The sequence below is a fragment of the Pseudoalteromonas luteoviolacea H33-S genome (genome assembly GCF_001625695.1).
Classification (GTDB): Bacteria; Pseudomonadota; Gammaproteobacteria; order Enterobacterales; family Alteromonadaceae; genus Pseudoalteromonas; species Pseudoalteromonas luteoviolacea_B.
This window is the reverse complement of the sequence record NZ_AUXY01000071.1, coordinates 1-57,671: the sequence shown is the minus strand read 5'-3', so window position 1 is coordinate 57,671 and position 57,671 is coordinate 1. Positions and strand designations below refer to the sequence as shown.

Genomic DNA, 57,671 nt, shown 5'->3' with positions numbered 1-57,671 from the left:
CACTGGAATAAACGTCGACAGCGAGAAGTTGACATACTTCTCCATAAAGCTGCCTTTGTAACTTTCACAACCTTGAGACAGCTCATCTGACAGATTTGCTTTTCTCCAACGGTATGTCACAAACAAACAAAGTAGTAAGCCATTGAATGGTAAAATCGTGTCATAGAATACGTCAGAAACAATGTCAAAGAAGCTCTTATCAACGCCACCATACTGAGTAAATTTCGTCAGCCACTCTACCATACCAAATGACATGGTACACATCACAGTTAACACACCCGTCGACACAGCAAGTACTGTCAATGACTTCTTACGGCTGTAACCTTTGGCTTCCATTAGGCTTGCAGTTGGCACTTCCACAATGGATACCAAAGATGTAATCGCCGCGAAGAACACCAATAAAAAGAAGATACCCGCAACAATCGATGCACCTGTATAGCCAATATCCGCTTGCATCGTTAAGAATAACTGAGGCAAGTACACAAAGATCATAGATACAGAGGAGTCTGATAACTCGTCAAGCTTAACGTCAGGGTTAAAGCTGAAAATGGCAGGTAGTACCATTAGGCCTGCGATAAATGCCACTAACGAGTCTGTGACTGCCACCATTTTTGAGCTACCGACAATGTCCTCTTTCTTAGAAATGTAAGACGCATAAGTAATTAAGATACCCATACCAAGTGACAATGAGAAAAATGCTTGTGACAGCGCGCCATTTAAAACACTGGCATCCATTTTAGAAAAGTCAGGAACAATGTAATAACGCACACCAGCCATCGCATTGTCGAGCGTAAGTACATAGGCCACTAATCCGATTAGCAGCACAAATAAGGCTGGCATCATCAGCTTTGCAGCTTTTTCAATCCCTTCTTTTACGCCACCAACTAAAATCAGATTCACCAAGATAGCGACACCGGCCATATAGCCAAAAACACTATACTCGTTAATAAAAATACCAAAGTTATTTGGGTTTGCTAGCTGGTCCAAGTTCCCCATAACAGTTTGTACCAGATAACCAAAAATCCAAACAGTAATAACCATGTAAAAAACCGCAATCATAAACGGCGTTAACACAGCTAGTGCACCTGCAAACGACCACTTTTTATCACCACCTGTAAGTGAATGATAAGCACCGTATGGATCTTTTTGCGCCTTACGACCAAGCGCCATTTCGGCGATCATTACGGGTAAACAGATGAAGATAACAAACAGCGCATAAACGATTAAAAATGCACCGCCGCCATTTTTTGCAGCAGAAACTGGGAACCCAACCAGATTTCCGATCCCCACAGCGGACCCTGCCGCTGCCAAAATGAAACCCAGTCGAGAGCTAAATTGCTCGCGATTCGCACTCATTAAAACAACCTTATTATTATTTTTCACGATAGTCGAAGGACTGTAACAGCCATGGCCTGCGGATTTCAAGTATAAATCAGGATTCTCATCAGATAACGTCATTTCATTTACATTTAGGGACAATCCAGTCTATGATACGAAACACAAAATTAATTACGCATTATTTCTGACTATTATGCTTTACATGATTTACTCAACGGATGTGGAAAACTCGCTCGAAAAACGCATGAATGCAAGACCTGCTCATTTGGCTCGCTTAAATGCATTGAAGGAAGAAGATAGACTGTTTGTTGCAGGGCCACTTCCTGCAATTGATGACGAGAACCCGGGCGAAGCTGGTTTTACAGGTTCTCTTGTTATCGCAGAGTTTGCTTCTTTAGAAGATGCGAAAGCATGGGCTGCAGCAGATCCTTATATCGAAGCAGGCGTTTACGCTGATAGTGTCGTTAAACCATACAAGAAAGTATTACCTTAACTAAAGTTCAGCACGGGTTAAGACAACTCATCTTAACCTTCGTCACATGATGTTAAGCAACCCAAACGTGGAGCTTAGAATGCAGTTGCCCTTATGTTTTGCGATTTTTATGCTGGTTTTTTCCCTGACATTGACTCAGGTACAAGCAGCACAGCAGGACACCATAAGCAAAAAAGAAGCCGTACAATTAGCAACCACCGAGCAGCCAGGGAAGACACTCAAGATTTCCCTTGAAGGTGATTATTTTGTTGTACGTATTCTACAAAGCGACGGCAGAATAGTTGATGTGAAAGTCCACAAAGTAACGGGTGAGGTTAAGAAGGATTAACAATGCGAATTTTAGTAATTGAAGACGACGTTCAACTGGCCGAAAACCTAAGAAACGTATTAGAGAAAGAAAAGTACAGTGTTGATCTGTGCCATGATGGCGAAAATGGTCTATTTCACCTGACTGAGTATCCGCTTGACTTAGCCGTTGTAGATTTAGGGTTACCTAAACTAGATGGTATCGAGTTAATAAGACGTGCGCGTGCTGAAGGGATCAAAATACCTATTTTGATTTTGACTGCCCGAGATCGCTGGCAAGAGAAAGTTGAAGGGTTGGATGCAGGTGCCGACGATTACTTAACTAAGCCATTTCATGTTGAAGAACTTATTGCACGCTGTAATGCATTAATACGACGCAGTGCCGGACAGGCAAACCCTGAGATTAGCATTGGCCCAATCACTCTGCATACGCGCTCTCAGCAAGTTTTCGTCAATGAACGAGAACTGACTTTAACCGCATATGAGTATAAAGTGCTTGAGTATTTGATGGTCAATCCTCACAAAGTCATTTCTAAATCAGAGTTGACCGAGCATATTTACGACCAAGATTTTGACCTAGATTCAAACGTTATCGAAGTATTTGTTCTACGTTTGCGTAAAAAACTTGACCCTGATGGCACATTGAACCCGGTGGAAACCTTACGAGGTAGAGGTTATAGGTTTAAAACTCAGTGGTAAGCAGCGCCCAGATCTCTCTCAAAATAAGGCAAGGATTTATCCTTGTCTTTGTTCTAATCATTGCGCTTCCAGCACTCTTTTTCTCTATCGGTCGCGCCTATCATGCAACCTTAGTTGATGCGACAGAAAAAACGCTTGAAGCACACCTCTACTCTTTAATATCTGAAGTCGAATTTGTATCAGATGGCATTTCTATGCCGAGGACGATCCTCGCTCCAGAGTTAAACCGGCTTAATTCAGATACCTACGCATTGGTATACCAAGAAAATACCCTCGTTTGGTACTCAGAGTCCGCTGTAAGTCTTACCGTCACCCCAGATGTGTCTCAAACACAAGCTGGGGCATCAGAATTCAAAAAAGTGCGGTACAGCGGGGAAGATTTTTGGCAGCTCAGTTTAACGGTTATATTGGGTAACGCCGATCAATCTCAACAAGCCAAGTTCATCTTATTAAAAAAGAACTCTGCCCTACTCGCATTAATGTCTGAATTTAGAAACACCCTTGTCAATTGGATGTTGATTATGGGGGTTGTCATTGCCGCACTCATGGCGTTTGGCTTTGTTTGGAATGCCCGCCCTTTACAGCGACTAGATAAAGAAATCAAAGAAGTTGAATCTGGTGAACGGGACAAGATAAATGGTCTATACCCTGTCGAACTAACAACAATCAAAGCTGACCTTAATTTACTACTTGATTCACAAAGGCGACAAAAAGAGCGTTATCGAGCATCTTTAAGCGATTTGGCACACGCACTAAAAACTCCCTTAGCAGTGCTCAAGTCCAGCCCACTTGCGGCAGACTCAGAAGCGCAAGAGCAATTAGATCGAATTAATGCGATGATCGAACATCAGCTAAAACGCGCAGCCACTGGCGCTTCGGACACTTGGAAAAAGCAAACCAAAGTCAAACCCGTTCTAGATTCGATCCTCAATGCCATGGGTAAAGTCTATTTAGATAAAGGGATAAAGTTCTCGGCAACCTGTGAGCATGACGCCGCTTTTCTCGGTGATAAAACCGATTTGATGGAAATTTTAGGTAATATCATCGATAATGCTTGTAAAGCATGTGTGCACAAAGTTGATATTACTGTTAAAACGGACACCACGAAAGGAATTGCATTCATAATTGGTGATGATGGCCCTGGTATTCCTGAAAACAAACGAGAAGAACTTTTACAGCGCGGATCCAGACTTGATACTTATGAAGCAGGGCACGGTGTTGGCATGGCAATTGTGTCGGATTTAGTTGCCTCTTATCACGGCCAAATCATTATTGACTACAGTGAGCTTGGCGGTGCCAAATTTACAATTGAGTTTAACTATGATCAAAACCATTAATATTTTTCTGTTTTTTACTGTTTTTTCAAGTATCGACGCGTTTGCTCGGACTGAGGCGTTGAGGGATTGTAGTCACCTTGAATCTGACCACCCTCAAAAAGCAAAAAAGTATTTAATGTGCCTCGATAGCAATATTGAGTTGTTAGAAAGAAGTCGTCAAACTTGGGTAAATAAGTTGGTTTTGGACACTGAAGAGCTAGAAAAAAATACCGGTAACACCCAGCTCATGCCAATTATTCAGCGTAGTATCACAAACCAAAGTCGTTATATGGACGACGCCTGCAAATGGCGTTATCTAAAAGAACTACCCAACTCGACACGCGCAGCAAAAGTCTTTAAGCGCTGTAAAATATCCTTTTTACAGCTGCATATCAAAGAACTACAAGCTAATTTTTAGACTCTTCATAACTGCCTAGCATGGTCGCTAACCAGCGACCATCTTCGCTATTCTCAAGGCCTATTTTCACTACCATCGTCAGTGGTACAGATAACAGCATGCCTACGGTACCTAGTAACCATCCCCAAAATATCAAAGACACAAATACCACAAGTGTAGATAGCCCAACGCCTTTGCCCATATATTTTGGCTCAATCATATTTCCCATAATGGTATTGATAGACAAATATCCAGCCGCTACTAAGCCACTCACAACCGGTCCATGTGTTACGAGTGCTAATAAAACAGGTGGTACAGCCGCAATAATAGAGCCAATGTTTGGAATATAATTCAGTAAAAACGCCAATACCCCCCAAAGTACAAAGTAGTCAACATCGAGTAGCCATAGTAAAAATCCAGCCAGTACACCTGTTGCCAGTGAAACACCTGTTTTAATCGCCAAATAGCTATTAATGGAATCTAAAAAACGGTCGATTTGCTGCATTTTCATTTGCGGATCATCAAGGGCCAGATGCACTTTTTTGCTCAACATAGGCGCTTCAAAGAGCATAAATACGACAGTCAGTAAAATTAAGAAAATGTTGGCCATCACACCACCAAACCCAGCAAGCATATTAGTTGCAACATCTATCATCTTACCAGGGTCAAACAATGAGATTAGCTGCTGCTTATCAATCAGTATGTTGTAATTCGCAGCGGTGTCTACTAACCAAATAAATTTGTCTTGAAGTGCCTCACGATAACTCGGTAATTGCAAAGAAAAGTCATTTAAAGACTGTCCAACTAATCCAGCTAGGCTCATCCCTAATAACGCGACTAAGGCTATAATAATCACGATCGCTGCTCCTTTGGGAATGCGATAGCTGGCAAAAAATCTTAAAAGTGGATTGCAAATAATCGCAATGAATGCAGCCAGTATAAATGGCACTACTATGTCATTTGCTAGTTTTATACCTGCCAATACAATGAATAATGAGGCCAATACAACTAAGCTCTTGTTTATTCCCGTCAATGATGACACTGTTGATCCTTATGCGAAGTCGCAACGTTGAAGGTAAAGTTAACACATAACTTTTATATGTATCTGCTACTATTGTAATTGAATTTAAATTCAAAGCACTAGGGCTAATTAAAAAACATACATAAACCAAATCATAATTGAGCGTGGAATGAATATATTGATCACGGGTGGAACCGGGCTAATTGGGCAAGAACTTTGTAAGTTTTTAGTCAATAAATATGACTTGATCGTTTTGACCAGAAACGAGATTAAAGCAAGGCAGCTATTAGGGCAGAACGCACGCTTTGTAGACTGTTTATCTAAAGTTGACTTCAACGATATAGACATCATCATTAACTTGGCAGGAGAGCCTATCGCAGACAAACGATGGAGTGATGATCGTAAACGAGCAATCATAGATAGCAGGGTTGGCATCACTAAACAAATATCTGACTATATCAATGCAGCCCAAACACCACCCCATACTTTTATTTCAGGCAGTGCCATTGGCTTTTACGGCAGACAAGCCCCAGATACCTCAGTAGATGAAACTTTTGACCAGCCACACGATGAATTTAGTCATCAATTGTGTCATGACTGGGAGCAAGCTGCGCTGCAAAGTCAAAGTGATCACACTCGGGTCTGTTTGCTACGAACAGGTGTCGTATTATCACGCCGAGGAGGGGCACTCAAAAAAATGTTACCCGCATTTTCTTGGGGTATGGGTGGACCTATGGGCTCAGGTGAGCAGATCATGTCATGGATCCACATTGATGACATGATACAACTGATCCTTTTCTTGATCCGCCATGATGAATTACAAGGTGCGTTTAACGCAACAGCGCCAAGTCCAGTTTCAAATAAAGAATTCTCAGATTGCCTTGCCAGTGTCCTCAATCGTCCCGCTTTTTTCTGGCTACCTGAAAGCTTCTTAAAATGGGCATTTGGAGAAATGTCAGACCTGCTTATTTATGGCCAAAAAGTCATCCCAAAAAAAGCTCTGGACGCAAACTATAGATTCCGCTATCAAACGTTAGAAGAAGCATTGAAACAAATAATGCACTAACTCATAAAGTACCAACCAAAAGGGCTGGCAGTTTGAACGCCCTTTTTGTGCCTTTTATAAAAGAATCGTTTACAACCACACACATGAACATGCAGATTTCTATAGTGTGATTATACTTAAACATACTATCTACAAAGAGCCGTATGATTGCCTTACTCTCGATTCAATAAATTCATTCAAACAACACTGCAAAGCAAGTATTTACTTTCGCTTCGTGAAGCTTTTATTGCTCTTTTACCTTATTTTGTCAGTAGTGCGCTTGCATTGCTTATTATTAACAGCGCGCTGTTCTTCAATTTAATCAACAAAAATAATGGGTTATACGCTGTGCTATTTAATGGTGCGGCGCTCATTTTGAGTCTATTTCCACTCATCGTTGCCACGTCTATTGGCTTCTTTATCTGCAAAAACTATGGGCAAAGTGGGATCATTGGTGCCATGCTCGCTTTACTGAGCTTCTCACTACATGGTCAGTATATCATTTCAGTAAATACCGGCTTTGAGCTTAATCCCACGGGTGCAACGCCATTTGCCATTATAATACCAAGTATTAGTAGTTTGTTACTGGTACTGTGTATGCGCATTCAGCCAAGCTTTGATGGCTATTTATATCGTATCAGTCACTTTTTAAGCGAAAAGCTACGAGCGATCATCCCTTTCTCTTTGGTCTTTTTCAGTTTTTATCTCTTTATGCCTACCCTCTTTGCCATCGGCGACATCATTGCTTTATGGATCACGCCAGAAACCACCAATACCTCAGTTGCATGGTTAACTTATCAGAGAATGCTCATAACACATGGTTTATGGTTTCTTGGGATCCATGGCGATAATACATTTGATATGTTACTGAGCCCTCAGTTTTTGTCACAGCCGATCATACCCGGGATCTCGGCAAAAACGTTTTATGATACCTTTGTGCTTATTAGCGGCACAGGTTGCTTCGCGGGGCTCATTTTAGCGGCTCTATGCCTTAAACACAGCGGCCATGAACGCAATATAGCCAAGCTTTCTATTCCTTTCACTGTCTTTAATTTTTGTGAGATTATTGTTTTCGCCCTGCCTATATTTTTAAACCCGATTATGCTTGTACCATTTATCTTAGTTCCGAGCATTAACTTTGTAATAGCCTACTTTGTCTTAAGTAATGGCTGGGTTGATATCACAAACATTGAAATTAGCTGGATGACTCCTGCGCTTATAAGCGGCTATAAAGTCTCAGGAGGTGTGTCAGGTGTTATTTTGCAAAGTTGCTTAATTATCACCAGTGCATTCATCTACTACCCTTTCCTGTACTGGCACAACCGCCAAATTAACTTTGAAAGTGCAATTAACAAGCTAACCGATAAACTAAAAATTTCTGAACAATTAAGAAGTACGGGAGAGTCTACATTCATTGCCCACCAACGAGATATTGACTATGCCAGCAAAGAGCTTAATCAAGTGCTTAATGATATTAGTGAAAGCAAGCTGAAGTTGCATTACCAACCGCAGATTTGTCAGCTCTCAGCATCCGTCAGTGGGTTTGAAGCACTCTTAAGACTACAAAAACCTAATGGGAATTTAATCGGTCCATATTTTTTAGATACATTAATAAAACATGACCAAACAGACATCATTGACAAATGGGTCATCGAACAAGCACAGCGCGATCTTGTATATTTTCGAAAAAAAGATTTTTTGCCAATCATTAGCATCAATGTAAACCCGAAGGTCATGACTGACCATGTACTTATTAATTATCTATGCGAAACGTTTCATCAATTTCCTAATCAACTAAAAATAGAGGTTGTCGAGTCCGGTTACTTAAGCGATAAAAATAAGGTTATTAAAAATATCCTCAAGCTGCGTGCCGCAAAAATAGAAACGGTCATTGATGATTTTGGCACCGGCTACTCCAGTTTATCGATGTTAGCGGATCTACCTATCGACATAGTCAAATTAGACAAATCGCTACTAGACAATGCACAAGAAGAATCTGGTGCAGATTTTTATACCTATGTAGTTGAGCTACTCCACAAAATGGATAAACATTTAGTCGCTGAAGGCGTCGAATCACAACATCAATTAGAGTTTGTTCGCGGTCTACAAATTGAAACTGTACAGGGCTGGTATTATCAGAAGGCGTTACCCAAGCAAGAAATCATCTCTTATCAGGCAACTTTCTCCTCCAAACACAATTAGGGTTATCTTTGAGCACTTGCACGCTTAAATAAGTGCAAAATACCCTAAACGCATGATTATGTGTATTTAATTAAGTAATCACAAGAACTGACTATTGACTAAGATGCTTCGCAAACTAATTAGCGGACCTTTTATATTTGGGCTAACAAGCTTTAGCGTCATAATTTTATACATTGGCCCTTAATAAGTGAACATAGACATTCGTTACGTTAAACTGTCACCTATGCAACTTCACAGTTCAGGACAATTTTAGGAAAAATATGATACTTGCTTTGTTCGACTTTGATGGCACCATCACAACAGAAGACTGTTATACCAAGTTTTTATTCTTTTCAACACCCAAGGCCCGGCTGTATTTAGGTTACTTTATTCTGCTTCCAGTTATCCTTTTATATAAACTGGATGTGTTACCTGCAAATAAAACCCGTTCAGTTCTATCTAAGGTCGCATTTTGGCGTCGATCTGAAAGCGATGTTATGTCCAAAGCGCACGATTACGTCGAACATGTTCTGCCGTCATTAATGAGGCAGAATATGCTTGAAAAAATACAATGGCATCAATCTCAGGGACATACAGTATTTGTCATATCAGCGTCACTCCACCCTTATTTGTCTTTGTGGTGCAAACAACATGGTATTAATTTGATATGCAGCGAGCTTGAGTGTGTAGATGGGAAGTATACCGGTAATTATACTCAAGGAGATTGTAGTGGAATAAGAAAGGTTGACCTGCTCAAAAAGCAAATCAATATCTCAAATTATCAACATATCTATGCGTATGGTGATACTGAGGAAGATAGTGCCATGTTAAGTATTGCCCACACTCGTTTTTATCAGGGTCAACAAATTATTTAATATCATTGATAAAAATGAGCACTTAGAAAAGAGAAAAAACTCTATAAATAATTTAGAGTTGCTTATATAGATAATAGCAACCCCATGAATTTTTTATCAATAAAAATAGCCACACTGCATATACCGAATGCGGTCATCTCCGGTATCTTGATAATAGAAACCTGTCGTATAGGTGTCTTTACCATGCATTTTTCCGCAAACAACAGGGCCATTTATATCTGCATTTTGGTAGTCAAACATTGGGTAAGTGGTTTTACCCAATACTCTAGTACACTCAAAACGTTCGACACTTCTATCTCCCTCATCATAAAAATACATGCCTGTGACAACAAAGCCACTAGCACATTCGTACCAACCGTTACCATTACCATTCATAAACACATCATATATTTGCGTTGAGACAAGTGCCATTCCATCTATGTCTTCGGCTTGAAACCCATATAAACTTCGGTCACCTCGGGCATTTAAAGCACTTAAAATGTGCACAGCCAAACGCCTATTCACATGATAAGCAATATGCCATCTATTACCTTTACCTAGCATGGTATAAAACTCAAATGCTTGTGTATCAACAGTGCTAGATATCATAGCTTCTGGATTGCTTTTTGACTCATGTGCATCTAACTCACCAAACCATAGCGCGATTACCAAGAATAAAATAGATTTTAAATACATAACTTTCCCTAATTTCATATTGTTAAGCGTATTAAAGGCTAGCTGCTCGCTAAAGAATGGCTATTACACTTGATTACAGAAAAATAATTATAATAAAAACAAGGGTTTACACTTTATTGTTTGTAAATGACAAAATCACACCGGCCAATTTTAAACCACAAAATTAATCAACAACCATTCTTTTCGAGTTGATTTCAATTGCAAACATAAAAAGAAAAAACAGATTTATTTATATAAAAATAGAGAAAAAATTTCTTTAATTTTTCAACAAATCATCACCAAAATGTTAAACAACCAGCATAACTTAACCTATAAAATTGAGAAGCTAAACATAAATTAATAAAGCGTATTAAATTAAAAATTTATAAAAAAGTAAAAACCCCGAAAATACGGGGTTTTAAATAAATAAAATCGATTAAAATTTATCTCTAAATCCAGCGTTCTCTATTAATTAAGTAAGTAGAATTACCTATCCTCATACGTGTAGGACAATAAATATGGCCATTATATGTTCTCTCAAAAAATAGCGGGCCGCTACCATATGCTTTTTCATATTCACAAACAGTTATTTTCTTATAAGTAGAGCTAAAAATTTCACTTTCCTTTACACTTTCATCGCTCGCAAATGATGATGAAGAGACTGCAGCTAATAATGGCACTGATAACAATAAAGATACGATTTGTTTTTTCATTTTATTTAATTTCCTTTTTCAGTTCATTTATCAAAATCCAAAACAAAAGTTAAACAAAAAAACAAAAAACATCAACTCACATTTAAAAATCAAAATATTTATGAAGAAATTTTAAATAACAAAACAAACACAACAAAGAAAATAAAATAAAAATAGAAATCATACACCTAAAGGAAAATAGAAAATTAAAATACCGAAAAACGCATCAAAACCTCTTAATATAACAATGTAAAATAAATAAAAACCATTAATATAAATTACTATAGTAAGGTTTGATAACATTTAGATTGAAAAAAATGGCCTTTTTTCTTTAATAATCTAACTTCTGACCTTTTGCATGATCAGAGGTCTTGTTTCCTAAATAATTAAACTTCTGGCCTTTTACGTGATCAGATCAAAAAACATAACGTAACCTAAGTCACCATGACAAAGAAAATTAAAAACTGGCCTGCCTAAAATCGCACATTGATACAGCGTGGCAATATTGCTATTTGGCTCAGTAATGACGCAACTCAACAATGGCAAACCACAGACAAACATGGTGGGCGTGGCCGTTCAATTAAATATAATAACTTTACAATTGAAGCTTGCCTGATTCTTCGAGCACTTAAGGGGCTCGTTAACTTACTCCTTAATTTATTGGATGCACCTATTCCTCCTCAGGTTACAGCTGTCTTTGCAAGCAAGAAGGCTGCTTAATGTTCAATATCGAACTAAGCCCACAATACAGGGAGTCACGGATATTATTGTCGATAGTACTGGCCTAAAAGTTTATGGCAGTGGCAAATAGCATATACGAGAACACCGACCCAGCGAGCGCCGCACTTCGTAAGTTACATTTAGCTTTAACTGCAACCTATCATGACATTGTCAGCGCAGAGCTATCAACGACGAATGTCTTTGATGGTGAAGTGTTAGGTAATTTACTACGCATAATATACCAAAACATTGAACGGGTAACCGGTCAAGAAGCTTATGATACACACGCTTGCAATGATGACATTGCAGCTAAAGGGGTTGTAGCGCTTACCCTCCAAGGGACAACACCCCACATTAGGAGAAAGGTCATTCAAGATACTGCGCAATAATATTGTTGTATCAGATGTGTATTGAGCAATGGAAGAAAAAGCCTACTTATCAAGAGCGTTCACTGACTGAAACGAACGCTTATCATTTTAAACAGCTCACGGGGGACAAGTTAAAACCTTGTATCTTCAGTACTCAACACGATGAATAAGTTAGGGATAACTGAATATCAGTAAAAGTGAAAATACAGTGAGTAAAGCTCTATTTGTATAAAAAAGTCAATCAACATTAAAATTAAAACCAATTTAGATATAAGGGATTAAAATAGAAAGACAATAAGAGTTTATTTATCTTTTTAATTTAAAAGCACATTTCAACTTTTAAATAAAAAGATAAAAAGATAAAAAGATAAAAAGATGAATTTATAATATGCATGATTAAAACCATGCATATTCATTATTGAAAATTATAGATACCCAGTCGTACGGCGGGCTGCAAACAACTTAAACACGCGATTGTAAGGGCCCATATAAATCGGCTCCAAGCATTTATAACTATGTCCTTTTACTTTAAAAATATGTACATCTGGATCTTCATATTCTACAGTACTATCAACAGGTCTAATAGCAGAGTGAGGGTATGGATCATCACCTCCACCACCACCACGGTACTCACCAGTCCAATAATATTCACAAATGGTAATAGGACCATAATACCTTGATGATTCAATGTACCCCTCATCACTTGAATTAGCAGAAACAGCAAGCGGCGACAACGCGAAGATTAAAGATAACAGTTTTTTCATCACATTTCCTTATTATTTATTTGAAAAACCAAAAACAAAATAAAACAAAAAAACTCTCAACTCAACAAGATATTTAAAATTAATATGTTAATATTAAAACAAATGAAAATAACTAAACAAAAAACAAGAAAGAAATAAAAATTCATATAAAAAACAACAAGGTAAGAAAGCAAGAAAATATTTAAAAGCTTTAAATCCCAAAAAACTCATTAAATAAAAAATCATATAAAAAATTAAATAAAAAAATTATAAATAAAACCCATTAATACAAAGTACTGAAGTAAAGTTCAAGCGTGTTTAGCTTAACAAACTTTAGAGAACACGACGTTTCGCCTACAAGATTAGCTAATGCATTACTCCTTTAGTCTAATTTAGGCACTACTCACCTTGTCCAGCTTGCATATTGCCCACTTTTAATATTTCTTATAGCTATACCTTATAACAAGGTAGCGTGTTTGCAGTCACTTAGAGCAGGCAAAGAAAGCATCATGGATACAAGGATTTGAAACCGTTATGACAACAGATTACAAAAAGCAATACAGCCACCAACAAGGTCCATCTGATCTTCTTCTCTTAAATCACACAATTGGTGATTATTTAACGCATATAGCAAATAAATTCCCCAATAACGACGCGATAATTGTAAAGCACCAAAATATTCGGCTCACTTATCGACAATATCTAAAGCGTATTGATCAACTTGCCGCTGCATTACTCAATTGCGGTATTCGCCCAGGTGATAGAGTCGGTATTTGGTCACCCAATTGTCTTGAATGGTCATTAGTGCAATTTGCCACCGCTCGTATTGGGGCAATAATGGTGTGTATAAACCCCGCTTATAGGCCGTCAGAGCTTGAATTTGCACTTAATAATGTCGGTTGCAAAATGCTTATAATGGCAGGCCATAGTAAACACTGTGACTATATTGAAATGCTAACAAGCCTAGCGCCTGAGCTATCATCATGTCAGTTTGGACAGTTGCAAGCAGCTAAATTACCCACCCTAAGCCATGTCGTGATCATAGGTGATAAGGAAAGTACGCTTAATTTACCAAGCTTATGCTTATTTGAGTCACTATTAGAGCGAGTAACACCACAAGATCTGGAGCATGTAAAAGCATACTCAACACACCTCGTTGCAAATGAACCCATCAACATTCAATTTACGTCAGGCACAACAGGCAACCCTAAAGGCGCAACCCTTAGTCATCACAATATCTTAAATAATGCTTACCTAGCTGCTCAGGCAATGCAACTAACAGATAAAGACAAGCTATGCATTCCAGTTCCCTTATATCACTGTTTTGGCATGGTATTAGGAAACCTTGCGTGTATCAGTCAGGGCGCCTGTGCCGTTTTTCCCAGTAGCAGCTTTGACCCATATATCACTTTGCAAACAGTCGAAGAAGAGAGGTGCACGGCGCTTCATGGTGTACCGACCATGTTCATCGCCCAGTTAGAGCATGAGCAATTTGACCGCTTCGATTTATCATCTTTAAGGACAGGCATTATGGCAGGCTCTACTTGCCCTGAAAAAGTAATGCGCGAAGTACAAAATAAAATGCACATGGAGCACGTGTTAATCGGATATGGTCAAACAGAATGCAGCCCACTCAATCACATCACATACATCAACGCGCCCCTCATAAAACGTGTGACCACAGTTGGACAAGCTATGGCACATACGGAAGTTAAAATCATAGACGAATTAGGAAACACCTTGCCAATTGGCGCGACTGGAGAGGTATGTGCCCGAGGTTATTGCGTCATGCAAGGTTACTGGCAAGATGAACAAAAGACAAAGGGGGCAATAGACGAAGAAGGCTGGCTTCACTCCGGTGATTTAGGCGTTATGGACGATGATGGCTATGTCACTATTGTCGGGCGGATCAAAGAAATGATCATACGCGGGGGTGAAAATATTTACCCTAGAGAAATCGAAGAAGTCCTTTATCATCACCCCAGTGTTCAAGATGCCGCAGTATTTGGAGTACATGATGAAAAGTATGGTGAAGAAGTTTGTGTTTGGCTGCAATCAAAGCCAGAGCACGAAATAGATAAGGACAATATTAGAGCGTACCTTAAAGATAAGCTCGCTTATTTTAAGGTACCAAAGCATATCCGGGTAGTGGAAGAATACCCTATGACTGTCACAGGTAAGCTGCAAAAGTTTAAAATGCGCCAGTCCATGGAGCAAGAGCTTACAGAATCGTGATAAGTTGAACAGTCGCTCTCTAATGCCCAACTATTTTATAAAGGTTGGGCTCAATTCTTACGCTTTATTTTTGATATATTTTCTTTGAGTAGAACGCAGTGCTACAACAATTGATAAAACTAGGCTTCTTGCTCTGCTCTACTAAACCAATCAATCACCTGGTTTAGGTATGCCTCACCATATTTTGCTGCAAATTCCTTTGTATGGGTATCGCTCGCATCATTTAACGCAGCAATACGCGTTCGTGCATATTCTGAAGTGAGAGTGATATTGCAACGCACAGTGATCGCATGGCGCCACTGCTCATAACTTTGGAAATAAAAACTGCTGTGATCATTCATAATACCTGAGCTCCTTATTATTAGCGCTTTGTGAAGAGCACAGTACAGTACTCTACTTATGTTACTACATAACGATTCCGAAGAGCTAAAGTTTAGACTTGCACAGCAAAAATACCTACCAAGTTCGCCTTTTAATTGAAGCTTCTACTTTTATGGCTCACTCAAATCCGCAGAAAACACACTTTTGAGCTCAAAGCTGCAACAGTTTAAAGCAAAGTATACGGGCTAATAATTAATCCGTGACAAGAAGCTATGGGAGTCAATAAACAAATGCAGATAATTTATAATTGAGGCTAGCTACTCAAAGAGCAGCCATAAAAAAAGCGCGTTTTAAACGCGCTTTTTCGTAGTCAGTCTGTAACGATTAAACTACTTTAACAGGCACTGCTTGCTCAGAACCAAACTTAGTTGTTAGCTCTTCTTCAAGTGGAGTAAATGCTGTTAGGTCGATACCTTCAACCGCAGCTTTGTACTCGTCCATCGTTGGGAAGCGACCTAATACAGTTGAAAGCACTACTAATGGTGTTGAACCAAGTAGTGACTCACCTTTCTTCTCTGATGTATCAGCTACAACACGGCCTTGGAATAGACGTGTAGACGTTGCGATTACAGTGTCACCAGGTTCAGCTTTCTCTTGGTTACCCATACATAGGTTACACCCTGGGCGCTCTAGGTAAAGGATGTTTTCATACTTAGTACGTGCTGCTGTTTTTGGCTTTTCATCGTCAAACTCAAAACCAGCGTACTTAGCTAGCACTTCCCAATCACCTTCTGCTTTTAGCTCGTCAACAATGTTATATGTTGGTGGCGCAACAACTAGAGGTGCTTTAAACTCAATCGAACCATTTTGCTTCTCAAGGTTACGTAGCATCTGTGCAATGATCTGCATATCGCCTTTATGAACCATACAAGAACCAACGAAACCTAGATCTACTGGCTTGTCGTTGTAGTATGAAACAGGGCGAATTACATCGTGCGTATAACGCTTAGATACGTCTTCATTGTTTACATCAGGGTCAGCAATCATTGGCTCAACGATTTCGTCTAGGTCAATAACTACTTCAGCATAGTATTTAGCATTGTCATCTGGTGCAAGCGCTGGTTGCTCGCCAGATTTAACACCTGCGATACGCTCATCAGCAAGGTCGATAAGGCCCTGTAGCGTCTTCGCTTCGTTTTCCATACCCTTGTTGATCATGATCTGGATACGGCTCTTAGCAAGCTCAATTGACTTGATAAGCGTTTCATTGTTTGAAATACAGATTGACGCTTTCGCTTTCATTTCTGCAGACCAGTCAGTGAAAGTGAACGCTTGGTCAGCCATGAGTGTACCAATGTGAACTTCGATGATACGGCCTTGGAACACGTTCTCGCCGCCAAATTGCTTAAGCATTTGTGCTTGAGTTGCGTGAACAACATCACGGAAGTCCATGTGCTCAGCCATACTGCCTTTGAACGTCACTTTTACAGACTCAGGGATTGGCATAGCCGACTCACCCGTAGCTAGTGCAAGTGCAACGGTACCAGAGTCAGCACCGAAGGCTACGCCCTTAGACATACGTGTATGTGAGTCACCACCGATGATGATTGCGCGGTCATCGATTGTAATATCATTCAATACTTTATGGATTACGTCAGTCATTGAATGGTAGATGCCCTTCGGATCACGAGCAGTGATAAGGCCGAACTTGTTCATGAACGCCATAAGCTTTGGAATGTTCGCTTGCGCTTTTTTATCCCATACAGACGCGGTGTGACAACCAGACTGGTATGCACCGTCAACAAGTGGAGAAATCGTTGAAGCAGCCATTGCTTCAAGCTCCTGTGACGTCATAGGACCCGTTGTATCTTGTGAACCTACGATATTCACTTTCACACGAACGTTAGAACCAGCGTGTAATGGTGCATCTGAAGCAACACCTACCGCATTACGGTTAAAGATTTTTTCAACCGCTGTTAAACCTTGACCTTCGTGTGAGATTTCTTTCGAAGGTGCATAAACAGTCGGCGCATCAACACCTAGCGTTTCTGCCGCTAGTGTTTGAAGCTTCTTACCAAATACAACTGCGTAAGAACCACCCGCTTTCATGAATTCAACTTTTTGTGGTGTGAACGCAGATGAAATATCTGCTAGTTCTTCTTCACCATTGAAAAGCTTTTTAGCTTTAGTATCGATAGTAAGCACTGTACCAGTTGCTACTGAATATGCTTCTTCTAATACTGGGTCGCCATTTTCGTCAGTCACTGTGTTGCCATCAGCATCTACTTTCTTAACCCAGTTTTTAAGGTCAAGACCAATACCGCCGGTTACATCAACAGTAGTCAGGAAGATAGGTGCAATGCCATTAGTACCCGCAACCACTGGCGCGATGTTGATAAATGGTACATATGGACTTGCTTGAGTACCTGCCCAAAGTGCTACGTTGTTCACACCAGACATACGTGAAGAACCAACACCCATTGTACCTTTCTCTGCGATAAGCATCACTTTCGCGTTAGGGTGCTTTTCTTTAAGCGCAACGATTTCTTGTTGTGCTTCAGGTGTGATCATACATTGGCCGTGAAGTTCACGGTCTGCACGTGAGTGCGCTTGGTGACCCGGAGAAAGTAAGTCAGTAGAAATATCACCTTCACCCGCGATGAAAGTAACAACTTCGATTTTTTCAGCAACATCAGGAAGCTTAGTGAAGAACTCCGCTTTCGCGTAGCTTTCTAAAATATCTTTAGCAACGGCATTACCTGCTTTGAAAGCCTCTTGTAGGCGAGCAGTATCCGCATCGTATAGGAATACTTGTGTTTTAAGTACATCAGCAGCTTGCTTTGCAACTGCTGCATCATTGCTAAATGCAAGATCAAGAAGCACAGCAATTGAAGGACCACCTTTCATGTGTGAAAGTAGTTCAAAAGCAAACTCAGCTGAGATTTCAGCGACAGTTTCTTCACCTAGAATAATTTCTTTTAGGAATTGTGCTTTTACACCAGCTGCGCTAGTTGTGCCAGGAAGTGTGTTGTAGATGAAGAATTTAAGAGAATCTTCGCGGTGCTCGTTCTCTGTGTCTTTAATTTGGGCGATAATTTCTGACAGCAAATCAGCGCTATCAATTGGTTTTGGGTTAAGTCCAAGTTCCGTTTTACGGGTTTGGATTTCTTCCAAGTACTCAGTATACAAACTCATATGAACCTCGTCAGGCAGTAATACGCATATATAAATCAGGGTTATTTTACCCTAAATTTAAAGCGCTAGTAATCATTTAACTAAAAAGCACTTTTTAGTATTAGTTTGCGCCGCAAAATACACTAAATTCACTAGGTTACGCTAATTTATAAAGTTAATGGGCGGTATAAATACCAGTTATGTGATAATGATTATTATTTCCGAGATAAATATTTGTCACTTTCCTCGCTAAAAGTAGATGACAGAACGCTCAATTTCAAACCAATTAATGCCAATAACTGCACAATTGAAAGCATAAGTTTCATCGCTAACAACCTTACACTTGCTCTAGAAATATAAATAGATGGAATTAAATCAATAAATTCAGAGAAATAAGGTTGAACTTGCTGTTCAAAACAATACCAAAAATTAAAACGACTGCAATTGATTAAAAAGGCGAGAAACTTTTGATTGATAAAAATAAAACAAAATAGAGCTTTGCACGATGCTTGTATAAAAATTGTGATTTAGACTCGATGTCGACAACACGAGATAGAAAAGAAAAAGGCCCTAAACAGGGCCTTTCATATTATGCGTTTAGCACACTTAAAATTCGGCTTGAATTGAACTCAATACCTTCAATCTTAGCTTGTGCAAAATAGCTTACCAAGTAAAAATCAAGCTTGCGAGATTCACCTTGAAGCTTCTCGTCTAACAGCGCGACCTGCTCCGCCATTCGAGCCTGCTGCTCATCTGCTGGAGATTCTACATTAGTTAAAATTTCAAGCCTCAATAATAACTGTGCTGCACTGATATCCATGGTGTTTTTGCCTTGCCAGCAAGCAGGAATTTCCTGGTTATTTTCAACTGCTGTAACAAGTTCGGAAAACTTTTCACGATTCAAGGTTGAGAATAGCTCGTTGAGTTTTACTTCAACCTGTTCAAGCAGTGACTTTTTGATTTTGTTCAAACCACCAAGCACTTCCAGATTGCTGATCTGCTCTTGCAACTGAGTCAACTCTGATTGTGTTTTCGCGTCAATGACCAAACTATCGAAATTGGCTAACTGTTGACGTTGCTCTACTTCTAATGCCGCATTTTCGCGTTTTTGCTGAGCAACTATTTCTTCTCGCTTAGCAAATACAGCATCGTTGTGTTGTCTAAACGACTGCCATAATACATGTTCGTTTTTGCTACCCGCAAAGCCGATACCTTGCCACTGCTTTTGCAATGATTTCAGTACCTCACATGCCTCAGCGACATTATCGCTCTCAACCTGCGCTAATGCTTCATCAACCAATTTTTGTTTTTGCTCAGCATTATTTTGATGATGCGCTTTTAAACGTCCATTCACTTTGCCATAAGCATCACGATACTGATTATTTAAAGCCTGATAAGTTTGTGCATCTAAACTACCTGCGCCTCTCCACAGCTTGTTGATACGATTAAACTGACTTTCAAGCTTACGCCAACTGCCCTCTTCTTCGACAGAGAAGTGTTCAAGTTCTTGCATATGCGTGATCAGCTTTTCACGGTCGACGATCACCTGCTTGCGTGCTTCCTCTTGCTCTGCAAAGTATGCGCGACAAGGTGCAAATAGTAACTCAATCTTTTCATCAAAGACTTTAGCTTGTTGTTTTTCCTCTTCACTTTCAATGCGGCCAAGTTCATTCCAGCGAATACGAAGCATCTTAACATCAGACGCTCTTACTTTAGGATCAATGTCGGTTTCAGCAAGCTTTTCATCTAATTGCGCAAGCAATTCCGTGCGCTTCGGTGCAGATGCATACTTTTGCCAATCTTTAAATTCAGCCAGCTGTGCTTGCAAGCCTTCATACTGTTTGCTTACTTGCTCTTTGTGTGACTCAGTTAATAACTCATAGCTTTCAGACAAACCGTTAAATACACCGAAGGCGATGTTGAAACGACCTTGCTCTATTAACCTCTGCACGTCACGCGCTTTCTTACGAGCTTCTTTTAGTAGCTTTTGTTGCTGCTCAACTAAAGGTTTCATCGCGTCCAAAAATACTTTGGACACTTCAGCAAGCTCGCTTTTCGCATTTTGCTTTAACTCGCTCGGTAAAGACTTTAATAAAGCATTACATGCCTGATATGCAGATTTTTGCGCCGCTAATAATTCGTCTAATTGCGCTAAATCATCACTTGCTTCGATTTGTTTCAGCTGCTCAAGTGTAACTTGAAACTCTTTCGTCGCGGCAATCATCTCAGGCAGTGTGTTAAGTAACGTCTCTAACTTAACCAAACGCTGCAATAAACCTTTGACCTCTGCTTTGTATTCAGATTCATTGAGCATACTTTGAAGTTGTTCAAACTGACTCTGAAGCATAGCCTGTGATTCAACATCTAGCTTACTGACGGCCTCATTTAAAACAGCTTCAAAAGCATCTACTTTTGTCGCGTAGTCAGCCAGAGCTTGTTGCTTTTCTTGTTGCGCTTTTTCAGCGGCCAAATCAGCATCAAACTGTGCTTTAAGCTTTTCAATATGAGCCGTCAGCTTTTCGGTCAGGACTTGATACTTGCTCGACTGTACATTGAGCGTTTCTTCATCAAGCCACTTTAATTCAAGACTCTGCCACTGCTGGCTCAATTCGTTAAATTGAGTATTGACGACTTGGTAGTCAAGCTTCTCTCTCAGAGCATTGAATTTTGCAAGTATCAATTTAACCTGCTCAGCAACTTGTTTTGGCATCACTTTTGCCAAACGAGCCTGCTCCAGATGCGCGTCTAATTGACTTTTCGCATCACCTTGCGCGCTTTTCAGCACAGCTTTGGTTAAGTCGTATTGATACACGAGTTCCAGTAGGGAAACTTGCAGTGCTTCTTCACCTTCTTTGAAGGCTTTTTCAATTAGGCGCGCGTTTGCAATACGTTTTAGTAACTTGACTTTCTGAGTCTGCGCAATGTCTGAAAAAGCCAACTTTTCTAAGGTCTTTTGTGGTGCATACCTATCGATATACTCTTCACGAATATCATTACTTAACATCTGGGAACCAGATAATACAGCTTGGCTAATATGCTGCTCAGCAATATCTTTAAGCTCTTGATCCTGCTTATAGACTTTCCACCAGAGACCTAAATCATCAATCTTGTTAAGGACTTTTTTTCTTATTTGAATTGAGTCGTCCTCTAGGGCTAAAGTTGTTAGCGCTTCGACATCCTTGGTTGTATCTAATTTATCCACCGCCGCTAAGCGCACTTGCGCCTTAGGGTGCTTCCATTTAGGTGTAAATAAGTGTTTAAAGATCATTTTCAGTGAACCTAGCTATTTCGTTTTCTGCTTTAAATTCTTGTTGCAATTCGCGTTTCGATTTTTGAACCATCTCACCGTCTTCATTTATCGTAAACTGCTCGTTAGATTTAGCGATTTTTGCCTGATACAACATGACGAGTTGAACGGTTTGCTCTTTTTGTGCTTCAGTTAATTCAGTGCCATCAGGCCAACGACCTGTAGAGGCACCATACTGCAAGCGTTCGAATACTTCTGGGGTAATGCTACTTACCAAATTATCTACATTCATCGTCACTTTTTCTTTTTCAAAATAACCAACATCACGCGATTAATCAGGTACCAGACCATGCCGATACCAATAGCGGATTTTGCAGCATACATTTCAATGCTGCCTTCAACTGGGTGGTGCCAGTATAGGTATAAGAAACCACCCAAAAATAAAATCAAGGCCAGAAACGAGTAATTCATAATACTCTGCTGTTTCTTTATACGGTTTTTGACCGCAATTCGACGTAATTCATCATCACTTATTTTTCCAATTTCAGCATCGCAATGTGGACAAACAGTGTGCTTTGATGAAATTGATTTACTACAACTCGGGCATTGGGCTATTGCCATACTTACGTTACTCCGAATAAAAAATAAGGCGCCATATGGCGCCCTATTCTACAAGTTTTGAGCTACTTTGTCTTACTGGATATCGCGAGATTTTTCTATTTTATCGTCATCTAGCGCTTGACCTTTTCCATTTTCGAACTTTTCCCAATAGTCATCGACGGTTTCTTTCATTTCTTTTCTCAAAACCATGATGCCGAACAGGTTGGGTAAAGTCATCACAACAATACCTACAGCTGCCAGCTTCCAAACTAACTCCGTATCTGCAAAGGATGCCCAAAAGAAACCAGCAACGTAAAAGACACGATATGGCATAACAGAACGCGGGCCCAATAGATAAGTCATCGCTCGGTCACCATAGTATGACCATGCGATCGCAGTAGAAAAAGCAAATAACAATAAACCTATAGAAACGATATACTGACCACTATCACCGAAATAGCCTCGTGTAAACGCCTTAGTTGTCAACTCAGCTGAGTGCACCAGTGATTTACCTTGAACAGATATACTCGGATCGGCTGGAATACCACCTTCAATCTCAACGGTGCCCGTATACTGATGTTTATCCGTGATACCAAAGCGAATATCTTCACCGATAGAGCGTGAGTGGATCACTGTAAAATCTTTATTGACTGCGATACCTTGTACAACTTGAATAGAACCACTGTATTCTTCCACTTGATGGTCTGAATAACCATTCAAGTACTTGTATAGCTCAGTTCGATCTGCTTCGTTCGCCTCGTCATAATTCCCTTTGATAAAGGTCATTGAAGAACGCTCAAATTCAGTTTCAAACTTTTCAGTCCAAACACCCGAAGATAAAATAACTAAGCCAGTTAAAGTACAAATGATAATGGTATCGATGAAAGGCTCTAAAATAGACACCATACCTTCAGAGACAGGCTCATCTGCTTTTGCTGATGCGTGCGCTATTGGCGCAGAACCTTGACCTGCCTCGTTAGAGAATAAGCCACGGTTTACACCACGGTTAAATGCGTATGCAAATGATGCGCCTAAGAAGCCACCTGCCGCCGCTGAACCAGAAAATGCATTAGTAAAAACAGACGCGAATGATGGACCAACATTTTCAATGTTGTAGAAAATAACAGCAAAAGCACCTAGGATATAAACGACTGCCATAATAGGCACAACTTTAGAGGTGATCGCTGCAATGCGCTTAATACCGCCTAAAATAACCAACGCCAGTAAAATAGATAGCACAGCACCTGTTGCCATTCTTTCAAAACCAAAAGTGGCTTCCATACCAACGGCGATATTATTGATTTGAGGTAAACTACCAGTACCGAACGAGCTGATAACGGTGGCTATCGCAAATAAGATCGCCAACCACTTCATATTCAAACGTCTATCCATGTAATACATTGGACCACCAGCCATGGTGCCATCTTCTGTTTTTACACGGTATTTATGTGACAATGTGACTTCCACAAATTTGGTTGTCATACCAAAAAATGCAGTCATCCACATCCAAAATAGTGCTGCAGGTCCACCGATTGAAATGGCAAGCGCAACACCGCCGATATTGCCTGTCCCGACCGTGCCGGACAATGCTGTTGATAGTGCTTGGAAGTGGGTCGTATCACCTTCATGAGATTGTTTATCATACTTACCAGAGACTACTCGGCATGCATGTTTAAAATAGCGAATTTGTGGGAACTTTAAATATATTGTGAAAAAGAATCCCACCCCCAGCAATACATAAGGAAACCACCACGAGCCCCCCAGCATGGCATCTAAGCTATCAAGAAAACTTCCTAATACGTCCACGACTTATCCTCTTTTAATTGTTGTTATATAAAAAAAGCAACCTCATAGGCTGCCTTAGTTTTTGATTACCTCAGATTATCAACAACTTTCACTATTGCTGATAACGTATCTTGTCCAAACTGATAAGAGCGTCTATCTGACCAACCATAGTATGGATCTGGTAAATCTGCATTATCTTTAAAGGGCATCTCAATTGTGTAAGACAGTGCTTTAAACTCTTCACCCACTGCACAAGAAGCGACTGTTAAGTTTGCTTGACCCGGCTCATCTTTTGGATAGCCATACACATCTTGGAAATCTGGTGTTATAGCAAGTAATGCATCTTTAAACTGTGTTTCCAAGCTTTCTAGACGTGCATCATAGCTTGGGATCCCTTCACTACCAGCCACAAAGTTATATGGCAAGGCCTCATCACCATGAATATCTAGATACAAATCTAAGCCTACCGCGCGCATTTTCTCAAGTACATAATAGACTTCTGGAGAATTTTCGATGCTAGGTGTCTTCCACTCACGGTTTAAGTTAACACCGTTTGCATTCGTTCTTAAATGACCACGCACACTGCCATCTGGATTCATGTTTGGCACGATATAAAATACTGCTTTTGACAACAGCGCTGCTGCATGTGGATCTTCATCGTCTAATAGCTTGTGCAGTAAGCCCTCAACAAACCATTCAGCCATGGTTTCACCAGGGTGCTGTCTTGCCGTGATCCATATCTTTTTCTTGGTTTCACTTGGCTCACCCACTACCAATAAACTGATATCTCTGCCATCAATGGTTTCGCCAAGTGTTTCAATTTGACATGCATCATGACTTTGAGCCCAGTACAATAAGTCCAAATGACGCTCGTAACTGTATGGTGCAAAGTATGCAAAGAAAGTATGACTATACTCAGGCTCAAAATCGATAACTAACTGACCGTCTTGATAAGTTGTTGGTACTCTAAACCAAGTTTGTCTATCGTATGATGCAACCGCTTGGTAATCATCCCACCCTTCAGGGTATGCAGATGCTTTTAAATTATTAATATGTAATTTATGTTCTACAAAAGGAGTCGACTCTAGACGAAAGTGAAACCACTGAAAAAAGTCTGAGTTGTTGTCTTTGTTGATTTCAAGTTGAATATCGTGAGGCTGCTGTGCCGAAATTACCTTGATATTACCACTGTCAAAATTACTAGAAATTCTCATATATACCCTAAATTTTATGGCAAGATTCTTGCCGTAATATTGCGTTTTTTTCGCTAACTAATGAATTGTTATTCATGTTAGCCAGATGTAGCTAAAAACATTGATGAGCCTACCACACATCACGCAGATCAAAAACTAAAAAAGCCAGCAATTGCTGGCTTTTTTCATCGTCAAAGCGAAATTATGGCAAGCTTGGGAAAGCAACTTCTGCCATGTCACGCATTACACGTACTACCTGACAGCTGTAGCCAAACTCATTATCATACCAAACGTATAGTACTACACGGTCACCATCTACGATTGTTGCTTGAGAATCAACAACACCTGCATAGCGGCTACCTACTAAATCGGTTGATACGATTTCAGTAGAGGCTGTGTAGTCAATCTGATCACGAAGATCAGAATACAATGATGTTTCACGTAAGAACTCATTCAACTCTTCTGAAGTCGTTTCTGCCTTCAAGTTTAAGTTCAAAATTGCCATTGAAACATTTGGTGTTGGAACACGAATTGCGTTACCAGTTAACTTACCAGCTAGCTCAGGTAAAGCTTTAGCAACCGCTTTAGCAGCACCAGTTGACGTGATAACCATGTTTAATGCAGCACTACGACCACGACGCTCTGCTTTGTGGTAGTTATCAATTAAGTTTTGGTCATTTGTGTAAGAGTGAACAGTTTCAACGTGACCATTCTTAATACCAAACTTATCATTTAACGCCTTAAGCACTGGCGTGATAGCATTTGTTGTACAGCTTGCTGCTGATACAATTTTATCTTCGTTAAGGATATCAAGGTTGTTTACACCGTAAACGATGTTCTTGATGTCGCCCTTAGCAGGTGCAGTAAGTAGTACTTTTGACGCACCTTTAGACGCTAGGTGCTTGCCTAGACCGTCTTCATCTTTCCATACACCTGTGTTATCCACAACAAGTGCGTTTTCAATGCCGTACTTAGTATAGTCAACTTCTTCTGGTGAGTTCGCATAGATCACCTGAATGTAGTTACCATTTGCTTTAATCGCACCCTTTTCATGGTCGACAGTAATTGAACCGTCAAATGGACCATGGATAGAATCGCGGCGTAATAAGCTTGCGCGCTTTTCAAGGTCACCATCACGGCCACCACGCACAACAATTGCACGTAAACGTAAATCAGCGTGAGAGCCGCCGCGCTCAATAAGCAGGCGCGCTAATAAACGTCCAATACGACCAAAACCATACAATACAACATCGCGCGGCTCTGGGCCTGTGCCTTTATTTAATAAGTCAGCAAGCTCGCCATTTAAATACTCTTCGATAGAGCGGCCTTCACCTGCATTTTTGTAAATATATGCATACGCTAACTTACCTAAATCGATACGACCAGGTGCAAGCTCCATTTTGCTGATAGCTTCTAAGAAAGGGAAGCTTTCACGAAGACGCAATTTAGTCTCTTCAAAACGTGCTACTGTTTTATGTGCTTTGATTACGTCAATTGTGCTTGTGTTAACAAGTGGACGGCCATAAACAGCAATTTCAACACCCAAGTTACGGTATAAGCGACCAATAATAGGTTGCATATTTTCAGCGTAGTCTTGGCGTTCTTGCCAGCTATTTTGATATTCTTGCTCGTGAGATAAGGTCATTTTTTCTGCCTAATAAACAATTTTTTTGAACGGATAGCCCTGTTGGGCACCGCCATTCTAATTTAATCTGCAATTATTCTCCACTCTTAGCCATACATTTCCTTTTGTTTTCGCAACGGGAACATTGAAAAGACAGAAAAATGTCTTATTTTTTCCCTTTATTGAAGAAAATATGCGTATACCTTATTTTTAATATCAGACTAAACTAGGTAATTAGTAGTAAAAGGGCAACCCTTCTATCAAAGTTAACAGCGTTAGGTGCATTGGGGCTGTTTCAAAAGGAGCAAAAGTGGTATGTTGTGCGCGATTAAATATTACGTAGGATAAACAATGGCTAATAAGTGGATGCTAGCCATCGTTAGCGCTTCTTTATTAACATTATTGAGTGGATGTGAAGAACCGTTGACATTGGCAAAGGTGTGTGAGGAAACCCCTGGTTTTTGCAATGATTTGAACAAAGATAGTCATTGTAAAGAGGAAAGAGCATCTGTGATCATCGGTCGTTATGTTGAGTACAAAGACCCAACTGACGAAAACAAATACCAACTTTTAAAGCAGTTCGAAAGTTATAATTCATGTGTTTCCCTTGCAGCACAAATTGAACATATCAAACTAAAAGAAAAGACGACGTCTCGTGTTGAAGGCCACCTCACCAGCCTAAAAGAAATGAATCGAATATATCAAGATACCAAACAAACCTCTCATCCAGGTTTGCTTTATTATCACTGGTCTCGAAACAATAGTCAGTATGCAATGAATAAATTGCTGCGCCAAGAAGATGAGCCGTATGTACGCCAAAGCCAAGAGATACAAATGTTTTTGGCAACTTACTATGCCAAATTCGATGATGACAAAACCATCGACTTCCTCTATCGCGTACTGGAGCTAAATCAAGCTGGTGAAACACCCGATTTAGAGGTGTACAAAGCCCTTGTGAGTATTTTTTATAAACAAAAGAAATATAAGCACGCATATACATTTGCACGTATAGCACAACTGTCAGGGTTTGAAGAGATTGATATTATTGACATCGAACATGAGCTAACATCACGGGGAAGAAGTATTGGTGTACTCAATCAGCTTGCATTAAAAACCCGCGAAGAAATAGAAACAGGTCAATTTCTATCTCCTCGAGGTTAACAAAAAACTTTTACTAAGCTTTTTTGTTTAGTTCAGCAGTCACTTGAGCTAAGCCAACTTGCGAAATGCGCGAAACAATCTCTTTTTGTTTTGCGCTAAGTAAAGAGATGCCTTCAGCTACTAAGTCATAAACTTTCCATTTACCATCTTTCCCTTTACGAAACTTGAAATGTAAGTCGATATCTGGCCCTGCACTTTCTTTAATTACGGCTTTAACCGTCGCATATTTACTGTCTTGTGGCACTGGGGCCTTCTCGAACACGACTTCTTGCCCCTTATACTGCATCAGTGCACTTGCATATGTCACTTCAAGATAATGTGTCACTGCATTAATAAATTCTATGGCTTCTTGACGTTTAAGCCCTTTAATGTGTTTACCAAGTAGCTTTCTTGATACAAAGCGCGTGTCTATATGTGGCATTAATTGTGTTTTGACGATACTGCGCATTTCCTGTGATGTTGCCTTGCCTCCTGCATTGACCTTTTTTATGTCCGCAAAGAGTCCCTCTCCAACTTGATTTATCAATTGGTAAGGCGTCTCGTTGGCCATAGCCATCGTTGAGCAAACAAGTAACAATAAAAAGCTGATGACTTTCTTCAATTTATATTCCTCTAAAAATGTTGTCGCTCCACACGGCTCAAATGTGAAAGCATGTTTAATTATTCAACCACCGCCTACAGACTTGAATAAACGAAGCCATATATTACGGTTTAATGATCGCAAAAGTTGTCAAAAATTGTATGGGATTTTACAGAATGATACATTCTCCCAAATAGAATGGACCGGACAACTCTTAAATCGTATTCAGATTCGCATACGTAGCTTTCCGCAACCTTACCGTTTATGTCTTTTTGATTGATTCAACTCATTGGAGGTCTGAATGGACGCGCCTCTGACAATTATCTTTGCTTTTTGCCCCTCGCAAAGTAAAAGGCGCGTGACTATATAGATTGAAGCCTTAATACTTCCTTAACGCAGTGTGTACTAGGCCATTACTTGATATCCATCGTTTGATTTCGCCCAATGATAGCGGCTCGCTGATGTTGTAGCCTTGTATATATTTGCACCCTTGCTTGGCTAAGTAATGTGTTGTCTCATCATTCTCTACGCCTTCAGCAACGACGGAGCAACCTAGCCGCTTGGCAAGAAATAATGTGGTCTCAATGATGGCTCTGTCTTTATCTTGAGATAAGCACTGTGTGACAAAGGATTTATCAATTTTGATTTGCGAAATAGGCAGCTCTTTAAGAATAGAAAATGAAGAAAAACCAGTACCAAAATCGTCAATGCTCACTGCAAACCCCATTTCAATGAGCTGCTCTATCAAGGCTTTTGTCTGCTCTACGTCTGTCATTACCATGCTTTCTGTAAGCTCAAAAATAATGCGACTGGGGTCAACATTTTTACTGCTTATCTGGCTATTCAAAACATTAATTAAGTTTTTCCCCAATAAATCTTGGCAAGAAAGATTGATATGCACTGTGAGTTGTTGATTGAGCTTCAATAACATACCCAAATCACTGAATACAGTATTGATCACATAAGCACTCAAATACTTGATCATATTATTCTTTTCAGCGATCGGTATGAATCGCTCGGGCATGATGAAATTACCGTCCTCTGATGGCCACCTAACTAAGGCTTCTACGCCATGTACTTTAGACGTTTGGGTATCCACAATGGGTTGATAAAACACCATTAAATCACCACGAGCTAATGCCCCCTTAAAGTCATTTAGCATATGAAATTCAGAGACAACCCCTTGATGTAAGGCTTTATCAAATAACACTAAACTTTGCTTACTTCTTTTGGCCGCGTACATGGCAATATCTGCACGCTTGAGCAACTCTGGAGCTGAAATATCTTCGCGGGGTATGCTTAATATTGCGCCTGAACTGTAAATGACATCTACTGCCGTTTGTTCAACCACTAATCCATTGTGCAATGCACTTAAAATCGCATTATTTTGAGCAAATAGCGCCGCCTCATTTCTCGCCTCACTCACAACAGCAAACTCATCTCCCCCAATTCTAAAAAGCTCACTACCGGGTAAAAGACTATTTGAAATCGCCTCTGAGAAGCCAACGAGTAATTGATCGCCAAAAAAATGCCCCATCGCATCATTGATCTGCTTTAAGTTGTATAGGTCGAATATCACCACTGCGAAATCGATTTTTTGCTGCTTTCTTTGCTCAATACACGCAAAACATTGAGGGCGATTTTGAAGCTTAGTAAGATGGTCATGCTGCGCATTGTATTTTTCTAAATCTAAAGAGGCCTGTAGGCGTACTAAACTGCTCTTGCCTAAGTGAACAACCACGATGACAAACAAACCGCCTAATGCGAGTATCATAGATAGCGCCAAAACTACCTGTGAACGATCGACATTCAAATAAACATATGCCGCAAAACTTGCATAGCCAAAAGTGAATATGCAAATCAAAGACAGAAGTAACCACCACCCTTTAGATTGTGCAATACCACATATTTCTACTGCGGGTTTGATTGATAACAACAAAAAAATCAGTCCCATCAGTATTAAGCAAAGACTCAAGGTTTCCAAAAAAGCTGCCTATCAACAAAACCTGTCGTTATTATAGTTCAGTATTCATACTCTGCGTGGCAAACTGCGCTGATTTAACACAGAATTCACTCACTATGTTTAAGGCACATATACAGCCTGTCTTTGAGAGTTAAGCATCGAACTCTCAACTCTTTTAATGCTACTTCATCTTGAGCTATCTGGCTTTTTTCACACATCTCAATTTGTTGCTCAAGTGCATAATAATCAGCTAAGAGTCTCGCAAAATCAGCATCTGTTACCTTTCGTTCAATAATTTTAGCTTTAAACTCGGGTAACTCTTTTATCAAGCTGCAACTTTTCACACACATGTTTAGCCCTCGCTTAGTGCTATCTATCAAAAGACGTCATGCTATTCCCTTGACTAACTTGGGTCCCCGCATTATTTATTATCCGCTTGCAGGCCAATTCATTTCATATTGCGTCATGCCGTATCTAAAATACTATGCGCATGCATAAATGGGGCTTTGATCTAACGCAACATAGTAACCGCTTAACATATTGAAAATTAAAGTTAACCTATATTTTTTAAGCGACCAAAAATAAGTAATCTTATGACCTTTGTTTTGGCGACTTAATTCAACTAGCCGCTTGCGCGCAATTGTTGTAAAATACGCGCGTTTCTAAGCAAATCTATACTGTTATTTTGAGGAAAACCTGTGAGCGAACAAAAACAGTCTCTGAGCTACAAAGACGCAGGCGTTGATATTGATGCGGGTAACGCATTAGTAGAGCGCATTAAAGGCGTAGTGAAAAAAACACGTCGTCCAGAAGTAATGGGCGGCATCGGTGGTTTTGGTGCACTATGCGAACTTCCAACTGGTTATAAAGAGCCTGTCTTGGTTGCTGGTACTGACGGTGTGGGCACAAAGCTTCGTTTAGCCATTGACCTTAAAAAACACGACACGGTAGGTATCGACCTTGTTGCAATGTGTGTAAACGACTTAATCGTACAAGGCGCAGAGCCGCTTTTCTTCCTAGACTATTACGCAACTGGCAAGCTAGATGTTGATACAGCTGCTGATGTAGTAAGCGGTATTGGTAAAGGTTGTGAGCTGTCTGGCTGTGCCCTAATCGGCGGCGAGACGGCAGAAATGCCAGGCATGTACGAAGGCGATGATTATGACATGGCTGGTTTTTGTACAGGTGTTGTAGAAAAGTCAAAGATCATCGATGGTACTAAAGTAAAAGCAGGCGACCAACTTATCGCACTTGCTTCAAGCGGACCTCATTCAAACGGCTACTCTTTAATTCGTAAAGTGTTAGAAGTGTCTGGCGCTGATACAAACGAAGAATATGCGGGTAAACCCCTAGGCGAACATTTACTTGAGCCTACTCGCATTTACGTTAAGCCAATTCTTGAATTGCTAAAAGACGTAGACGTGCACGCGCTATCACATATTACTGGCGGCGGCTTCTGGGAAAATATCCCTCGCGTACTACCTGAATCTGCAAAAGCGGTTGTAAAAGGTGATAGCTGGGAATGGCCTGCTATTTTCAATTGGCTTCAAGAAAACGGTAACATCAGCACACATGAAATGTACCGCACATTCAACTGTGGTGTAGGTATGATCCTAGTAGTTCCTGCTGATAAGCTAGCACAAAGCTTAGAAATTCTAACGGCGCAAGGCGAAAACGCTTGGCACATTGGTGAAATCCAGGATGCTGTTGAAGGTGAAGAGCAGGTTGAAATCTTAGGCGGTGCCCAGTAATGGCACCCTCTCGGATCGTTGTTTTGATCTCTGGCAGTGGCTCTAATTTACAAGCAATTATTGACCATTGCCAATCGGGTGATATCAATGGCGAAATCGTCAATGTCATCAGCAATAAAGCGGACGCTTTTGGTCTTGTTCGAGCTGAGCAAGCAGGGATCAATACACATGTTTTAAGTCACAAAGACTTTGATAGTCGAGAGGCTTATGACGAGCAACTAGCAAAATTAATTGACTCTTGTAATCCAGATTTAGTTGTATTGGCTGGATTTATGCGTATTCTAACTCCTGACTTAGTGCAAAAATTTAAAGGGAAAATGTTGAACATTCACCCATCTTTGTTGCCTAAGTATCAAGGGCTGAACACCCACCAAAGAGCAATTGACGCAAATGATGCGTACCATGGCGCTAGTGTTCACTTCGTAACAGAAGAACTAGACGGTGGTCCTGTGATTGTCCAAGCAAAAGTTGCTATTTTGCCAGAGGACACAGCAGAGACACTAGCGAAGCGGGTACATGAACAAGAACATGTCATTTATCCTTTGGTGGTCAAGTGGTTCAGTGAACACAGACTAACAATGGAAGCAGACTATGCAGTTTTTGATAAACAACCCCTTCCAACGCAAGGCGTCGATTACAGCTAAAATTAAAATCCACAGCGCTTTGCTCTTTGGCTTAAGCGCTGTTTTCTCTTCTTCCCTTCATGCTTCTACGCTCACCGAATACACAGCCGAGTACAATGTACTTAGAAAAGGGAAAATTCATGGCACTGCAACCAGAGAGTTTCTACAAGTTGCAGAGAATACTTACGCACTGAGCTATGAGACTGATGTGAAGTGGATGATCTTCACAGAAAAACGTACTGAACAAAGCCTGTTCAAATTTGAAGGTGGGCAAACAAAACCACTGCACTATAGCTTAAGCCGAGAAGGCACAAGACCAGATAAAAGCTTTAAGATTAAGTTCGATAGAGAAAACAAACAGTTATTTTCCAAAGCACAAGAATATCCGTTAAAAGTTGATTGGGATGAATCCCGACAAGATGTACTTTCTTACCAAAACCAGCTTCGAAATGAGCTCAAGCAAGGAAAAACACAATTTAGTTATCCGATCATCGACAAAAACGGAAATGTCCGCATGTACAATTTTAAAGTCGTTGGGGAAGAAACTATCACCTTACCAATTGGTAATGTCAAAACAGTCAAAGTCAAACGCCTGTACGATAATAATAAACGCCATGCACTTGCTTGGTTTGCACCAGAATATGATTACATGCTGGTGCAAATGCTGAAAGGAAAAGATGGTGTTGAGCAGTTTCAAATTCAAATGACTGCCCAAACAGTCAAAAAATAAATAAAAACAGGTGCATAAGCACCTGTTTTACAACTTTTCCCCAAGCTTAAATAGCACCGATTCACCCGGCTCCATCTTGGTCCATTGCTCATCATTGGTCAATGGACGAGTCGCTATCACAGAAACGATGTCATTAGGCGTCGTTTCTTTTTGAAAGTCCACTACCATGTCAGCATCAATCAAGGTCGCTTTGCCAAACGGTGCTCTGCGCGTTATCCAATGCAAATTATTACTGCAATATGCCAGTACAAACACACCATCAGTCAACAGCATGTTAAACACGCCTTTTTCTCTAAGCTGATCCGCTAATTTCGCCGCATAGCGAAATACCGTTGCCATATTGGATGGCTTTTTTGGGTACTTTTCTCGGATCTTATCTAAGATCCAACAAAACGCCAGTTCACTGTCTGTATTGCCGACCGGTTTATAATATTCAGGCTTCAGGTCTTTATAATTCGACAACTGGCCATTATGCGCATAAGAGATCTCTCTGCCCCACAACTCTCGAGTGAAAGGGTGCGTATTTTCCAAGCACGTCCGACCTCGATTTCCCTGCCTGATATGACTTATCACCGACACACTCTTAATCGGATACGCTTTAACGAGCTTGGCAATTTCAGACTGGCAACTCGGCTCAGGATCTTTAAACGTTCTACATCCTTTGCCTTCATAGAAGGTGATCCCCCACCCATCTTTATGAGGGCCTGTATTCCCTCCGCGCTCCAATAGCCCGGAAAAACTAAAACAAATATCTGTCGGCACGTTCGCTGACATGCCCAATAGCTCACACATTTTCTGGCCTTATCTAACACTATTTATGAGCTAACTTCTAACAACATGTTTGGCTGTAACACCTATTCTAGCCGCTAAATCAACTAATTGGTTGCTCTTAAATAAAAAATCAAACTGAGGTGATTATGGCTAATTTTTTACTTTGAGACAATCCGAAGCAACGCTTAATTAGCAATACCTTGGTCAGAGAAGAGCTGACCCCATACGCAGGATTAAAAAGCACGTTAGTGGAGAAATTCCACCAGCTATCAACAGTGAAAACAACACCTATTTCATAAAGAAAAAGTTCAGGCATGTAGCTTAGCTATATGCCTAAAAGAAAAGGTTCAAGCGATAAAGTATATTACCCACCGCACTTGTTGAATTCTTCAGACGCTTTTTCATATACCGTACAAAAGTCTTCACTGCCATTACTCGCTTTAATTTGCTGCCCGTCAAATAATGCGGCTATCACTTTAGACTCAGTAATAGTTAAGCGCTTATTGCGGCACGATTTTAAAGCCATTTCTCCACACTCTGCTGCTGTGGCGGCTTCTTTAAATTTAGAGCAGCGCTGCTTGCCCTTACATTTTTTATAACTGATTTTTTCTTTACCTGGACATGCGGTTCTGAGGTACTTAATTTCACATGTTCCGGCCTTTACCTCTACTGGCATGGCACTTAAAACCAGTGATACCGCCCCAATTGCTAAAAGTAATTTCATTTTCATCTCCTAAGTTTTAAATTGGCTCATCATCAGCCTAAGTGTTTCGGCCATTTCTGCCAGTTGCTGACTTGCCTGTTTGTTTTCTTGTGCGTGATTTGAACTGAGATTGGTGATGTCATGCATATGCTGCACATTTTCAAATTGACTTACCGCAGCTAGACTCTGTTGCTCAGAAGCCGCGGCTATCTGCTGGCTCATATCTTTGATAGTTTCAACACTGTTTACTATCGAACCTAGCGTGCCTTGTACAGCTTCGATACCGCTCACACATGTATGCGTTTCACGCTGTGAGTTAGACATGGTATCCACAGCTCCCTTGGCGCCATCTTGCAAACCCGCAATGGCTTTCTCAATTTCTTCGGTAGCATCTTGTGAGCGGCTCGCCAATGTTCTTACTTCATCTGCTACAACAGCAAAACCACGCCCCTGCTCTCCGGCCCTAGCTGCTTCTATGGCCGCATTTAATGCTAATAAGTTAGTTTGCTCTGCAATGCTCCTGATCACAGCAAGGACCGTATTGATATTTTCAAGCTCATTACTGAGTTGATTAATAGCATTAGCTGAAGTCTCAATGGATGACTCTAGCCCTTTAATATTTTGCACATTCGTTACGAGCAGGCTTTCCCCTGATGCTGCCTCAGAGCTCGCTTGCTGCACTTGCTCCAAAGTGCGATGTATGCTGTCGGTAACGGAGCTCACTGTCTCCTTCATCTCAGAGATAGAGCTGCTCATTGCGCTCATTTGCTCGCTCTGCTGCGTTGCACTACTACAACTTTGCTCCGCTATGATGTTGGTCTGCTCGGCAGTCGATGCCAGCAACTGGGTGTTGCTGGTGACATCTCTGAGGGTTGACGCAAGCGTGGTGATCAACTTTTGTATATTTGTAGCAAGTTGGCCAAACTCGTCTTGTTTAAAGCCAGTCAGTTGCACCGTTAAATCGCCTTGTGCAGCTTGGTTAATTGAATCAATAATTGAATGTAAAGGCTTGCGCACACTGTTAATAACAAAATATGCAATCATCACAGACAATACTATCGTGACCACCGTCAGTGCCGTGGTGACTTGTTGGCTTTCTGCAATCGCATCTTCAGCCGCTTGTTGCGCCTCTTCCGTTGACCCAACAATACGCATATTGAGCTCCTTGAGCTGTGTTTGCAGTTTGTTCGCCGTAATAGAGGCTTCTTCGATTAGCGTTTTTAGACGTTTTTTCTCATTTAATGTCTCTATCCTTGATTTGAGCGCGTTATCTGAGCCCACAACCGCTTCTTTAAACTGTGTAAAGTTGCTCTCCATATCAGCCAGCGACTGGCTATTGGCCACATCAGGTGATTGCTTCAATGCTACTAACTGACCTTCCATTTCCGCTATCGACTCTTTGGCGACACTGGTCACATTCATGATTTCAAACGTGATACTCGAGGCCAACCCCGCATTTACTTCATCAACAAGCGACTCAACATTTTCTATAAGCGCATTTACCGTATCTGATATGCTTTGGTCATCAGATATACCATCCAGATCGTAAGCTAGGCTAAGTGTTTCATCACCCATATCTGCAAACTCGCTGGCCAATTCTGATGTTTTCTCTTTTAACTTAATTCCACTGATTGCATTACCAAATGCTTGATCTGCCTGTTGAAAAAAGAGTGCGTTTAGCTTTCTTGAATTATCAAATGGTGTGCTTAATGTAAGTTCTGATTTGGTCAGCTCAGATAGCTGACTCAGCGCACTTTCATTTATTTTTCTTTGCGTATCGTACTCAGTACGAATTGCGTTTACTGCACCAAGCGACGTTGCTTGATCGAGTTGTGTAAGAGACAATCTGGATAACAAAACAGACTGCAACATATTATTGCCAGAGATCAGCGTAGGTACGCTTTGTTTAGAAACCTTCTGAACAGATCCACCGATAGTTATGTTCCCTGTCAGCGCTACTATGTAAATAATGCAAGCTAAAACTACAACTGCCGTAAACCCACTCATTACACGAGCCGAAACGGTTAATTGCATATTGTAATGATCATTTTATGTCTACGTAATTAAACTTATAGTCAACAATCTGCATATTGGCGAGTTTGACACTAAAATTGAACGAATATGAACAATGCCATAGTTTTCACTGCATCGAATTGTCGAAATCACACATTTATATGGTTCAGCACTTGCAGTTGTAGCCTTCAGCGGGTAACGTGGCGCCGATTTAAACTTTTTAAGGTATGAGATTTTGATTTCTACAGCGAATATCACACAACAATTTGGCTCTAAGCCGCTTTTTGAAAATATCTCCGTCAAATTTGGCGAAGGTAATCGCTACGGCCTGATCGGTGCAAATGGCTGTGGTAAATCAACCTTCATGAAAATTCTTAGCGGTGAGTTAGAACCAACTGGCGGTAATGTAAGTTACGATCCACAAGAACGAGTAGCCAAGCTTAATCAGGACCAATTTGCCTATGAAGAATACACGGTGATCGACACTGTTATCATGGGTTATAAAGAGCTGTGGGAAGTAAAAAAAGAGCGCGACAGAATTTACTCTCTCCCTGAAATGAGTGAAGAAGAAGGCATGATTGTAGCCGATCTTGAAGTTAAATTCGCTGAAATGGACGGCTATATGGCAGAGTCGAAAGCCGGCGAACTTCTCCTAGCCGTGGGTATCCCGACTGAGCAGCACTTTGGTTTGATGAGCGAAGTAGCCCCTGGTTGGAAGCTTCGAGTGCTACTTGCACAAGTCCTATTTGCTGACCCGCATATCATGTTACTAGACGAACCAACCAACAACTTGGATATCGACACGATCCGCTGGCTTGAGCATACCTTAAATGAGCGTAACTGCACGATGATCATCATCTCGCACGACAGACACTTTTTAAATAGTGTGTGTACACATATGGCTGACTTAGACTATGGTGAGCTGCGTCTTTACCCTGGCAACTATGACGAGTATATGACTGCGGCCTCGCAAGCAAGAGACCGCTTACTGGCAGATAACGCGAAGAAGAAAGCACAAATTGCTGAATTACAAACTTTCGTGGCACGTTTCTCTGCGAATGCCTCAAAAGCAAAACAAGCAACATCTCGTGCTAAGCAAATTGATAAGATCCAGCTAGAGCAAGTAAAGGCATCGAGCCGTCAAAACCCATTTATTCGTTTTGAACAATCTAAAGAACTATTTAGAAACGCACTTGAGATTGAAAACCTATCTCAAGGCTTTGAAGAAGATTTATTCAGTGGCTTTAGTGGCATTTTTGAAGTCGGTGAAAGAATCGCCATCATTGGTGAAAACGGCGTTGGTAAAACAACTTTGCTAAATACATTAGCAGGTCAATTACAGCCTCGCGATGGTGCATTTAAGTGGTCTGAAAACAGTAATATTGGTTACTACGCCCAAGATCATGCTGAAGATTTCGAAAAAGACATGGATCTGATGGAGTGGATGGGCCAATGGCGACAAGAAGGTGATGATGAGCAAGTATTACGTAGCTTCTTAGGTCGTATGCTGTTCTCTCAAGATAGCATCAAGAAATCGGTTAAAGTCCTGTCAGGTGGTGAGCAAGGCCGAATGTTACTTGGTAAGCTTATGATGCATAAACCAAATATTTTATTAATGGATGAGCCGACTAACCACATGGATATGGAGTCGATTGAATCATTGAATACCGCACTTGAGCAGTACAAAGGTACTTTATTCTTCGTTTCTCATGACCGTGTATTCGTTGACTCTTTGGCAACACGTATCCTTGAAATCAAAGACAACAAGGTCACAGACTTTAAAGGCACTTATACTGAGTTCTTAAAGTTCAGAGGTATCGAGGATTAATCTCTTTTGCGCGGCGATTTAGCCGCGCATCTACTTGCTAGGGCAGGCTAGCTATATTATCCAAAATCACTCCCTCTATTTCATAAAAAGCATCTTGGCATGACACACTTAAACCGCAATTTAGAAAATACACAATACTGGTCTTGAGCTCAGGAATATATAAGTTGTTAGAGATATAGCCATGATTGGCGCCACTATGATGAAACACTGTGTAACCATGTATCTGCTGTTTAAACAAGCCTAATGCATACTCCAATTCCCCAGATTCCTTAACCAGACTCCGCTGGCCAATCAATTCATCGCGCTCATTTTGTGACAACCACGCATCATCATGGAAGATATGAGACATTAATTTTGATAAATCAGCGACTGTGGAGGCCACTGGTGTTGATGCGGCGGTTACCTGACGCAGAATAGGCCAAGCATTCACGTATTCACCATCTTGTAGTTCATAGCCTGGCGTTACGCCCGCTAAATCGGGTTCAACCCCCACTGAAAAGGTTTGGGTGAGCTCTAACCTATCGATAATTTTATCGCGCATTGCATATGCGTTCGGTTGTCCCAATACCTTATCTAAAATCATACCAGCAAGCACATAGTTACTATTTGAGTATTCAACCCCTTCCCCCGGCTTAAAATAGGCAGGCTTTCCCAGTGCAAACTCAAGTAAATCCTCATTTGAAATGCTATTTTCATAGTTTGACAGCACAAACTCGACATATGCATCTGCACTATCACGATCCGAGTAATTATAAATTCCACTACTATGATTCAGTAGCTGCCTTAAAGTAATTTGCTCTGAGAATAAGATCTGTTGGGTGAGCGCCTCTGGCAACCAAGTGTCGATGGTGGCATCTAAATCAAGTAATCCTTGCTGATGTAACTTCACAGCCAGCAATGCGGTAAATACTTTACCCGTACTCGCCAAGTGATAAATGGCCCCCGCTTCAAGTGGTGCTTGAGTTGCCAAGTCAGCGATGCCGCTACTGCCCGTAAAAGCAATCTCAGGAGTGGATACATGTAAAATAATGCCGTGAACATCATCTGATACCAAGCCATCTATAAGTGTTTGGTAGTTTATTGCTTTTACGCTAGATCTAACATGTTCTGGCGTGCTTAGAGTGTTTTTTGCAGCAGCCAGGTCAGTATTTGAATTGTGGCTGCCACCACATGCAGTGAGTATGAATGTGGCAATCAAGGGCAAAATATGCGTTGTTATGAGTTTTGTCATCATTTGAGTCTCCATGCTGTTTTCTTTTTTAGTGTATGGACCTCATGACTTTAATTACGTATCACCTCATTTTTAAATGTACCAATATGTACCCACAAAAAAAGGGCCCAAGGCCCTTTTCTCAATAATGCGTTTTACATCGCTTTTCTTTTTTCTACCCACTTGGCGATATCTTGCTCTACCAAGGCCAACGGACGTGCGCCTTTGAGTAAAATTTCATCGTGAAAAGCAGTCATATCAAATTTACTACCAAGCGCCTGTTGTGCATCTTTTCTCAACGCCTCAAACTTTAACATCCCAAGTTTGTACCCTAATGCTTGACCCGGCCATGCAATGTAGCGATCGATAGCAGGGACCACATCACTCATTGCTGTTCCAGTTGCCTCTGCAAAGTATTCAATTGCTTGCTGACGTGACCACTTTTTATAGTGTAGACCGGTATCGACTACAAGTCTTGCTGCACGATATGCTTCCGCTTGCAATCTTCCTAAATCGCCAAACGGGTCTCCTTCATACATGCCCATTTCATAGGCCAGTAATTCAGAATACAGCGCCCACCCTTCAATATAGCCATTAAATGACGCATTTTGTCTCATCAAACCAATGTCTGTTTGCAGCATGTTTAAAGCAATTTGGAAATGATGACCCGGCACCGCCTCATGATACGTTAACGTCTTTAAGCCAAAACTAGGTACAGCCTTCATATCTTTAAGGTTAATGGCAAAGACCCCCGGACGACTACCATCTAAAGAAGGACCATAGTAATATCCGCCCGGCGCGCCAGCCTCAACTTCAACAGGGATGCGTTTTACTTCCACTTTTTGTGGCGGTAGAGTCGAGAAATACTGAGGGGCTTTTTCATTAATGGTCTCAATTTCGCCTTCCAAGAAATCAAGCAAGGCTTGCCTACCCTCATCACTGTCTTCAAACAAAAACCTTGGCTCTTCATTAAGTTGCTTCATTCGCTCGCTAACAGAACCTTTGCTATAACCGTTGGTCTTGAGGATCGCGTCCATTCTTTGTGTAATACGATCCACTTCTGCAAGGCCAATATCATGGATCTGCTGAGCAGTCATATCTGAATCGGCCAAATAAGTGATTGCATGCTGATAAAATGCCTCACCATTAGGCTGTGACCAAATACCAACTTGTTCTGAAGCTTGTTTTTCAAGCGATTTCATCGTCGTCGTGACGCGTTCAAAAGCAGGGTAAACTTGCTGCTCAAGCACTTGTGTGGCAGATAAAAGCAAGTCTTGCGTTTGCGTATCTGAGACAGTTGGTGCATTGGCAAGTTTTTGGGAAAATGACGTGACTAATACATGTTCAGCAGCTTTCGGCTGAGTATATTTGGTTAAGTAAGATAGTGTATTCGGAAACAATGCTTTAGGTAGGATCACACCGCGCTTTGCATCGCTCAACACTTTTTCATTGACTTGGTTTACCATAGTAGCAAAGGCAGACAAGCGCGCTACATACGCTTCAGCATCAGATGCATTATTCACTTCATGCTGGTTTTGTAATACGCCTGGTATGTCCATCAAAGGACCTGAAATCTGGTTCACAATGTAAGGCAAATGCCCACCCCAAGTGTCAATGTACCCTGCTGCAAAAACACTGTCTCCAGCGTAATAACGGGCTATGACCTCATTAACCTGCACATGTAAGCGATCTTTGTTATTCAGTGATGCTGATTGAAGTTGCTTGAGCTGCTGTGCCGCATGGGTCATGTCAATCTGCATGGCTTGCATGCCTGCTACAGAATAATCCGGGAGTCGGTTTTCATACATACCATACTGATCACTATCTAACTTTAAGGAGGTCGCCATCGCTGGCTGATGATTTATAAATGCTTTAGTATATTGATCGACAACTGCATCAACATCGGCCCTGTTTACAACTTCTTGGGTGATCACTGCATTATTGTTTTGATAAGAGGTTGTTTCTTTTGCACATCCCGAAATTGCTAAAAGCACACCTGCTGCTAGCATACTGACCTTTTTCATTTTTATTCCCCAAGGTGTGTTGTCATTTTATTTTTAAAATACTCAGCAACGGATCATCACAGTATTTTAAATCCTCATGTAATCTACATAAGTTCAATTTGTATGTCACTTATAGTTGTAATTGTTTAGTCAAAAAAGCCCGTGTTCCGTAAATAGTAATACGCTTTCATAGTCAGATCGAATACGAAATACACACAACTAATTTAACCCTAAGTTTACCCTAAACGCACCCAAATATAACCCTGTGTTCACACCTCATTTTTCAGTACATTTCAGTGTTTTTGAATATTTAAAAATAATGAATAATCACGTTGTAATGAAAAGCTTATCCAGCACAAAAATCAAACTCACATCATATTTTAAATCAATGTTTTTTATACTTTTATCCAATTGAATTACTTAATTGAGGCAGGTCAAACCCATATCAACTGGCCTACTTGCAGCCCCTATTTTTGACTCTTTTTTATGTACAATGAAGGCATCCCAATATGCAAAACTTTAAGTAAGGAACTACCATGAAGTTTAAAATGTCAGCGCTGTCATTCAGTGTTTTAATGAGCTTTTGTGCTGTTGCACAAACTAGCACACATGAGCTTGAAAACGTTTCATTACAGTCTCAGTCAAATCAATATGATTATTCAGACAATCAGCCGTGGAGTCAGATGCCTCCTGCTAATTTAAGACCTGTACAAGTGCCGTTATTTATTTCGATTGGTTTTGATGACAATGGCTCTAAAGAAGGCATGGATTGGATAAGTAATTATACCCGCCACCTTCAAAATGATATCGGCGCAAACAATCCAGCTACATTTGACGGCGCACCGGTCAGATTTACGTTTTTCCATACTCCGTCATACATTGTGAAAGAAGCTGGAGATGAAGTGGGCATTAAACATGCGTGGCGTGATGCTTATGTAGATGGCCATGAAGTAGGTAACCATACTTTTAGTCACCGAGACGGCGGCCCTGACACAGGTAATTTCAGTGAGCAAGAGTGGACCAACGAACTCAGTATTACACAAACTTGGCTGAGTAAACCTTACGATCCAAGTGAAGTGACCAATGGTGCAAACAATGCTGCAGGCCCTGGCGTACCAGCCAGTGAAATTATCGGTTTTAGAACACCTTACTTGAACCATAATAACGCCTTGTTCTCTGCCTTAGTAAAAGGGAATTTTGTGTACGATACCAGTATTGAAGAAGGCTGGGATAGCCAATTCAATGGCACCAATAACGCATGGCCATACACATTAAACAATGGCACACCAACCAAGCGTGTTGGCAAGCCTGATGTAGGTAATTACCCAGGGCTTTGGCAGCTGCCATCTAATGTATTTGAAAAGCCTGAAGGCGGCAAAATGGTCGGCTTCGACACCAATATGTGGGTGAGCACAAATATGAGCAAAAATGCCGTACTTGAGATGCTTAAACATAATTTACATCTAAGGCTTGAAGGAAACCGCTCACCATTGCTATACGGCGCACATGCCCATATCTATGCACCAGCTTACGATCAAGGTGACCGTGCAACAACCTATTTAGAGCGTCAGCAAGCGATCGAAGAATTTATCCAATATGCACTAAGCATTAAAGTAAATGGTCAGCCCGTTGTCCGTATTGTGCCATTTAAAGACATCATAGAGTGGATGCGTAACCCAACGCCATTAACTGACGGTAAAGTTGTCACAGTCAGAAGCATTGGTGCGAGCCCGACTTATATCCAAGGCAATATCTATCAAAGAGGCGATCAGGTATACCACGAGGGCAAATATTACGAGGCGAAATGGTATGCCGATTCTATGCCTGGCTCACAGAGTCCAGATTACGACCCATGGAAACTAATTACTAGGGATCAAGCAACTAAAGTAAGCCACTTAGGCTCTGTAACACCGGTAGGCGACATTTATGGAGACACTTTAATTGCGCCAGATAAAGCACAAACCTTCTTCTTTAATGCAGCGCCAGGTGCACAGGTTAAAAGTGTGACACTCAACGGCGTCAATTTAGGCGCAGTTGACCAGTATACATTTAGCAACTTAACAGCAAACCAAACATTAACGGTTGAGTTTAGCAAGCAGTAAATATCTGAATACAAAGGCTGTAGGATCACAGCCTTTTTACCCCAAAAAAAACACAACATTTACATATCGAAAAACTTAAAGTAACCTTTGTTCTTTATAAATTAGGGACAAGTTATTATGAAAACACTTCTTTTTATTTTTGCGCTACTTGCTACTTTTTCTGCCAAAGCAGACTCCTGGATTTAAAACACCAAAATAACTGACGTTAGGTGGTATGATATCAACTTGGGGCATGGATATATCACCACTGAAAACAGATCAAACCCTGAATGCCCAAATGCTCAGGATAGTACACACAGATACTTTTCTATAGATAGTAACAACACACAAACACTTATTTCGATTGGTCTATCGGCAATGATGGCCGATAAAACTGTGAACATACTGTTAGATGGCTGTCATGACAGCTCTCATTCAAAGATTAAAGGCATCATAATAAACAAATAAAAATATACTGTGAGTACCAAATTGGTGCTCACTTATGAATTAGCGATTCAATATGTACTTTCGAACTGCTCGGTTATGTTCCTTCAAAGATTTAGAAAAGTGATGTGCGCCATTACCCTTAGATACAAAGTAAAAATAGTCCGTTTTCGCGGGTTGCACAGCAGCTAACAGTGCATCATGTGATGGCATAGCGATAGGGGTAGGAGGAAACCGCTCAATTCGATAAGTATTATAAGGTGTATACTCTTTAAGATGTGAACGGGTAATATCTCCTTTAAAACGCTCTCCTAATCCGTAAATAACTGTTGGATCAGTTTGCAATCGCATTCCTTTATTTAAACGATTGTGGAACACAGAAGAAATAATATCTCGCTCAGCCTCTTCACCAGACTCTTTTTCAATTATCGACGCTAATATGAGCGCTTCATACTCATTTTTCAAAGGCAAATTGTCACTGCGCTTGGCCCATGTGTCTGCAAGCACTCTTTTCATTTTTTTATGTGAGCGTTCAATTAATGCTGACGCCCGAGTGCCGCCTTCATAATGATATGTATCAGGGTACAACCACCCTTCTGGGTGATGGTTATCATACTGTTTAAAGTTTGAAGCATCCCCATCTGTCATATCAAATACTAAAAACGCGCTGTTTTTGAGATTTTTCAGCACTGTATTGTAGGTATCACCTTCAATGATCGTAAACGTAAAATCTGCTTTATCGCCGCTGTGTAGCCTTTCAATCGCAGATAATACCGATAACCCCTGCAAGTTATACACACCCGCCTTCAAGGTAAACTTGTTTGGATATAACTTGCTATAAAGCTTATAGGGTAAACAGCTCTTGAGCACTTGCTGAGACTGCCATTTTGTACATAAGCTTGTAAATGTTTCGCCTTGTGAGATCTCTACATAATCATCAGACATATTAAGCATTTCACTGCGGATCGGCTCAAAAAAACGGTAGCCACTATAAACGGCGATGACAAAAATTAATGTAGCGGCCCACAACAACATTCGGATCATAAAGAAATTTCTATTTTCGTTTTTAATTCAAGTGCAGTTTGCAGGTTGAAGGTTTTTTTGTCTATCGATTTTACTGGTACTAATCCCATCAAACTATTGCACATAAAAACCGCATCTGCATCCATTAAGTCTTTCAACGAAAGCGTTTTAATGGCAATGTCATGATGATCTGACAACAGACTAAGATAGACCCCTCTAATGCCGCACAATGCTAAGTTAGGTGTAATGAGCTGCCCGTTTTTGACCATAATAATATTGCTTGCAGAGCATTCAATCACATTATCTTGTAAATCCAGTACTACCACATCATCACCAGATAGCCCCAAGGCATCTTCTTTGATCAAGACTTGCTCTATACGATTGAGCGTCTTTAAACCAGCCAGTAAAGGTTGATGACCTAATCTTACATTACTGACTGACAATGAAACACCTTGCGCCTGCCACTGAGCATAATGGCTGGGAAACTCACTTTTAGAGACAATCACCGTCAGGTTAACGTGTTCAGGCAAGGCATAACCTCTGCCACCTTCGCCACGTGTGATCAGAAGCTTAAGTACCCCTAGACGACAACCTTTAATCGCATTTTGACAGGTATCTAACAAGGCATGCTCATCAAGTTCAGGAAAACGCAGTACCTGCTGACATTGCTTTAACCGCTGGAGGTGATAAGGCCATAATTGAAGTGCCTCATTTTCGACTTTAATGGTGGTAAAAAACCCATCACCATAGTTTAAACCCCGATCTCGATGACTGATTTCCATATATTTCTCCAACAAAAAAGCCTGGCATTGCCAGGCTTTTTCAAATTTTAAATAGACTTAAATCTTTTTAAATAATAGTGAGCCGTTAGTGCCACCAAAACCAAATGAATTACAAAGTGTATATTCTAACTTTGCATCACGTGCTGTATGAGGTACATAATCCAAATCACAGCCTTCATCTGGGTTATCTAGGTTAATCGTCGGTGATACCTTTTGATCAACCAGTGACAAGATACTGATGATTGACTCTACAGACCCAGCAGCACCAAGTAAGTGACCCATCATTGATTTAGATGAGCTTACCATTACGTCTTTCGCTGCATTACCAAAAATAGACTTAACTGCAGATGTTTCTGCAATGTCACCAGCTGGTGTTGACGTACCGTGTGCATTGATATAGCCAATCTGGTCTGCATTCACACCAGCGTCATTCAGTGCATTCTCCATCGCAAGAGCTGCACCTGAACCATCTTCTGGCGGCGACGTCATGTGGTAAGCGTCACCACTCATACCAAAGCCAACTAGCTCTGCATAGATTTTCGCACCGCGAGCCTTAGCGTGCTCATACTCTTCAAGCACGATCACACCAGCACCGTCAGCCAATACAAAACCATCTCTGTCTTTATCCCAAGGACGAGATGCAGCTTGAGGGTCATCATTACGAGTAGACAATGCACGCGCCGCGCTAAAGCCACCCATACCGATTGGTGTAGATGCCTTTTCAGCACCACCGGCTACCATCGCATCTGCGTCGCCATAGGCAATCATACGCGCTGCATGACCAATGTTGTGAAGACCTGTTGTACACGCAGTTACGATTGAAATATTCGGACCTCTTAAACCATGCATGATAGACAAATGTCCTGAGATCATGTTGATGATGGTAGATGGTACGTAGAAAGGTGATAACTTGCGTGGACCACTGGCGATCAACTTATGGTGATTCTCTTCAATCAGAGTTAATCCACCAATCCCTGAACCGACTGCAACACCAACACGGGCTGCATTTTGCTCAGTGATTTCTAAACCTGAATCCTTTAATGCTTGGACACCAGCTGCAATGCCATATTGAATAAACAAGTCCATTTTTTTTGTGTCTTTTTTGGACATGTATTCTGTCGCATCAAAATCATTGACTAAGCCAGCAAACTTAGTTCCAAAACTTGATGTATCAAAATGCGTGATGTTTGAAATGCCACTACGACCTTCTAATAGGCCTTGCCAGGTTGACTGAACATCATTACCTAGCGGCGTCAACATACCTAAGCCAGTTACTACGACTCGACGTTTAGCCACGGTTTCCTCCAAAAAGGGATTTGAAATTTTGCGGGGGTAGAATGAATGAGGGCAGCGAGTGCTGCCCTTCAGATCCGTTAATTACTCAGCGTGAGCAGTAACGTAGTCGATCGCTGCCTGAACAGTAGTGATTTTCTCAGCTTCTTCATCAGGGATCTCAGTGTCGAACTCTTCTTCTAGAGCCATTACTAGCTCAACAGTGTCAAGAGAGTCTGCACCTAGGTCATCTACGAAAGAAGCTTCAGATTTTACTTCTTCCTCTTTAACACCTAGTTGCTCAACGATGATTTTTTTTACGCGTTCTTGGATGTCGCTCATTCTTCTTTCCTTTATTAAAACGCTTTTGCGTTAATTTCAGATTGCGGCGTAGTTTACGGCGCATCATGTATTGATTCAAGGATTGACTAAGACTTTTTTGTCTGGTCAAACCTGTTACTCATTTTTTTTACTCTTTATCGCCTATTTTCAGGGCAAATTCAAGCTTGTTTGCGGCAAGATCACAAAAATTTAAATTATTTTGTAATCTTTACACCATATACATCGCACCATTTACATGCAGTGTTTCACCAGAAATATAAGCTGCAGCATCTGAAGCTAGGTATGCAACTGCTGCTGCAATCTCTTCAGGCTGACCCAGACGACCTGCAGGTACATTTGCAAGTGTTGCCGCCTTTTGATCTTCAGTTAACTCATCTGTCATATCAGTTTTGATAAAACCAGGTGCAATCACATTTACAGTGATACCACGTGATGCAACCTCACGTGCCAGTGACTTAGAAAAACCAATCACACCCGCTTTAGCTGCAGCATAGTTAGCTTGACCAGCGTTACCCATAGTGCCAACAACTGAGCCGATATTAATAATACGACCTGATTTTTTCTTCATCATCGGACGCAATACAGCTTTAGATAAACGATAAATTGCACTTAAGTTAGTGTCAATAATATCAGTCCACTCATCTTCCTTCATGCGCATAAGTAAGTTATCACGCGTAATACCCGCGTTGTTAACTAGCACATCGATATCACCGAAATCAGCCTTAATTTGCTTTAAAACCGCATCAATAGATTCAACGTCAGTGACATTTAATTTATAGCCTTTACCGTTTTCACCTAGGTACTCACTGATCTTTTCAGCACCAGAGTCACTTGTTGCTGTTCCAAGTACTGTCGCACCCTGTGCTACAAGCGTTTGCGCTACTGATTTACCAATACCGCGGCTCGCACCGGTTACCAATACAATTTTATCTTTCAAATCAAAAATATTTGACATTGTTCTTCTCTAATTATTCTGCACTTTCAACTGATGCTAAATCGTTAGCAGCAGCACATTTAACTGATTTATCGATTCTCTTTGCCAGACCTGTCAACACTTTACCAGGACCAAACTCATAGGCTTGAATAATTTCCTGCGCTGCCAGTTGTTGCACAGTTTCGGTCCAACGTACTGGGCTAAATAGCTGTCTAATCAAAGCATCTTTTATCTCTGCAGCATTTTGTGCCACTGCAACATCGACGTTGTTGATTACCTGATATTTAGGCTCAGCAAAAGCCAAGCTTTCTAAATCTGCCGCCAAACGCTCAGCAGCAGGCTTCATTAACTCACAATGAGACGGCACGCTAACAGAAAGAGGCAACGCGCGTTTTGCTCCAGCCTCTTTACATGCTTCACTTGCACGCTCGACCGCTTCTTTATGTCCAGCAATAACAACTTGCCCTGGTGAGTTATAGTTTACAGGTGAAACGACTTGGCACTGCGCAGACTCTTCGCACACTTTAGCAATAACATCGTCACCTAAACCGATAATAGCTGCCATCGAGCCCGTACCTGCAGGCACAGCTTCTTGCATATATAAGCCACGCTTTTCAACTAGCTTGACTGCTTCTGCAAGTTCAATAACACCAGCACACACCAACGCAGAATATTCACCTAAACTATGACCTGCTAATACTAGCTCAACATCAAGGTTTTTGGTTTGCCAATGACGGAAAATCGCAACGCTTGCTGTTAATAGCGCTGGCTGAGTTTTATGCGTTTTATTTAACTCTTCCTCAGGACCATTCAATACCAAATCTTGAAGATCATATCCAAGTGCTTCTGATGCCTCTGCAAAAGTGTTTTTTACAACCTCAGAAGATTCTAGCAACTCTGATAGCATGCCAACGCTCTGAGAGCCTTGACCAGGGAAAAGTAAAGCAATTTTTTGTGACATATGATGCTCTTTTACTCGTCTTAAATTCGTCCATCTACAATGAGTGGAATAGAATAAACCGGTTACACTTACTGAAGACGTTTGACGAAAAATGATTATATAAAAACAACTTTATTTAAATGGACGCGAAATGTGCTAAAAAAGTGGCGTTCTTGCTAGCTTATAGACGTTTCTTCCACATCCGACATTTTTTCAAAAGCTGTTTGTATCTTTTCGGGAATGCGTCGATTAACCTCTCTAACAGCTTCATCGATCGCTGCTAAAAATGCCTTATTCGAAGCATTTCCGTGACTTTTTACGACAATACCACGCAATCCTACCAGACTTGCACCGTTATACTGGTCGGGGTTCACCTTTTTATACAGTTTTTTTATCACCGGGCGTAATAAAAATGCAAGCGCCTTATAGAAAAAGTGCTTTTTTAAGGCTTTCGTGAATTTTAGCATGATTAACTTAGCAATTCCCTCGCAAGTTTTTAAAGCAATGTTACCAACAAACCCTTCACAGACAATCACATCTGACTTACCAGAGAAAATATCACTTCCTTCACAATACCCTTGATAATTAATGTAGCTACACTCACTCATTAATTTGGCAGCTTGCTTAATACCTTCATGACCTTTGATATCTTCCGCACCGATATTTAGCAAACTCACTTTTGGGTTTTCTTTATTTAGCGATTCACCAGCAACAATGGAGCCCATAATGGCAAATTGAAATAGTGTTTCAGGGTCGCAAAGTACATTAGCCCCTAAATCGAGTAAGTATACCGGTTGTTTTTTTTCGGTCGGCATGGATGTGATTAATGCTGGTCGCTTGATACCAGGCAGCATTTTTAAGACATAATGCGCCATAGATAATAACGCGCCAGTATTGCCAGAGCTAACGCACGCTTGTGCTTGGCCCGATTTGACAAGATCAAGTGAAATGCGCATTGAGGAGTTGCGCTTGTTTCTCAGCGCATGTGCGGGTTCGCAATTATTAGTAACGACTTCGTCGCAATGCTTAATTATCAGCCGAGGATGATTTAATTTTTGTTCTTGGCTGAGAGCTTGACGTAAAACAGCTTCATTACCGCACAGTAATAAAGTGAGATTTGGGTATTTTTCAACTGCTAGAATTGCAGCAGGAATAGATGAACGGGGGCCGTAATCGCCCCCCATCATATCTAACGCAATGGTTAGATTGGTCAGCATAAAGCAATCTCTTAGTTAGAAATTACTTTAACGCCTTTGTAGTAACCATCTGCAGTTACGTGGTGACGACGATGAGTCTCACCTGAAACTTGGTCTACAGTTAAAGCTGGTCCGCTGATTGCATCGTGTGAACGACGCATGCCACGACGTGAACGAGTCACTTTGCTTTTTTGTACCGCCATTAGCCTTCTCCTAAGAATCTTTCTTAAGTTGTTTTAAAATTTCAAATGGATTTGGTTTACTATCTTCTGCTTCGATTTCGCCAAAGCTCACAGGCTTGTTTGAAAACGAACATGAAGCTTCATCATGCATAGGAACTATAGGAATCGCCAAAATCAATTCATCTTCAATTAATTGCCGAAGATTAATTTCGCCTTCTTCATCTAATTCCACCACATCGTAGCTTTCAGGAAGATCATCCGACTCTGCACCTAATCCGACTGGCGAATACGCAAAGTCTTGAGCCAAATCCAACCCTAATTCATCATTACAACGTTGACACACCACAGTTACTTGTGCCCGAGCTGAGCCTCGGATCACAACCAAGCCTTGCTGGTCAATATCGCAATGAATAGTTACCGCTATTTCACCTACCTGATCCTGTACAACTTGCTGCAGTCGAGAAAGTTCTTCAAGCGACACAATGCCGTCATAAGTAGCTCGACGTTGCGCTGCCCTACCTGGATCAAGAGTGATGGGAATTTTCACCTTTTGCATAGGGGCTGCATCATATAGATTGTTAGTGGTTTAGTCAAAGTAAAAATAAACTTTCCTATTGTTTTTCGCTGACTAAGGCTTATCCTTGAGTCAATTACTCAATTCAGACACAAATAGCCTGATGAAAACACCTATTATATTAGCCTCAAGCTCACCTTTTAGGCAGCAAATTTTAAAAAAAATTGCTTTACCATTCGCTTCTTTCTCACCAGACATAGACGAGTCCTCTCTAGAGGGGGAATCACCGCAATCGTTAGTGCATCGTCTAAGTGAAAATAAAGCACAAGAAGCAGCCAAACACTTTTCTGACGGCTTAGCTATAGGCTCTGATCAAGTCGCTGTATTCAACAATAAAGTACTAGGGAAACCACACACTAAAGAAAATGCGATAAAACAACTTTCTCTATTTAGTGGACAATGTGTTACTTTTTATACAGGACTAAGCGTTTTCTGTATTGAAGAGCAAAGATCAATCACTAAAGTAGTCCCATTTAAGGTCTATTTTAGGGAGTTAACTGAAACACAAATCTCAAATTATTTAGATCTTGAACAGCCATACAATTGCGCTGGCAGTTTTAAAAGTGAAGGTCTAGGAATTTGCTTGTTTAATAAACTGGAAGGAGAAGACCCAAACACATTAATAGGCCTTCCATTAATTGAACTGACAAAAATATTGGCTGAATTTGGTGTAGACGTATTAAGCCAAGCAAGTCAGTAATTGTTCAAATTCATCGATAATATGAACTGGGCTATACTGTGCCAGTTCATTTCGATTTGCCACACCAAACGTCACCCCAATTGCGGCGACGCCAGCCTTTCTTGCCATGTCCATGTCTATCGTTGTATCACCGATCATTACAGCCTGCTCTGGTGCAATATCTAGTTCACTCAAAATTTGCTGGACCATATCTGGACTTGGTTTAGACTCAGCGTCGTCAGCCGTGCGCGTTACAGCGAAATAACCTCCTAGCCCTGATTCTAATAGTAGTCTGTCTAAGCCTGGTCGACTCTTACCCGTTGCAACCGCTAACTTGATATTGTGATTAGAAAGAAACTGCAGTACATCTTCAACCCCTTTAAACAACTCGGTAGGTGTTTGGTCTACATCACGATAAATTGTTTTGTATGCTTGTGCTAATTCGGCGCTGCGATGAGTCTGCGCAGGAAACAATGTTTCTAGTGCCGTCTGTAAAGACAGGCCAATAATGCTTTGAGTTTTTTCTTGGGTTTCTCTGGGAAACCCATATGTATCAGCTACTTTATTAATTGTATTTACAATTTTTGGCACTGTGTCCATCACAGTACCGTCCCAATCAAAAATGACCAGTTTATAATCCATTATCTTCTCTTAATGTTTTGATACATGAGGTAAGCGCATCGTCAAGCGGCGCTTCAACGTGCAACGTTGTCTCAGTTTTAGGATGCAAGAAACGAAGTTCTCTTGCATGCAGGAATAAACGACCTAACCCCTTGCTGCGCATTTGCGCATCAAACGCTTGATCACCATATTTGTCATCACACGCAATTGGATGCCCTTTACACTGAGTGTGAACACGGATCTGATGCGTGCGTCCAGTTACAGGAGACGCTTGTACCAATGTCGCACCATTAAATCTTTCAAGCACACGAAAACGAGTATGTGATGCTTTACCTTCTTCTTGATCCACACGAACCACGCGCTCGCCCGATTTAAGCGTGTTTTTTCTCAAAGGTTCAGTGACGTTTTTATGTTTTGAGGACCATTCTCCAGCAACCAGTGCCCAATAGTTCTTCTCCATGGTTTTTTCTCTTAACTGTTCGTGCAACCCTTTTAACACTGCTCGACGTTTAGAAATTAATAAGCAACCCGAAGTATCTCTATCTAGACGATGCACCAGTTCTAGTGACTTCTCTTGAGGCCTCAACGCACGAATGGCTTCTATTAGCCCATAGCTTAAACCACTCCCACCATGCACTGCCATACCTGAAGGCTTATTGATAACTATCAAGTATTTATCTTCATATATTATGCAGTCTTCAAGCCCAGCTACACGGTCTAAGTTTTTTGGTACAAACTCGGTTTTTTCCGCTGTCTTAATAGGAGGGATCCGCACTACATCATCAATTTGTAGTTTATATACTGGCTTTACACGCTTTTTGTTTACGCGCACCTCGCCTTTTCTCAAAATTTTATAGACAGCACTTTTTGGTACACCTTTTAAGTGCGTAACTAAAAAGTTATCAATACGCTGACCTAACTGATCTTCGGTGATAGTTACAAAGGTAACTTGTAAACCATTCTTTTCTGACATTGCCTAATCACTGATTTGAGTAATAATTTAGTTGCTATCACACAGTTATTAGTGGGATAATCGACTCGCAAATTTTGCGAGCACTGCTTTTTATCGCAAATAAACTGTCGTGATGCACATCTTGGGTGGAGGATCATACAGATCAGAGCTAAGATTTCCAAAGCTTTTATCTCCGACCTAAGACAATTATTACGTGTAATTGGCATAAGGTGAAGCGTGTAACAGTTCATCTTTTAATCGCCAGACGCGACGTACAAGTAATGTAAAAGCAAAACTAACGTGTCTTGTGTAAATTTGTGGGTATGTTTAACCCGAGCGAGTTCTGTAGGCAAAATGAACGCTATTTTTTAACCCGCCTTTGAGATAATTCAGGCTGTAAGTGTTAAAACAGACTAAGTTCCCTTCTCCCCAGTCGTGAGACTGCATTAGTAACAGGAACATTTAAACTGCCTGCAATGGTACACAAGAATAGTATGAGAAAAATTTTACCCTTCGATGTAATGTAACTATCGGACGGTAAATATAGTAAATAGAGTATATAAGAATATGAAACGCATGCTAATCAATGCGACGCAGCAAGAAGAAATGCGCGTTGCACTGGTTGATGGCCAGCGTCTATACGATTTAGATATAGAGAGCCCTGGTCACGAACAAAAGAAAGCCAATATTTATAAAGGCAAAATAACCCGAATTGAACCCTCTCTTGAAGCTGCTTTTGTCGACTATGGCGCAGAGCGTCACGGCTTCCTTCCCCTCAAAGAAATAGCTAAAACATACTTCCCCGATGGCTACACATTTAATGGACGTCCTAATATCAAAGACGTTATTAAAGAAGGTCAAGAAGTTATCGTTCAAGTTGACAAAGAAGAGCGTGGACAAAAAGGTGCAGCACTGACAACTTTCATTAGCGTTGCAGGTAGCTACCTTGTTTTAATGCCTAACAATCCTCGCGCAGGTGGCATTTCACGTCGTATTGAAGGTGACGAACGCATCGAGCTTAAAGAAGCATTAAGCCGCCTTAAACTGCCTAAGGGCATGGGGCTTATCGTTCGCACAGCGGGCGTTGGCAAGTCATTTGAAGAGCTAGAATATGATTTGAAAGCACTGCTTGTGCATTGGCAAGCTATTCAAGAAGCAGCAGATAGCCGAAAAGCACCTTTTTTGATCCATCAAGAAAGTAACGTTATTTTTAGAGCTATTCGTGATTATCTGCGCCGCGATATCGGTGAAATTCTTATCGATAAGCAAAAAGTGTTTGATGAAGCCAGAGCACACATCGAGCGCTTTAGACCTGACTTCATTAACCGCGTGAAACTATACAAAAACGATGTACCTCTATTCACGCATTACCAAATTGAAAGTCAAATTGAGTCTGCATTCCAACGTGAAGTACGTTTGCCTTCTGGTGGTTCGATTGTCATAGACCCAACTGAAGCTTTAACGTCTATCGATATCAACTCGTCTAAGGCGACAAAAGGCGGTGATATAGAAGAAACAGCGCTGAATACAAATTTAGAAGCGGCTGATGAAATTGCAAGACAGTTGAGACTACGAGATCTCGGTGGTCTGATTGTCATTGATTTCATTGATATGACTCCACCTCGTCATCAGCGTGAAGTTGAAAACCGTTTAAAAGAAGCGGTTAGAGCGGACAGAGCACGCGTTCAAATTGGTAAAATTTCAAGATTTGGTCTTCTTGAGATGTCTCGTCAACGCTTGCGTCCATCACTTGGTGAAGCGAGTCAACATTCATGTCCACGCTGTAATGGACAAGGCACTATTCGCTCGAACGAATCTATCGCACTGTCGATTTTGCGTTTGATCGAAGAAGAGGCAATTAAAGAAAACACAGCTCAGGTAAACGCACAAGTACCTGTCAAAGTTGGCTCTTTCTTATTGAATGAAAAGCGCCGTGCGGTACAACGCATCGAGAAAAGACATAATTGTCACGTTGTCATTATTCCGAATCAACACTTAGAAACACCTCACTATGAAGTTGTGCGCTTGCGAAAAGACGACGTACCTGAGCTAGCAAGCTATGAGCAAGTTGCTGAGCCAGAGGCTGATATTGTTGAAGTGCAAATAACTCAGGCTACACCAAAAGAAGAGCCAGTTCTCAAAGGTGTTGTTATGCCAACAGCGCCTGCTCCCGCTTCACAACCAAGTGCGCCAAAAGCAACTGCACCGAAAAAAGAGCAACCGGTAGCTGAACAAAAAGCGGGTTTACTAACACGAGTGAGTAACTGGCTTAAAGGACTGTTTTCTTCTGAAGAAGAGCAACCTAAAGAAGATGAGAAAAAGCAGCAACCTAAGCGCAGTGGTAAGCCGGACAATCGTCGCCGTAATCAACGTCGAAAAGGTCGCGGTCGTGGTGATGCACAAAAAGATGCAAACGCGACGAACGATAATTTTGGCAAAGCTGAAGATAAAGAACGTTCTGACAATCAAGAGCGCTCTGAGAATCGTAATAAACGCCGCCGTCAGAACAATCGTAAGCGTTCAGATTCCGATAAAGCGAAAAATGCGACTAACGAGAATCAGCAACAAGAAGCTCAACAAGAGCAAAAAGAAAAGCCTGTTAAACAACGTCGTCAACGTCGTAATTTGCGCAAAAAAGTGCGTGTCGAAAATAATGTCGATGCAGCTCAAGAGCAAGTACAGACAGTAGAGACGCCTGCTCCAGCAGAGCCTGTGAAACGTGACATAGCTGAAAGCCCGGTCAACGAACCAGCTGTAGTTGAGGACGTTAAAGCAACTGCAGAGACGAATGTCAACGCAGAGCCTGCCACAGCGCCAAACTCTGAAGTGGTAACGCCTGTGACTGAAGACACAGAGGTAACTACTTTCAATGCTGAACAAACAGAGCAAAATGAAGAAGTCGATGCGGACAAGCGAGAAGCTAAGACGCGCTCTAGACGTTCACCTCGCCACCTAAGAGCGGCAGGTCAAAGACGCAAGCGTGGTGAATCAGCGAATCGTCAATCTGAACCGGCATTTGTTCCTGTTGCGGATCAAGCCGCAGCCGAGTTTGAAGCACAGATGCGCTCAAATCAGCCTCAATCAACTGAGCAAGCACCTGTTGCTGAGCAAGCACCTGTTGCTGAGCCTGCACCTGTTGCTGAACCTGCACCTGTTGCTGAGCCTGCACCTGTTGCTGAGCAAGCACCTGTTGCTGAACCTGCACCTGTTGCTGAGCAAGCACCTGTTGCTGAGCAAGCACCTGTTGCTGAGCAAGCACCTGTTGCTGAGCAAGCACCTGTTGCTG

51 protein-coding genes (1 of these 51 running past the window's edge) are annotated in these 57,671 nt (G+C 41.0%); 19 read left to right on the top strand and 32 right to left on the bottom strand.

The window, feature by feature from the left end; all coding sequences use genetic code 11:
- Positions 1-1,356, bottom strand: the 5' portion of a protein-coding gene (locus tag N477_RS11870; RefSeq protein WP_063362236.1) for a sodium-dependent transporter. It extends 69 nt beyond the left edge of the window; 1,356 of the gene's 1,425 nt are visible here — the first part of the coding sequence; the start codon lies at positions 1,354-1,356; its stop codon lies off the left edge, out of view.
- A gap of 175 nt (positions 1,357-1,531) precedes the next feature.
- On the opposite strand from N477_RS11870, the gene N477_RS11865 reads away from it, so the two are divergent.
- The 5 genes from N477_RS11865 to N477_RS11845 all read left to right on the top strand — a co-directional run bounded on the left by N477_RS11865 (position 1,532) and on the right by N477_RS11845 (position 4,570).
- On the top strand, positions 1,532-1,831 hold the full coding sequence (locus N477_RS11865; protein ID WP_063362184.1) for a YciI family protein: 300 nt from the start codon (positions 1,532-1,534) through the stop codon (positions 1,829-1,831).
- A gap of 79 nt (positions 1,832-1,910) precedes the next feature.
- Positions 1,911-2,159: a PepSY domain-containing protein gene (locus N477_RS11860; RefSeq protein WP_063362185.1), complete on the top strand. Its 249-nt coding sequence runs from the start codon at positions 1,911-1,913 to the stop codon at positions 2,157-2,159.
- A gap of 2 nt (positions 2,160-2,161) precedes the next feature.
- Entirely contained in the window at positions 2,162-2,836 is a 675-nt protein-coding gene (locus N477_RS11855; RefSeq protein WP_063362186.1) for a response regulator transcription factor, read from the top strand.
- Entirely contained in the window at positions 2,830-4,173 is a 1,344-nt protein-coding gene (locus N477_RS11850) for an ATP-binding protein (protein WP_063362187.1), read from the top strand. Before N477_RS11855 ends, N477_RS11850 begins: the two co-directional genes overlap by 7 nt.
- Positions 4,157-4,570 (top strand): hypothetical protein, encoded by a 414-nt coding sequence (locus tag N477_RS11845; protein WP_063362188.1) that lies wholly within the window; start codon positions 4,157-4,159, stop codon positions 4,568-4,570. The genes N477_RS11850 and N477_RS11845 overlap by 17 nt, the downstream gene beginning before the upstream one ends.
- On the opposite strand, the gene N477_RS11840 is transcribed toward N477_RS11845, so the two are convergent.
- Positions 4,560-5,591, bottom strand: a complete 1,032-nt coding sequence (locus tag N477_RS11840) for an AI-2E family transporter (RefSeq protein WP_063362189.1) — start codon at positions 5,589-5,591, stop codon at positions 4,560-4,562. The two genes, N477_RS11845 and N477_RS11840, sit on opposite strands and share 11 nt — an antisense overlap.
- Before the next feature lie 148 nt (positions 5,592-5,739).
- Between N477_RS11840 and N477_RS11835 the strand changes: the two genes are divergently transcribed.
- The 3 genes from N477_RS11835 (at position 5,740) to N477_RS11825 (ending at position 9,671) form a co-directional block, all read left to right on the top strand.
- Complete coding sequence (locus N477_RS11835; RefSeq protein ID WP_063362190.1) at positions 5,740-6,636, top strand: TIGR01777 family oxidoreductase; 897 nt, start codon at positions 5,740-5,742, stop codon at positions 6,634-6,636.
- A 147-nt stretch (positions 6,637-6,783) separates the two neighbouring features.
- A complete protein-coding gene (locus tag N477_RS11830) occupies positions 6,784-8,817 on the top strand; it encodes an EAL domain-containing protein (RefSeq protein WP_063362191.1) in 2,034 nt (677 codons plus the stop codon).
- Between the two features lie 260 nt (positions 8,818-9,077).
- Positions 9,078-9,671, top strand: coding sequence for an HAD-IB family hydrolase (locus tag N477_RS11825; protein ID WP_063362192.1), 594 nt, complete (start codon positions 9,078-9,080; stop codon positions 9,669-9,671).
- A gap of 96 nt (positions 9,672-9,767) precedes the next feature.
- Here N477_RS11825 and N477_RS11820 read toward each other — a convergent pair whose 3' ends face one another.
- The gene (locus tag N477_RS11820) at positions 9,768-10,346 is read right to left on the bottom strand and encodes a hypothetical protein (protein WP_063362193.1); all 579 of its coding nucleotides are present in this window, start codon (positions 10,344-10,346) and stop codon (positions 9,768-9,770) included.
- 428 nt (positions 10,347-10,774) lie between these two features.
- Entirely contained in the window at positions 10,775-11,038 is a 264-nt protein-coding gene (locus N477_RS11815) for a hypothetical protein (RefSeq protein ID WP_063362194.1), read from the bottom strand.
- A gap of 465 nt (positions 11,039-11,503) precedes the next feature.
- On the opposite strand from N477_RS11815, the gene N477_RS26675 reads away from it, so the two are divergent.
- The gene (locus tag N477_RS26675) at positions 11,504-11,737 is read left to right on the top strand and encodes a transposase (protein ID WP_063362195.1); all 234 of its coding nucleotides are present in this window, start codon (positions 11,504-11,506) and stop codon (positions 11,735-11,737) included.
- 80 nt (positions 11,738-11,817) lie between these two features.
- Positions 11,818-12,126 carry a hypothetical protein gene (locus tag N477_RS11805; protein WP_155731874.1) on the top strand — a complete coding sequence of 103 codons (309 nt, stop codon included), beginning with the start codon at positions 11,818-11,820 and terminating at the stop codon, positions 12,124-12,126.
- Positions 12,127-12,530: 404 nt separating this feature from the next.
- Here N477_RS11805 and N477_RS11800 read toward each other — a convergent pair whose 3' ends face one another.
- Complete coding sequence (locus tag N477_RS11800; RefSeq protein WP_063362197.1) at positions 12,531-12,869, bottom strand: hypothetical protein; 339 nt, start codon at positions 12,867-12,869, stop codon at positions 12,531-12,533.
- A 513-nt stretch (positions 12,870-13,382) separates the two neighbouring features.
- On the opposite strand from N477_RS11800, the gene N477_RS11795 reads away from it, so the two are divergent.
- On the top strand, positions 13,383-15,083 hold the full coding sequence (locus N477_RS11795) for an AMP-binding protein (protein WP_063362198.1): 1,701 nt from the start codon (positions 13,383-13,385) through the stop codon (positions 15,081-15,083).
- 119 nt (positions 15,084-15,202) lie between these two features.
- On the opposite strand, the gene N477_RS11790 is transcribed toward N477_RS11795, so the two are convergent.
- From N477_RS11790 to N477_RS11755, 8 genes are all read right to left on the bottom strand, one after another.
- Positions 15,203-15,424 (bottom strand): hypothetical protein, encoded by a 222-nt coding sequence (locus N477_RS11790; protein WP_063362199.1) that lies wholly within the window; start codon positions 15,422-15,424, stop codon positions 15,203-15,205.
- A 364-nt stretch (positions 15,425-15,788) separates the two neighbouring features.
- Positions 15,789-18,599 (bottom strand): bifunctional aconitate hydratase 2/2-methylisocitrate dehydratase, encoded by a 2,811-nt coding sequence (locus N477_RS11785; RefSeq protein ID WP_081216480.1) that lies wholly within the window; start codon positions 18,597-18,599, stop codon positions 15,789-15,791.
- Positions 18,600-19,167: 568 nt separating this feature from the next.
- A complete protein-coding gene (locus tag N477_RS11780) occupies positions 19,168-21,846 on the bottom strand; it encodes a DUF349 domain-containing protein (protein WP_063362200.1) in 2,679 nt (892 codons plus the stop codon).
- Complete coding sequence (locus tag N477_RS11775; RefSeq protein WP_063362201.1) at positions 21,836-22,117, bottom strand: YeaC family protein; 282 nt, start codon at positions 22,115-22,117, stop codon at positions 21,836-21,838. The genes N477_RS11780 and N477_RS11775 overlap by 11 nt, the downstream gene beginning before the upstream one ends.
- A gap of 2 nt (positions 22,118-22,119) precedes the next feature.
- A complete protein-coding gene (locus N477_RS11770) occupies positions 22,120-22,446 on the bottom strand; it encodes a hypothetical protein (protein WP_063362202.1) in 327 nt (108 codons plus the stop codon).
- A 72-nt stretch (positions 22,447-22,518) separates the two neighbouring features.
- Positions 22,519-24,231: an alanine/glycine:cation symporter family protein gene (locus N477_RS11765; protein WP_063362203.1), complete on the bottom strand. Its 1,713-nt coding sequence runs from the start codon at positions 24,229-24,231 to the stop codon at positions 22,519-22,521.
- A 65-nt stretch (positions 24,232-24,296) separates the two neighbouring features.
- On the bottom strand, positions 24,297-25,424 hold the full coding sequence (locus N477_RS11760; RefSeq protein ID WP_063362204.1) for a M14 family metallopeptidase: 1,128 nt from the start codon (positions 25,422-25,424) through the stop codon (positions 24,297-24,299).
- 181 nt (positions 25,425-25,605) lie between these two features.
- On the bottom strand, positions 25,606-27,048 hold the full coding sequence (locus N477_RS11755) for a glyceraldehyde-3-phosphate dehydrogenase (protein ID WP_063362205.1): 1,443 nt from the start codon (positions 27,046-27,048) through the stop codon (positions 25,606-25,608).
- Between the two features lie 330 nt (positions 27,049-27,378).
- On the opposite strand from N477_RS11755, the gene N477_RS11750 reads away from it, so the two are divergent.
- Positions 27,379-28,188 (top strand): DUF2989 domain-containing protein, encoded by an 810-nt coding sequence (locus tag N477_RS11750; RefSeq protein WP_063362206.1) that lies wholly within the window; start codon positions 27,379-27,381, stop codon positions 28,186-28,188.
- Positions 28,189-28,201: 13 nt separating this feature from the next.
- On the opposite strand, the gene N477_RS11745 is transcribed toward N477_RS11750, so the two are convergent.
- The 3 genes from N477_RS11745 to N477_RS11735 all read right to left on the bottom strand — a co-directional run bounded on the left by N477_RS11745 (position 28,202) and on the right by N477_RS11735 (position 31,081).
- Positions 28,202-28,744 carry an ABC transporter substrate-binding protein gene (locus tag N477_RS11745; protein ID WP_196760613.1) on the bottom strand — a complete coding sequence of 181 codons (543 nt, stop codon included), beginning with the start codon at positions 28,742-28,744 and terminating at the stop codon, positions 28,202-28,204.
- A 403-nt stretch (positions 28,745-29,147) separates the two neighbouring features.
- Complete coding sequence (locus tag N477_RS11740) at positions 29,148-30,707, bottom strand: putative bifunctional diguanylate cyclase/phosphodiesterase (protein ID WP_231098109.1); 1,560 nt, start codon at positions 30,705-30,707, stop codon at positions 29,148-29,150.
- A gap of 131 nt (positions 30,708-30,838) precedes the next feature.
- Positions 30,839-31,081 carry a YdcH family protein gene (locus tag N477_RS11735; RefSeq protein ID WP_063362208.1) on the bottom strand — a complete coding sequence of 81 codons (243 nt, stop codon included), beginning with the start codon at positions 31,079-31,081 and terminating at the stop codon, positions 30,839-30,841.
- A gap of 348 nt (positions 31,082-31,429) precedes the next feature.
- Between N477_RS11735 and purM the strand changes: the two genes are divergently transcribed.
- The 3 genes from purM to N477_RS11720 are packed head-to-tail and all read left to right on the top strand — an operon-like array spanning position 31,430 to position 33,835.
- Positions 31,430-32,482: a phosphoribosylformylglycinamidine cyclo-ligase gene (purM, locus tag N477_RS11730; RefSeq protein WP_063362209.1), complete on the top strand. Its 1,053-nt coding sequence runs from the start codon at positions 31,430-31,432 to the stop codon at positions 32,480-32,482.
- Positions 32,482-33,126 (top strand): phosphoribosylglycinamide formyltransferase, encoded by a 645-nt coding sequence (purN, locus tag N477_RS11725; RefSeq protein WP_063362210.1) that lies wholly within the window; start codon positions 32,482-32,484, stop codon positions 33,124-33,126. Before purM ends, purN begins: the two co-directional genes overlap by 1 nt.
- The gene (locus N477_RS11720; protein ID WP_196760611.1) at positions 33,074-33,835 is read left to right on the top strand and encodes a DUF3108 domain-containing protein; all 762 of its coding nucleotides are present in this window, start codon (positions 33,074-33,076) and stop codon (positions 33,833-33,835) included. Before purN ends, N477_RS11720 begins: the two co-directional genes overlap by 53 nt.
- Before the next feature lie 27 nt (positions 33,836-33,862).
- Here N477_RS11720 and N477_RS11715 read toward each other — a convergent pair whose 3' ends face one another.
- From N477_RS11715 to N477_RS11705, 3 genes are all read right to left on the bottom strand, one after another.
- Positions 33,863-34,627, bottom strand: a complete 765-nt coding sequence (locus tag N477_RS11715) for a class II glutamine amidotransferase (protein WP_063362211.1) — start codon at positions 34,625-34,627, stop codon at positions 33,863-33,865.
- 343 nt (positions 34,628-34,970) lie between these two features.
- Positions 34,971-35,330 (bottom strand): hypothetical protein, encoded by a 360-nt coding sequence (locus N477_RS11710; protein ID WP_063362212.1) that lies wholly within the window; start codon positions 35,328-35,330, stop codon positions 34,971-34,973.
- Between the two features lie 9 nt (positions 35,331-35,339).
- Positions 35,340-37,343 (bottom strand): methyl-accepting chemotaxis protein, encoded by a 2,004-nt coding sequence (locus N477_RS11705; protein WP_063362213.1) that lies wholly within the window; start codon positions 37,341-37,343, stop codon positions 35,340-35,342.
- Positions 37,344-37,557: 214 nt separating this feature from the next.
- Between N477_RS11705 and N477_RS11700 the strand changes: the two genes are divergently transcribed.
- Positions 37,558-39,150 (top strand): ABC-F family ATPase, encoded by a 1,593-nt coding sequence (locus N477_RS11700; protein WP_063362214.1) that lies wholly within the window; start codon positions 37,558-37,560, stop codon positions 39,148-39,150.
- A gap of 37 nt (positions 39,151-39,187) precedes the next feature.
- On the opposite strand, the gene N477_RS11695 is transcribed toward N477_RS11700, so the two are convergent.
- Positions 39,188-40,384: a serine hydrolase domain-containing protein gene (locus tag N477_RS11695; protein WP_063362215.1), complete on the bottom strand. Its 1,197-nt coding sequence runs from the start codon at positions 40,382-40,384 to the stop codon at positions 39,188-39,190.
- 131 nt (positions 40,385-40,515) lie between these two features.
- A complete protein-coding gene (locus N477_RS11690; protein ID WP_063362216.1) occupies positions 40,516-42,384 on the bottom strand; it encodes a DUF885 domain-containing protein in 1,869 nt (622 codons plus the stop codon).
- 515 nt (positions 42,385-42,899) lie between these two features.
- On the opposite strand from N477_RS11690, the gene N477_RS11685 reads away from it, so the two are divergent.
- Positions 42,900-44,465: a polysaccharide deacetylase family protein gene (locus N477_RS11685; protein ID WP_063362217.1), complete on the top strand. Its 1,566-nt coding sequence runs from the start codon at positions 42,900-42,902 to the stop codon at positions 44,463-44,465.
- A 486-nt stretch (positions 44,466-44,951) separates the two neighbouring features.
- Here the strand turns inward: N477_RS11685 and mltG are convergent, their stop codons facing one another.
- From mltG to yceD, 9 genes are all read right to left on the bottom strand, one after another.
- Entirely contained in the window at positions 44,952-45,932 is a 981-nt protein-coding gene (mltG, locus tag N477_RS11680; RefSeq protein WP_063362218.1) for an endolytic transglycosylase MltG, read from the bottom strand.
- The gene (pabC, locus tag N477_RS11675) at positions 45,929-46,693 is read right to left on the bottom strand and encodes an aminodeoxychorismate lyase (RefSeq protein WP_063362219.1); all 765 of its coding nucleotides are present in this window, start codon (positions 46,691-46,693) and stop codon (positions 45,929-45,931) included. Before pabC ends, mltG begins: the two co-directional genes overlap by 4 nt.
- A gap of 57 nt (positions 46,694-46,750) precedes the next feature.
- On the bottom strand, positions 46,751-47,989 hold the full coding sequence (gene fabF, locus N477_RS11670) for a beta-ketoacyl-ACP synthase II (RefSeq protein WP_063362220.1): 1,239 nt from the start codon (positions 47,987-47,989) through the stop codon (positions 46,751-46,753).
- Positions 47,990-48,070: 81 nt separating this feature from the next.
- Positions 48,071-48,307 carry an acyl carrier protein gene (gene acpP / locus N477_RS11665; protein ID WP_010374019.1) on the bottom strand — a complete coding sequence of 79 codons (237 nt, stop codon included), beginning with the start codon at positions 48,305-48,307 and terminating at the stop codon, positions 48,071-48,073.
- Positions 48,308-48,515: 208 nt separating this feature from the next.
- Positions 48,516-49,262, bottom strand: a complete 747-nt coding sequence (fabG, locus tag N477_RS11660) for a 3-oxoacyl-ACP reductase FabG (protein ID WP_063362221.1) — start codon at positions 49,260-49,262, stop codon at positions 48,516-48,518.
- A gap of 13 nt (positions 49,263-49,275) precedes the next feature.
- A complete protein-coding gene (gene fabD / locus N477_RS11655) occupies positions 49,276-50,202 on the bottom strand; it encodes an ACP S-malonyltransferase (RefSeq protein WP_063362222.1) in 927 nt (308 codons plus the stop codon).
- A gap of 155 nt (positions 50,203-50,357) precedes the next feature.
- Positions 50,358-51,398, bottom strand: a complete 1,041-nt coding sequence (gene plsX, locus N477_RS11650) for a phosphate acyltransferase PlsX (protein WP_063362223.1) — start codon at positions 51,396-51,398, stop codon at positions 50,358-50,360.
- Positions 51,399-51,409: 11 nt separating this feature from the next.
- Positions 51,410-51,580: a 50S ribosomal protein L32 gene (gene rpmF, locus N477_RS11645; RefSeq protein ID WP_063362224.1), complete on the bottom strand. Its 171-nt coding sequence runs from the start codon at positions 51,578-51,580 to the stop codon at positions 51,410-51,412.
- Between the two features lie 10 nt (positions 51,581-51,590).
- Positions 51,591-52,115 (bottom strand): 23S rRNA accumulation protein YceD, encoded by a 525-nt coding sequence (gene yceD, locus N477_RS11640; protein WP_063362225.1) that lies wholly within the window; start codon positions 52,113-52,115, stop codon positions 51,591-51,593.
- A gap of 121 nt (positions 52,116-52,236) precedes the next feature.
- Here yceD and N477_RS11635 point away from each other — a divergent pair, with 121 nt between their 5' ends.
- The gene (locus tag N477_RS11635; protein ID WP_063362240.1) at positions 52,237-52,833 is read left to right on the top strand and encodes a Maf family protein; all 597 of its coding nucleotides are present in this window, start codon (positions 52,237-52,239) and stop codon (positions 52,831-52,833) included.
- Here N477_RS11635 and N477_RS11630 read toward each other — a convergent pair.
- Positions 52,813-53,454, bottom strand: coding sequence for an HAD family hydrolase (locus tag N477_RS11630; RefSeq protein ID WP_063362226.1), 642 nt, complete (start codon positions 53,452-53,454; stop codon positions 52,813-52,815). The genes N477_RS11635 and N477_RS11630 overlap by 21 nt on opposite strands.
- A complete protein-coding gene (gene rluC / locus N477_RS11625; protein ID WP_063362227.1) occupies positions 53,444-54,406 on the bottom strand; it encodes a 23S rRNA pseudouridine(955/2504/2580) synthase RluC in 963 nt (320 codons plus the stop codon). Before rluC ends, N477_RS11630 begins: the two co-directional genes overlap by 11 nt.
- Before the next feature lie 546 nt (positions 54,407-54,952).
- On the opposite strand from rluC, the gene rne reads away from it, so the two are divergent.
- Positions 54,953-57,671, top strand: a 2,719-nt coding sequence (rne, locus tag N477_RS11620) for a ribonuclease E (RefSeq protein WP_155731873.1), incomplete at its 3' end; no start/stop codon positions are given.

Excerpts from the sequence above, each read along its gene's own strand:
- N477_RS11865 (WP_063362184.1), top strand. The coding sequence starts at position 1,532 with ATGCTTTACATGATTTACTCAACGGATGTGGAAAACTCGCTCGAAAAA.
- N477_RS11860 (WP_063362185.1), top strand. The coding sequence starts at position 1,911 with ATGCAGTTGCCCTTATGTTTTGCGATTTTTATGCTGGTTTTTTCCCTG.
- N477_RS11855 (WP_063362186.1), top strand. The coding sequence starts at position 2,162 with ATGCGAATTTTAGTAATTGAAGACGACGTTCAACTGGCCGAAAACCTA.
- N477_RS11845 (WP_063362188.1), top strand. The coding sequence starts at position 4,157 with ATGATCAAAACCATTAATATTTTTCTGTTTTTTACTGTTTTTTCAAGT.
- N477_RS11835 (WP_063362190.1), top strand. The coding sequence starts at position 5,740 with ATGAATATATTGATCACGGGTGGAACCGGGCTAATTGGGCAAGAACTT.
- N477_RS11825 (WP_063362192.1), top strand. The coding sequence starts at position 9,078 with ATGATACTTGCTTTGTTCGACTTTGATGGCACCATCACAACAGAAGAC.
- N477_RS11820 (WP_063362193.1), bottom strand. The coding sequence starts at position 10,346 with ATGTATTTAAAATCTATTTTATTCTTGGTAATCGCGCTATGGTTTGGT.
- N477_RS11815 (WP_063362194.1), bottom strand. The coding sequence starts at position 11,038 with ATGAAAAAACAAATCGTATCTTTATTGTTATCAGTGCCATTATTAGCT.
- N477_RS11800 (WP_063362197.1), bottom strand. The coding sequence starts at position 12,869 with ATGAAAAAACTGTTATCTTTAATCTTCGCGTTGTCGCCGCTTGCTGTT.
- N477_RS11795 (WP_063362198.1), top strand. The coding sequence starts at position 13,383 with ATGACAACAGATTACAAAAAGCAATACAGCCACCAACAAGGTCCATCT.
- N477_RS11790 (WP_063362199.1), bottom strand. The coding sequence starts at position 15,424 with ATGAATGATCACAGCAGTTTTTATTTCCAAAGTTATGAGCAGTGGCGC.
- N477_RS11785 (WP_081216480.1), bottom strand. The coding sequence starts at position 18,599 with ATGAGTTTGTATACTGAGTACTTGGAAGAAATCCAAACCCGTAAAACG.
- N477_RS11780 (WP_063362200.1), bottom strand. The coding sequence starts at position 21,846 with ATGATCTTTAAACACTTATTTACACCTAAATGGAAGCACCCTAAGGCG.
- N477_RS11775 (WP_063362201.1), bottom strand. The coding sequence starts at position 22,117 with ATGAATGTAGATAATTTGGTAAGTAGCATTACCCCAGAAGTATTCGAA.
- N477_RS11770 (WP_063362202.1), bottom strand. The coding sequence starts at position 22,446 with ATGGCAATAGCCCAATGCCCGAGTTGTAGTAAATCAATTTCATCAAAG.
- N477_RS11760 (WP_063362204.1), bottom strand. The coding sequence starts at position 25,424 with ATGAGAATTTCTAGTAATTTTGACAGTGGTAATATCAAGGTAATTTCG.
- N477_RS11755 (WP_063362205.1), bottom strand. The coding sequence starts at position 27,048 with ATGACCTTATCTCACGAGCAAGAATATCAAAATAGCTGGCAAGAACGC.
- N477_RS11750 (WP_063362206.1), top strand. The coding sequence starts at position 27,379 with ATGGCTAATAAGTGGATGCTAGCCATCGTTAGCGCTTCTTTATTAACA.
- N477_RS11745 (WP_196760613.1), bottom strand. The coding sequence starts at position 28,744 with ATGGCTATGGCCAACGAGACGCCTTACCAATTGATAAATCAAGTTGGA.
- N477_RS11735 (WP_063362208.1), bottom strand. The coding sequence starts at position 31,081 with ATGTGTGTGAAAAGTTGCAGCTTGATAAAAGAGTTACCCGAGTTTAAA.
- purN (WP_063362210.1), top strand. The coding sequence starts at position 32,482 with ATGGCACCCTCTCGGATCGTTGTTTTGATCTCTGGCAGTGGCTCTAAT.
- N477_RS11720 (WP_196760611.1), top strand. The coding sequence starts at position 33,074 with ATGCAGTTTTTGATAAACAACCCCTTCCAACGCAAGGCGTCGATTACA.
- N477_RS11715 (WP_063362211.1), bottom strand. The coding sequence starts at position 34,627 with ATGTGTGAGCTATTGGGCATGTCAGCGAACGTGCCGACAGATATTTGT.
- N477_RS11710 (WP_063362212.1), bottom strand. The coding sequence starts at position 35,330 with ATGAAATTACTTTTAGCAATTGGGGCGGTATCACTGGTTTTAAGTGCC.
- N477_RS11705 (WP_063362213.1), bottom strand. The coding sequence starts at position 37,343 with ATGCAATTAACCGTTTCGGCTCGTGTAATGAGTGGGTTTACGGCAGTT.
- N477_RS11695 (WP_063362215.1), bottom strand. The coding sequence starts at position 40,384 with ATGATGACAAAACTCATAACAACGCATATTTTGCCCTTGATTGCCACA.
- N477_RS11690 (WP_063362216.1), bottom strand. The coding sequence starts at position 42,384 with ATGAAAAAGGTCAGTATGCTAGCAGCAGGTGTGCTTTTAGCAATTTCG.
- N477_RS11685 (WP_063362217.1), top strand. The coding sequence starts at position 42,900 with ATGAAGTTTAAAATGTCAGCGCTGTCATTCAGTGTTTTAATGAGCTTT.
- mltG (WP_063362218.1), bottom strand. The coding sequence starts at position 45,932 with ATGATCCGAATGTTGTTGTGGGCCGCTACATTAATTTTTGTCATCGCC.
- pabC (WP_063362219.1), bottom strand. The coding sequence starts at position 46,693 with ATGGAAATCAGTCATCGAGATCGGGGTTTAAACTATGGTGATGGGTTT.
- acpP (WP_010374019.1), bottom strand. The coding sequence starts at position 48,307 with ATGAGCGACATCCAAGAACGCGTAAAAAAAATCATCGTTGAGCAACTA.
- fabG (WP_063362221.1), bottom strand. The coding sequence starts at position 49,262 with ATGTCAAATATTTTTGATTTGAAAGATAAAATTGTATTGGTAACCGGT.
- fabD (WP_063362222.1), bottom strand. The coding sequence starts at position 50,202 with ATGTCACAAAAAATTGCTTTACTTTTCCCTGGTCAAGGCTCTCAGAGC.
- plsX (WP_063362223.1), bottom strand. The coding sequence starts at position 51,398 with ATGCTGACCAATCTAACCATTGCGTTAGATATGATGGGGGGCGATTAC.
- rpmF (WP_063362224.1), bottom strand. The coding sequence starts at position 51,580 with ATGGCGGTACAAAAAAGCAAAGTGACTCGTTCACGTCGTGGCATGCGT.
- yceD (WP_063362225.1), bottom strand. The coding sequence starts at position 52,115 with ATGCAAAAGGTGAAAATTCCCATCACTCTTGATCCAGGTAGGGCAGCG.
- N477_RS11635 (WP_063362240.1), top strand. The coding sequence starts at position 52,237 with ATGAAAACACCTATTATATTAGCCTCAAGCTCACCTTTTAGGCAGCAA.
- N477_RS11630 (WP_063362226.1), bottom strand. The coding sequence starts at position 53,454 with ATGGATTATAAACTGGTCATTTTTGATTGGGACGGTACTGTGATGGAC.
- rluC (WP_063362227.1), bottom strand. The coding sequence starts at position 54,406 with ATGTCAGAAAAGAATGGTTTACAAGTTACCTTTGTAACTATCACCGAA.